At 51.9% G+C, this 57,671-nt stretch carries 51 protein-coding genes and 1 tRNA gene (1 of these 52 running past the window's edge); 7 read left to right on the top strand and 45 right to left on the bottom strand.

Annotated features, from left to right (window positions below; translation table 11 throughout):
• The 27 genes from lptC to T320_RS03745 all read right to left on the bottom strand — a co-directional run.
• Nucleotides 1-307 carry the 5' portion of an LPS export ABC transporter periplasmic protein LptC gene (gene lptC / locus T320_RS03875; RefSeq protein WP_037353197.1) on the bottom strand. It extends 251 nt beyond the left edge of the window, so only the first 307 of its 558 coding nucleotides appear in the window; it begins with the start codon at nt 305-307; the stop codon falls past the left edge of the window.
• Nucleotides 307-1,218 carry a lysophospholipid acyltransferase family protein gene (locus T320_RS03870; protein WP_026759477.1) on the bottom strand — a complete coding sequence of 304 codons (912 nt, stop codon included), beginning with the start codon at nt 1,216-1,218 and terminating at the stop codon, nt 307-309. The genes lptC and T320_RS03870 overlap by 1 nt, the downstream gene beginning before the upstream one ends.
• A 33-nt stretch (nt 1,219-1,251) precedes the next feature.
• The gene (locus tag T320_RS03865; RefSeq protein ID WP_037353195.1) at nt 1,252-1,821 is read right to left on the bottom strand and encodes a KdsC family phosphatase; all 570 of its coding nucleotides are present in this window, start codon (nt 1,819-1,821) and stop codon (nt 1,252-1,254) included.
• A complete protein-coding gene (locus T320_RS03860) occupies nt 1,821-2,798 on the bottom strand; it encodes a KpsF/GutQ family sugar-phosphate isomerase (protein ID WP_156032728.1) in 978 nt (325 codons plus the stop codon). Before T320_RS03860 ends, T320_RS03865 begins: the two co-directional genes overlap by 1 nt.
• A 30-nt stretch (nt 2,799-2,828) precedes the next feature.
• Complete coding sequence (gene kdsA / locus T320_RS03855) at nt 2,829-3,656, bottom strand: 3-deoxy-8-phosphooctulonate synthase (RefSeq protein ID WP_026759480.1); 828 nt, start codon at nt 3,654-3,656, stop codon at nt 2,829-2,831.
• A 2-nt stretch (nt 3,657-3,658) separates the two neighbouring features.
• Nucleotides 3,659-4,390, bottom strand: a complete 732-nt coding sequence (gene kdsB, locus T320_RS03850) for a 3-deoxy-manno-octulosonate cytidylyltransferase (RefSeq protein ID WP_037353189.1) — start codon at nt 4,388-4,390, stop codon at nt 3,659-3,661.
• An 18-nt stretch (nt 4,391-4,408) separates the two neighbouring features.
• Nucleotides 4,409-6,907: a tetraacyldisaccharide 4'-kinase gene (gene lpxK, locus T320_RS03845; protein WP_037353187.1), complete on the bottom strand. Its 2,499-nt coding sequence runs from the start codon at nt 6,905-6,907 to the stop codon at nt 4,409-4,411.
• A 5-nt stretch (nt 6,908-6,912) separates the two neighbouring features.
• Nucleotides 6,913-8,658 (bottom strand): lipid A export permease/ATP-binding protein MsbA, encoded by a 1,746-nt coding sequence (gene msbA, locus T320_RS03840; RefSeq protein WP_037353184.1) that lies wholly within the window; start codon nt 8,656-8,658, stop codon nt 6,913-6,915.
• A 17-nt stretch (nt 8,659-8,675) separates the two neighbouring features.
• Nucleotides 8,676-9,818 carry a lipid-A-disaccharide synthase gene (lpxB, locus tag T320_RS03835; protein WP_037353181.1) on the bottom strand — a complete coding sequence of 381 codons (1,143 nt, stop codon included), beginning with the start codon at nt 9,816-9,818 and terminating at the stop codon, nt 8,676-8,678.
• Nucleotides 9,819-9,966: 148 nt separating this feature from the next.
• The gene (locus T320_RS03830) at nt 9,967-10,770 is read right to left on the bottom strand and encodes an LpxI family protein (RefSeq protein ID WP_037353179.1); all 804 of its coding nucleotides are present in this window, start codon (nt 10,768-10,770) and stop codon (nt 9,967-9,969) included.
• A 28-nt stretch (nt 10,771-10,798) separates the two neighbouring features.
• Nucleotides 10,799-11,614, bottom strand: a complete 816-nt coding sequence (gene lpxA, locus T320_RS03825; protein WP_026759486.1) for an acyl-ACP--UDP-N-acetylglucosamine O-acyltransferase — start codon at nt 11,612-11,614, stop codon at nt 10,799-10,801.
• A 171-nt stretch (nt 11,615-11,785) separates the two neighbouring features.
• Nucleotides 11,786-12,226 (bottom strand): 3-hydroxyacyl-ACP dehydratase FabZ, encoded by a 441-nt coding sequence (gene fabZ / locus T320_RS03820; protein WP_026759487.1) that lies wholly within the window; start codon nt 12,224-12,226, stop codon nt 11,786-11,788.
• A gap of 39 nt (nt 12,227-12,265) precedes the next feature.
• Nucleotides 12,266-13,117 carry a UDP-3-O-acyl-N-acetylglucosamine deacetylase gene (lpxC, locus tag T320_RS03815; protein WP_037353176.1) on the bottom strand — a complete coding sequence of 284 codons (852 nt, stop codon included), beginning with the start codon at nt 13,115-13,117 and terminating at the stop codon, nt 12,266-12,268.
• Nucleotides 13,114-14,007, bottom strand: coding sequence for a lysophospholipid acyltransferase family protein (locus T320_RS03810; protein WP_037353174.1), 894 nt, complete (start codon nt 14,005-14,007; stop codon nt 13,114-13,116). The genes lpxC and T320_RS03810 overlap by 4 nt, the downstream gene beginning before the upstream one ends.
• Nucleotides 14,008-14,011: 4 nt before the next feature.
• Complete coding sequence (gene lpxD, locus T320_RS03805) at nt 14,012-15,028, bottom strand: UDP-3-O-(3-hydroxymyristoyl)glucosamine N-acyltransferase (RefSeq protein WP_037353172.1); 1,017 nt, start codon at nt 15,026-15,028, stop codon at nt 14,012-14,014.
• Nucleotides 15,029-15,043: 15 nt separating this feature from the next.
• Nucleotides 15,044-15,493, bottom strand: a complete 450-nt coding sequence (locus T320_RS03800) for an OmpH/Skp family outer membrane protein (RefSeq protein ID WP_037353170.1) — start codon at nt 15,491-15,493, stop codon at nt 15,044-15,046.
• Nucleotides 15,494-15,523: 30 nt separating this feature from the next.
• Nucleotides 15,524-16,612, bottom strand: coding sequence for a hypothetical protein (locus tag T320_RS03795; protein ID WP_037353167.1), 1,089 nt, complete (start codon nt 16,610-16,612; stop codon nt 15,524-15,526).
• Nucleotides 16,613-16,707: 95 nt separating this feature from the next.
• Nucleotides 16,708-17,172, bottom strand: coding sequence for an OmpH/Skp family outer membrane protein (locus T320_RS03790; RefSeq protein WP_026759493.1), 465 nt, complete (start codon nt 17,170-17,172; stop codon nt 16,708-16,710).
• A gap of 101 nt (nt 17,173-17,273) precedes the next feature.
• Complete coding sequence (locus T320_RS03785; RefSeq protein WP_037353165.1) at nt 17,274-18,560, bottom strand: hypothetical protein; 1,287 nt, start codon at nt 18,558-18,560, stop codon at nt 17,274-17,276.
• The gene (locus T320_RS03780) at nt 18,560-20,500 is read right to left on the bottom strand and encodes a BamA/OMP85 family outer membrane protein (RefSeq protein WP_037353163.1); all 1,941 of its coding nucleotides are present in this window, start codon (nt 20,498-20,500) and stop codon (nt 18,560-18,562) included. The genes T320_RS03785 and T320_RS03780 overlap by 1 nt, the downstream gene beginning before the upstream one ends.
• Before the next feature lie 23 nt (nt 20,501-20,523).
• Complete coding sequence (locus T320_RS03775) at nt 20,524-21,060, bottom strand: hypothetical protein (protein WP_037353161.1); 537 nt, start codon at nt 21,058-21,060, stop codon at nt 20,524-20,526.
• Between the two features lie 162 nt (nt 21,061-21,222).
• On the bottom strand, nt 21,223-21,861 hold the full coding sequence (locus T320_RS03770; protein WP_037353158.1) for a sigma-70 family RNA polymerase sigma factor: 639 nt from the start codon (nt 21,859-21,861) through the stop codon (nt 21,223-21,225).
• A gap of 25 nt (nt 21,862-21,886) precedes the next feature.
• On the bottom strand, nt 21,887-26,236 hold the full coding sequence (locus T320_RS03765; RefSeq protein ID WP_037353156.1) for a translocation/assembly module TamB domain-containing protein: 4,350 nt from the start codon (nt 26,234-26,236) through the stop codon (nt 21,887-21,889).
• A gap of 51 nt (nt 26,237-26,287) precedes the next feature.
• On the bottom strand, nt 26,288-27,892 hold the full coding sequence (locus T320_RS03760) for a TolC family protein (RefSeq protein WP_037353153.1): 1,605 nt from the start codon (nt 27,890-27,892) through the stop codon (nt 26,288-26,290).
• A gap of 12 nt (nt 27,893-27,904) precedes the next feature.
• Entirely contained in the window at nt 27,905-29,188 is a 1,284-nt protein-coding gene (locus T320_RS03755) for an MlaD family protein (RefSeq protein WP_026759500.1), read from the bottom strand.
• A gap of 5 nt (nt 29,189-29,193) precedes the next feature.
• Nucleotides 29,194-29,943, bottom strand: a complete 750-nt coding sequence (locus T320_RS03750; protein WP_037353151.1) for an ABC transporter ATP-binding protein — start codon at nt 29,941-29,943, stop codon at nt 29,194-29,196.
• Nucleotides 29,944-29,961: 18 nt separating this feature from the next.
• Nucleotides 29,962-30,726 carry an MlaE family ABC transporter permease gene (locus tag T320_RS03745; RefSeq protein ID WP_037353148.1) on the bottom strand — a complete coding sequence of 255 codons (765 nt, stop codon included), beginning with the start codon at nt 30,724-30,726 and terminating at the stop codon, nt 29,962-29,964.
• A gap of 246 nt (nt 30,727-30,972) precedes the next feature.
• On the opposite strand from T320_RS03745, the gene T320_RS14925 reads away from it, so the two are divergent.
• Both T320_RS14925 and T320_RS03730 read left to right on the top strand, forming a co-directional pair.
• A complete protein-coding gene (locus T320_RS14925; RefSeq protein ID WP_231465842.1) occupies nt 30,973-32,346 on the top strand; it encodes a M15 family metallopeptidase in 1,374 nt (457 codons plus the stop codon).
• A 157-nt stretch (nt 32,347-32,503) separates the two neighbouring features.
• Entirely contained in the window at nt 32,504-33,775 is a 1,272-nt protein-coding gene (locus T320_RS03730; RefSeq protein ID WP_037353146.1) for a dicarboxylate/amino acid:cation symporter, read from the top strand.
• Between the two features lie 390 nt (nt 33,776-34,165).
• On the opposite strand, the gene rnhA is transcribed toward T320_RS03730, so the two are convergent.
• Both rnhA and T320_RS03715 read right to left on the bottom strand, forming a co-directional pair.
• Entirely contained in the window at nt 34,166-34,846 is a 681-nt protein-coding gene (gene rnhA, locus T320_RS03720; RefSeq protein WP_037353142.1) for a ribonuclease HI, read from the bottom strand.
• A 1-nt stretch (nt 34,847) separates the two neighbouring features.
• A complete protein-coding gene (locus tag T320_RS03715; protein WP_037353140.1) occupies nt 34,848-35,405 on the bottom strand; it encodes a UbiX family flavin prenyltransferase in 558 nt (185 codons plus the stop codon).
• Nucleotides 35,406-35,572: 167 nt separating this feature from the next.
• On the opposite strand from T320_RS03715, the gene T320_RS03710 reads away from it, so the two are divergent.
• The 3 genes from T320_RS03710 to T320_RS03700 all read left to right on the top strand — a co-directional run bounded on the left by T320_RS03710 (nt 35,573) and on the right by T320_RS03700 (nt 40,805).
• On the top strand, nt 35,573-36,619 hold the full coding sequence (locus tag T320_RS03710; protein ID WP_037353138.1) for a Fic family protein: 1,047 nt from the start codon (nt 35,573-35,575) through the stop codon (nt 36,617-36,619).
• 83 nt (nt 36,620-36,702) lie between these two features.
• Complete coding sequence (locus T320_RS03705) at nt 36,703-38,889, top strand: Tex family protein (RefSeq protein WP_037353135.1); 2,187 nt, start codon at nt 36,703-36,705, stop codon at nt 38,887-38,889.
• Nucleotides 38,886-40,805, top strand: coding sequence for a nicotinate-nucleotide--dimethylbenzimidazole phosphoribosyltransferase (locus T320_RS03700; protein ID WP_037353132.1), 1,920 nt, complete (start codon nt 38,886-38,888; stop codon nt 40,803-40,805). Before T320_RS03705 ends, T320_RS03700 begins: the two co-directional genes overlap by 4 nt.
• A gap of 13 nt (nt 40,806-40,818) precedes the next feature.
• On the opposite strand, the gene T320_RS03695 is transcribed toward T320_RS03700, so the two are convergent.
• The 16 genes from T320_RS03695 to T320_RS03620 all read right to left on the bottom strand — a co-directional run bounded on the left by T320_RS03695 (nt 40,819) and on the right by T320_RS03620 (nt 55,301).
• Nucleotides 40,819-42,156: a DHHW family protein gene (locus tag T320_RS03695; RefSeq protein ID WP_037353130.1), complete on the bottom strand. Its 1,338-nt coding sequence runs from the start codon at nt 42,154-42,156 to the stop codon at nt 40,819-40,821.
• A 9-nt stretch (nt 42,157-42,165) separates the two neighbouring features.
• Nucleotides 42,166-43,560 carry an MBOAT family O-acyltransferase gene (locus tag T320_RS03690; protein WP_037353127.1) on the bottom strand — a complete coding sequence of 465 codons (1,395 nt, stop codon included), beginning with the start codon at nt 43,558-43,560 and terminating at the stop codon, nt 42,166-42,168.
• A gap of 180 nt (nt 43,561-43,740) precedes the next feature.
• Nucleotides 43,741-44,190: a transcriptional regulator PerR gene (locus tag T320_RS03685; protein WP_037353126.1), complete on the bottom strand. Its 450-nt coding sequence runs from the start codon at nt 44,188-44,190 to the stop codon at nt 43,741-43,743.
• 92 nt (nt 44,191-44,282) lie between these two features.
• On the bottom strand, nt 44,283-45,206 hold the full coding sequence (locus tag T320_RS03680) for a hypothetical protein (RefSeq protein WP_037353124.1): 924 nt from the start codon (nt 45,204-45,206) through the stop codon (nt 44,283-44,285).
• Nucleotides 45,207-45,278: 72 nt separating this feature from the next.
• A complete protein-coding gene (locus T320_RS03675; protein WP_037353347.1) occupies nt 45,279-46,217 on the bottom strand; it encodes a cation diffusion facilitator family transporter in 939 nt (312 codons plus the stop codon).
• Nucleotides 46,218-46,289: 72 nt separating this feature from the next.
• Nucleotides 46,290-46,712: a hypothetical protein gene (locus T320_RS03670; protein WP_026759515.1), complete on the bottom strand. Its 423-nt coding sequence runs from the start codon at nt 46,710-46,712 to the stop codon at nt 46,290-46,292.
• A 446-nt stretch (nt 46,713-47,158) separates the two neighbouring features.
• On the bottom strand, nt 47,159-48,166 hold the full coding sequence (hypE, locus tag T320_RS03665; RefSeq protein WP_037353122.1) for a hydrogenase expression/formation protein HypE: 1,008 nt from the start codon (nt 48,164-48,166) through the stop codon (nt 47,159-47,161).
• Nucleotides 48,156-49,280 carry a hydrogenase formation protein HypD gene (hypD, locus tag T320_RS03660; RefSeq protein WP_231465841.1) on the bottom strand — a complete coding sequence of 375 codons (1,125 nt, stop codon included), beginning with the start codon at nt 49,278-49,280 and terminating at the stop codon, nt 48,156-48,158. The genes hypE and hypD overlap by 11 nt, the downstream gene beginning before the upstream one ends.
• Nucleotides 49,277-49,513, bottom strand: a complete 237-nt coding sequence (locus T320_RS03655; protein ID WP_026759518.1) for a HypC/HybG/HupF family hydrogenase formation chaperone — start codon at nt 49,511-49,513, stop codon at nt 49,277-49,279. Before T320_RS03655 ends, hypD begins: the two co-directional genes overlap by 4 nt.
• A gap of 19 nt (nt 49,514-49,532) precedes the next feature.
• The gene (locus tag T320_RS03650) at nt 49,533-50,123 is read right to left on the bottom strand and encodes a HyaD/HybD family hydrogenase maturation endopeptidase (RefSeq protein ID WP_037353120.1); all 591 of its coding nucleotides are present in this window, start codon (nt 50,121-50,123) and stop codon (nt 49,533-49,535) included.
• A gap of 2 nt (nt 50,124-50,125) precedes the next feature.
• Entirely contained in the window at nt 50,126-50,785 is a 660-nt protein-coding gene (hypB, locus tag T320_RS03645) for a hydrogenase nickel incorporation protein HypB (protein ID WP_037353118.1), read from the bottom strand.
• Between the two features lie 2 nt (nt 50,786-50,787).
• Complete coding sequence (gene hypA, locus T320_RS03640; RefSeq protein ID WP_037353116.1) at nt 50,788-51,129, bottom strand: hydrogenase maturation nickel metallochaperone HypA; 342 nt, start codon at nt 51,127-51,129, stop codon at nt 50,788-50,790.
• A gap of 113 nt (nt 51,130-51,242) precedes the next feature.
• Complete coding sequence (locus T320_RS03635) at nt 51,243-51,488, bottom strand: heavy-metal-associated domain-containing protein (RefSeq protein ID WP_026759522.1); 246 nt, start codon at nt 51,486-51,488, stop codon at nt 51,243-51,245.
• A 96-nt stretch (nt 51,489-51,584) separates the two neighbouring features.
• On the bottom strand, nt 51,585-52,280 hold the full coding sequence (gene cybH / locus T320_RS03630) for a Ni/Fe-hydrogenase, b-type cytochrome subunit (RefSeq protein ID WP_037353113.1): 696 nt from the start codon (nt 52,278-52,280) through the stop codon (nt 51,585-51,587).
• Between the two features lie 20 nt (nt 52,281-52,300).
• Nucleotides 52,301-54,208, bottom strand: coding sequence for a nickel-dependent hydrogenase large subunit (locus tag T320_RS03625; RefSeq protein ID WP_037353112.1), 1,908 nt, complete (start codon nt 54,206-54,208; stop codon nt 52,301-52,303).
• 16 nt (nt 54,209-54,224) lie between these two features.
• Nucleotides 54,225-55,301 carry a hydrogenase small subunit gene (locus T320_RS03620; RefSeq protein WP_037353110.1) on the bottom strand — a complete coding sequence of 359 codons (1,077 nt, stop codon included), beginning with the start codon at nt 55,299-55,301 and terminating at the stop codon, nt 54,225-54,227.
• 398 nt (nt 55,302-55,699) lie between these two features.
• Between T320_RS03620 and T320_RS03615 the strand changes: the two genes are divergently transcribed.
• Nucleotides 55,700-55,775, top strand: a tRNA-Ala gene (locus T320_RS03615).
• A gap of 64 nt (nt 55,776-55,839) precedes the next feature.
• A complete protein-coding gene (locus T320_RS03610; protein ID WP_037353108.1) occupies nt 55,840-57,177 on the top strand; it encodes an MFS transporter in 1,338 nt (445 codons plus the stop codon).
• Nucleotides 57,178-57,671 lie beyond the last annotated feature (494 nt).

The raw sequence follows: 57,671 nt of genomic DNA, 5'->3' as shown, positions 1-57,671 counted from the left end.
CATAAGTACCCTTATCAGCGGTTACTTCCACCACCCGGCCATCCTCGGCATAAAAATGACCTTTCAGTTTTTCCAGTTTGGCGTCGCGGGTCTTCACATCCACATCGATATGTTCAGCCGTCAAATCCCAGATTTTCCGGCCGTTCTTTTCCTCGCTGAGTACATTGCCATCATAACTCATAAACCGCCCACTATTGGGGTCAGCATCCGGCGAAGGTGTATCCGGAACGGTAACCACCGCCCAAACAATCGCAGCGATAAAAACTGCCAGTCCTGCGCCAAGCCATAACTTGCGCTTCTTGTCCATCAGGCTTCCTCCTGTGCTTTAACCGTGTGGTGCTTGCCCACATTCTGCTGTTCCGGGGGCGTATTCCACCGCTTCTGGAACCACAGCCACTGGGTGGGGTTTTCCCGGATAATATCTTCGATTATTTTCGTCATCTTCACGGTGAAGTCGAACAAATCCTTGTCCGTATCGCCGGTGTCCTCGTACCGCATGACCTCGCCAATCACCACTTTATGCTTACCATTCTTCTGGCGCAGGATGAAGGCGGGCAGCACCGGCGCCTTGAACTTGCAGGAAAAGACTGCCGGGCCCATGGGCGTAGCTGCCAGCTTGCCAAAGAAGGGCAGGAATGCACCATTGGGGCCGCCGTCCTGATCCGCCAGGAAGCCAAGGATTTTTCCTTTTTTGAGTGCCTTGGCTGCCGCTAACAGCTCACTGGTGCCCCGGGAAAAAATCTCCACATTGATAGTCTTGCGCAAATCATTCAGGGCATTGGTATACTGCATATTGGGTTGTGGCTTGGCAATGGCCGTTACCGGCAGGCCGTTCATGGTAAAAGCCGCCGACAACCATTCCCAGGTGCCGATATGACCGGTGAGCACCACGACCCCATGGCCTTCCGCCAGGGCGTCCGTCATGCGCTCCAGATGGTCAATTTCAATATACTCGTGAAAGTTCTTGGGGGTCAGCTTGGGCATATAGAGAATTTCGAGCACATTGCGTGCCAGATTCACAAAGGAATCCCGCACGGTTCTGCGCGCCTCAGCCTCATTAAGCCCCAAGGCAGGCATAATCTGTGCCACTGCCAGCTCCCGCTGCTTCTTAATCAGAAGATAGTATAGCTGTCCCAGTACCCAGCCGGCAGCCATTACGAGTTTATAGGGGGTATGACGCACCACCCAGCTCATAAACATCACAAATTTATACTGCATTAATCTTCTTCCCCCAAAATTACATTACTTGCTTTACTGAATCAAGCCAGCATTTTCCTCGGATTTCACCGGAATCAAAAAGCTGGCCATCAAATCTTCCCATTTGCCCTGAGCCTTGAAGATGAATTCCAGCAGTTCCCGGACAGCACCTCTGCCGCCGGGGCAGCAGGAAACCACCAGAGAATGCATGCGCACATCAGGAATGGCATCAGCCACAGCCATGGGCAGGCCAACCTGCAGCATGATGGGCAAGTCGATGAGGTCATCACCAATGTAGGCGATTTCTTCATCGCGGAGACCGGTGCGCTTCTTGAGCTCATCATAAGCCTCCCGCTTGTCGGAGTTGCCCTGAAATACCTCGCTGATATGCAGTTCCTTAGCTCGGAACGCTACCTGTTTGGACTTACGGCCTGTGATGATGGCGGTCTTGAGCCCCAGCTTATGCGCCAGGGTTATACCCAGCCCATCCCGGCAATAGAAGGGCTTGTACAGTTCTCCCTGCTCGCCGATATAAATGCCGCCGTCAGTCAAAACGCCATCCACATCGAAAATAATCAGTTTTATCTTCCTGGCAGCTTCGATTGCTTTGCTGTGAATCTCCATTATACCACTCCTTGACGCAAAAGGTCAGTCAAATGAATAATACCCACAGGAATTTTATTGTCATCAATAACCGGCAGCACCGTAACCGGGCGCGGTTTGTGTTTTTCCATAACCGAGAGGGCCGCCGAAGCCATGGCTTCCTGCTTGATGGTCAGCGGCGTTTCGAACATGATATTGCCCACGGCTTCATCCAGGAATTTATAATCCTTGGCCAGCGCCCGGCGGATGATACCATCGGTGATGATGCCCACCAGCTTGCCGCTGTCATCGATAACAGAAGCGGCGCCCAAGCCCTTATCCGTCATGATAAAGAGGGCATCCTTAGCCGTCTTATCCTTATGCACCAAGGGATTTTCCTCGCCCGTGTGCATGACATTTTTGACGGTGAGCAGGAGTTTCCGGCCCAAAGCTCCTCCCGGATGGAACAGGGCAAAATCCTGACTCGTGAAGTCCCGAACACTCATGAGGGCGATAGCCAGCGCATCGCCCATGGCCAACGTGGCCGTGGTGCTGGCGGTAGGTGCCAGGCCCAACGGGCAGGCCTCTTTTTCCACTCCGATATCGACAAAGTGGTCAGCAGCCTTGCCGAGCTGCGAATCACGGCGTCCGCACATGGCAATGATGCGGGCGCCGATGCGGCGAATAATCGGCAGGATGTTGACCACTTCTGCCGACTCACCGCTGTTGGAAATGGCAATCACTACATCATTTTCCGTCACCATGCCCAAATCGCCATGGAACGCTTCACCGGGATGCATGAAGAAGGCCGGCGTGCCGGTGCTGGCAAAGGTAGCGGCCATCTTGCGGCCCACATGACCGGATTTGCCCATGCCGGTTACAACCACACGGGCCTTGCAGTCCAGAATGCACTGCACCGCAGCCACAAATTCCTCGTCAATGCGTTCCTTGAGTTTTTCTACGGCAGACGCCTCAATGGTGAGGGTTTCCAGTGCCGCTTCTTTTATCTTGTTGATCAATCTTATCCCCTCGATTTACTAAAGCTAAAATCATTTCTGCTTATGACGGACGATTTCGTGAATGGCAACAGCATCCTTCAAGAGGTCTTCCAGCTTGTCCAGGTAAACCATGTTGGCACCATCAGACAGGGCCTCTTCCGGATTGTCGTGAACTTCCAGGAACAACGCATCCACACCGGCAGCCACAGCAGCCCGCACTAGATATTCCACATACTCACGGTTGCCGGCAGAAGTAGTGCCATTGCCGCCCGGAAGCTGCACACTGTGCGTGCCATCCATTACCACGGGATAACCGAAGGAGCGCATGATGGGCAGGGAACGCATATCCACCACCAGATTGTGATAGCCAAAGGAAGCGCCACGCTCGGTGAGCATCATCTGGTCACAGCCACTTTCATGGAGCTTGTCCACCACATTGCGCATATCCTCAGGCGCCAGGAACTGGCCCTTCTTCACGTTGACCACACGCCCCGTCTGAGCAGCGGCATGCAGAAGATCCGTCTGACGGCAGAGGAACGCAGGAATCTGCAGGATATCGGCCACTTCAGCCACAGGCTTTGCCTGCGCGGACTCATGAATATCCGTAACCACAGGAACCTGCAGTTCTTCCTTGATTTTCTTGAGCATCTCAATGCCCTTTTTCATGCCAGGGCCACGGAAGCTATGATAGGAAGAACGGTTCGCCTTATCGAAGGAAGCCTTAAATACATAGTTGATGTCCAAACGCTGGCAGATTTCCTTGATGGTACGGCCAATCAGCAGGCAACGATCCAGACCTTCCAACACACAGGGACCAGCCAGCAAAGTCAGCTTTTCTCCGCCACCAATCACATAATTACCAACTTTAACCTGATTCATATTCAAGCTCCTTTCGATTTGTATATCTCGTTGACCTTCGCCAAATCCTCGGCAGTATCAACACCAACAAACTTCGCTTTTGTCTCGACGACCTTAATGCGGTACCCATTTTCCAATGCACGCAGCTGCTCTAAAGACTCCGACTGCTCCAGCGGCGTAGATTCCATCTTCGCATAACTAAGCAGGAAGTCCCGCTTGTAGGCATAAATACCGATATGCTTATACACCGGGCAGCCTTCATTACGCGGATACGGCATTACCGAACGGGAGAAGTAAAGGGCATAACCATTTTTGTCGGTTACAACTTTTACATTATTGGGGTTCTCGATTTCCGCCCGCTCCGTCATCTCTGTCTTGACGGTAGCCATCTTGAGTTCACTGTCCATCTCAAAAACAGCGGCCAGTTCATCAATGAGTCCCGGTTCAATCAGCGGCTCATCCCCCTGCACGTTGATGATCAAATCCACATCGGGGAATGCTGCAGCTACCTCGGCCAGCCGGTCAGTGCCGGTGGGATGGTCGGCCCTGGTCATTATGGCCTTGCCCCCATTGGCTTCCACGGCCGTTACGATGCGTTCATCATCGGTCGCCACAATGGTATCCGAAACTTTTTTGGCCTGTATCGCCCGGTCGTAAACCCGGCAAATCATGGGCTTGCCCGCAATGTCCTTCAATGGTTTGCCCGGCAGGCGGGTGGATGCATAACGGGCGGGAATAACACAAAGTACCTTCATAATGGTCCCTCTTACTTTTTATTTTGCAGTCCGCGGCCCCAGTTTGTCTGCCAAACGCTGGGCCAGCAGTGATTTGAATTCTTCTTTGCCCTGCTGGAAGGTAACTTCCACGCAGATGACGTAAACGGGAATCTTGATGCCGGCATGGATGACTTCCATGGGAATCTTCACCGCATCTTTTTCCGTAATGACAATGGCTTCTGCCCCCATGCGTTCAGCCTGATGGAGAATGTCAGCCATTTCCTGCATACTGTAGTCGTGATGGTCAGGATAGCGCAGGCTTTCCAAAATCACCGTGCCCAAATCCGACAGGGTCTGTTCAAAGGAGGCAGGATTGCCGATGGCGGATACTGCCATAATCTGCTTGCCCCGCATCTGATTCACATCGATGCCATCACCGGCAATGTCCACATACCAGTCAGCCAGGGGGATGAAGCGCCGCGGCTGGTGGATGCTTTCCACAATCTGCGCCTCTTCGTTGTAGCGATGTACCGTATCGCGAATAAAGTCCCGCGAACCCTCGGCTGCCTGGTCCACCTTGGTCAGCAGGCATACATCCGCACGGCTGATATGGGCGATGGGTTCGCGCAGGGTACCGCGTGGCAGCATGTAGCCGTTGCCAAAGACATTGACGGCATCCACCAGCAGAATATCCATATCGCGTTCGAGCTGCCAATGCTGGAAACCATCATCCAAGATGGCTACCTCAGCACCGAAGTTTTCAATAGCGTACTGCCCCGTAACGGAACGGTCCGCACCGATAAGCACCGGCACTTCCGGCAGGTGCTTGGCCAGCATGAAGGCCTCGTCACCGGCATCAGCAGCCGTCATATGAAGGCGCTCACCATCGGAAACAATACCGACCTTGCCATGCCACTTGGCCCGGTAACCACGATTCAAAATGACCACCTTGTAACCCATATCGCGAATATCGCTGGCCAGTCGCTGAGCAGTCGGCGTCTTGCCTGTACCGCCTACGGTAACATTGCCCAAGCTGATGACAAAGCAATCCAGTTTCTTGCGACTGAACACGCCATGACGATAACCCCAAAGCTTGAAATCCACCAGAAGCGCATAAATTTTCGACAGGACGTAGAGCAGCGCCGTCAGGATATGCTCTCCAAAGCCGTTTACTTCCTTCAGATGTACCAGCTCGATAAAGTAGGTCTGGAAGTTGTCAATCTTCTGGGTAAAGCGGGCCCGCTGACGGTTCTCAGGAATACTCTCATAGGATTCCAGCATTTCCCGCAGGATAATCGCCGACTTGCGGGATGCGCCCTTATTTTCGCCCACAATGGCCAGAGTTTCCGCTTCGAGCTGATGGCGGTGTGCTGCATCATCAAAGAGCTGCACGGTCTCTGCCGCCAGTTCCTGTTCGTTATTCACCGTGATGCAGGCATTGCGCTTCTTGAACAGAGCATGGGTATCCTTGAAGTTGAACATATAATGGCCCACGATAATGGCCTTGCCATGGGCTGCAGGCTCCAGAATATTGTGGCCGCCATGGGGAATCAGACTGCCCCCGACGTAGACCACATCACCAACACTGTAAACCTTGCCCAGTTCGCCAATGGTATCGAGAATCACGATATCCGCATCCTGCGGCCCCTGCTCCTGCTGTTTGGTGCGGGTGGTTACCGTAAAACCGGCCCGCTTGCAGATATGAATGACCTCCTGCGTACGGAGCAGTTCTCTAGGCGCAATGACCAACTTGGCCTTGCCATGCTTCTCCCGCACAGCCTTAAAGGCTTTGAGGACGAAATCTTCTTCGCCGCGATGGGTGGAACCGGCCAGCAAAATACCTTCGGCCTTTTCCAGCCCCATCTCTCGGATGATGGCAGCCTTTTCTTCCGGGCTGACATCGGTGTAGGTCTGGTCAAACTTGGTATTGCCCGTCACCGTCACGAGTTCCGGAGACGCACCCAACCGCATGATGTAATCCGCATCAATGTCGGACTGCATGGCAAACTTGGTCACCGTGCCAATCATGTCACTGAGCAGGCTCCGCAGATAGCGATACTGCTTCACACTGCGGTCGCTGATACGGCCATTGACCATCATGACCGGAATATGCAGCTTGCGGGCCGTCTTCAAGAAGTTCGGCCAGAGCTCCGTTTCCACGGGCAGGAATACCCGGGGATGGATGCGTCGCAGGACACTGCCTGCCAAAAACGGCAGGTCAAGCGGGAAGTAGATAATGGCATCCGCATCTTTGATGATGCGGTTAGCCATTTCATAACCGCTCGTAGTAACCACAGACACCAGAATTGGCGTCTTGGGAAATTCCTTATGAAATTCCTTAATCAGAGGACTCGTGGCTACGATTTCACCTACGGAAGCCGCATGCACCCAGATACAGTGTTTTTTGGCCACCTTTTCCAAAGTCTCTACCGGGTAGAACCCCAGACTCTGGCGGATACGCTCCACAAAACCTTTTTCCCTGACCGAGCGTATCATAAACACCGGTATAATCAATATGACGACCAGAATCGCCGCTAAGTTGTAGAGGATTTGCATTACTATTATGCCCCTTCTGCTGCCACGTTACCGCCGCCGAACTGAATGTTGTAGAGGTGGCTGTACAAGCCGCCCTGCTGCAAGAGTTCCTCGTGGGTACCGTGTTCTTTTATCCTGCCGCCATCAATAACATAAATCTGGTCGGCGTTGAATATCGTAGACAGGCGATGAGCGATGACAAAGGAAGTTCTGCCCACCATCAGGCTGTCCAAAGCCGCCTGTACGATTTTTTCGCTTTCCGTATCCAAAGCCGAAGTGGCTTCGTCCAAAATCAGAATCTGCGGGTTCTTGAGGATTGCCCGGGCGATGGCCATGCGCTGGCGCTGGCCGCCGGAAAGATTCAGCCCCCGCTCCCCAATAGGTGTATCATACCCCTGCGGCAGATCCCGAATGAAGCTGTCGGCATTCGCCGCCTTGGCCGCCTCAATGACTTCTTCGTCCGTGGCGTCCAGCCGCCCGTAACGGATATTTTCCATGACCGTCGTGGAGAACAACATGGTCTCCTGCGGTACAATGCCAATCTGCTCCCGCAGGGAATCAAGCTTCACATCCCGGATATCGTAACCGTCAATGGAGATGGAACCGCCGTTAATCTCATAGAAGCGGGGAATCAGATTGGCGATGGTAGACTTACCTGCACCGCTGGGCCCCACGAAAGCAATCATCTGCCCCGGCTTCACATCCAGAGATACATCTTCCAGCGCATTAACCCCTTCCTTATAGCCAAAGGTCACATTCTTGACCTCCACATGGCCCTGAATCTTCGGCAGGGATTTCGCATCTTCCTTATCGCTGATGGGTTCCGGCAGGTCGATTACCGCAAATACACGGTCCACAGCAGCCATTGCCCGCTGCAGATTGCCATAAACACGGGCCAGACGCTTTACGGGGTTCGCCAGATTGACCGCATAGGTCAGGAAGGCCACCAAAGCACCGGCCGTCATCTGGCCGTTGACCACCTCATAGCCACCAAAGCCTACAATGAAAGTAACGGAAACCGCCGCCAAAAATTCCACAGTCGGCGTCAAGAGGCTGGTGAGCTGCACATTCTTCATGGCTGCCTGGAAGTTTAGGATGTTCTGATTGATGAATCGCTTGATTTCGTAATCTTCACGAACAAAGGACTTCACCACCCGAATGGAGGAAATACTTTCCTGTAAGAGAGACGTGATATCCGCGGCCCGCTCCTGAATCACTGTACCGTTGCGCTTGAGCTTCCGGCCAAAAATCTTCATAGCCTGACCCACCAAAGGAATGACCACCAGCGTCAGCAGGGACAGTTTCCAGTCCAGATAAAGCATCATGGCAATGGACCCTATCAGAATGGATCCTTCCGTAACCATCTCGATTAACTGATCCACAAGGGCCGACTGAATAGCCCCTACATCATTAGTGATATAGCTCATGGTCTCACCTGTCTGATGCTTGTCAAAATAAGCCATAGGCATGCGCTGGAACTTGCGGAACATCACTTCCCGCACATCGATAACCACTTTTTGTCCAATATAGGACACCAGATAGGACTGGCCGTAGTAGAATATCCCGCGAATCAGGAAAACCACCACAATGCTGACGCAGATGACGTACAGCATTACCATATCCTTTTCAGCCAGCACCTTATCCACCATATCCTTGATAATCCAGGGCAAATAGAGGTTACAGGCTGCTGCCACCACAATGCAGACAATGGCCAGCCCTAGACGTTTCAGATACGGCCTGATATATTGCAGAAGCCGCGTATAATTCTTCATGTATTTCCCTCACTTATTTATTCAGCGGCAAATTCCCGCGCTGCATTCAAAATCCGTTCCGCTACCCGCTGAGAAGCTCCGGGAGCTCCTAGCTTCCGACAAGCCAGTTTCAGCTTCTCAACCACTTCCTGCCGATGGGCCTCACCGGGATAGAGCTTCATGAGCTCACCGGCAATATTCTCCGGCGTGACTTCATCCTGCAGCAGTTCCCGCTGGAAGCTTTCATTTAAGAGAATATTGGGCAAGCTGAAATTATCCACATGCACCAATAACTTCCCAATAGCATAGGACACGGGTGACAGGCGATAGAGCACCACGCAGGGAAGCCCTAAAAGTGCCGCCTCCATCACTACCGTACCGGAAGTAGCCATAGCCGCATCCGCTGCCGCCATAAGGCTGTAGCGCTTTTCGTCGGTCAAAGTAACCGCTACGCCAGACGCGGCAATCATCTCTTCAATCCGCTCACGACTCACAGTATCGGCCACCGGCAGATAGAATACCGTATCCGGCTTCTCGGTCAAAAGTTTTTTGGCCCCCGCCAGCATGGACGGCAGCAGGAGTTCAATCTCCTGCTTGCGGCTGCCGGGCAGCAGCAAAATCACCGTCTTATCCTCCGGCATCTGAAAGAATCGACGGGCCTTCTCCCGAGGCATTTCTGCCCGTACGGCATCCACCAGCGGATTGCCCACGAAGGAAATCTTTGCCCCGGCCGCCTCATACACCGGCAGTTCATGGGGAAAGATGGCGATAAATTCATCGGCAATCTTCGCACAATCCCTGGCCCTGCCCTTCCGCCAGGCCCAGGCCGAAGGCGGAATATAGGAGAACACGGATATCCCCAAAGACTTGGCCCGTTTGGCCAGCCGCCAGTTGAAATCGGGATAATCGATAAGCACCAGCATGTCAGGCTTTTCTTCCCGCATAAACTCCGTCAAATCATTCAAGAGTTTCCAGATGCGGCGGATATTCACCAGGACTTCCCATACGCCCATTACGCTGTAATCGGCAAAATTCCGGCACAGGCGCACGCCGGCATCTTCCATGCGGCTGCCACCGAAGCCAATAAGCTCCGTGGCTGGTGACATCGCCAGAATTGCCCGGGCAATATTTTCGCCGTGCACATCCCCGGATGCCTCACCAGCGGAAAGCATAATCTTCATGGGTCGTCCTCCTCAACTCAATACTAAGCCAAATTATATTATAACGCAAAGAGACAAGTTTTACCAGCGGCAAAACCATCACTTATCTATCATAACAAGCAAAAAGACGTTGGGCATACATATTGCATCCCCAACGTCTCTGTATCGCTTACATAGCCATAATGGTGATATCGTTGGCTTCGGCCAGAGCGATAACTTCTGCCCGCTCCACCAACAAAGTGGCATCGGCTTCGATAGCCAGTGCCTTAGCGCCGGTTTCCACCATCATCTGCAGGGTCTTGAGCCCCACCGTGGGCACATCAAAGCGGCTGTCCTGCTGAGGCTTGGCCACCTTAGCCACCACAGCATTGCCACCGGCCAGTTTGCCGCCCCGCAGGATGCAGGCATCTGTTCCCTCGATCGCTTCCAAAGCCATCACAGCCATATCCTTGACCACCACAGTCTGTCCCACATCCATCCGGCCGATTTCCTTGGCCATCTGAAAGCCGAACTCCATATCCTTTAGCTCGGCTTCCGTAGGCTGGCGTTTGGTGAGAACACCTTTGCCCGGCATCAACTTGCGGATGAGTTCCGTCTGGTCAAAGGTTTCCACATCAATCTTCCTGAGCTCATCAATGATGGCCAGCATGATGGTATCGTCCTTCCTATCCGGCACCCGCATAAGAATCTGCATGGCCTTTAAGTCCGGCAAAGTTTTCTTGGCGAACAGTACTTCCTTGGTAACCTTGCCAATCATCGTCACCTTATGGATGTCATTCTTCTTGAGATACTTGAGTATCTTGCCCACCTTCAGGACATTGATTTCCTGATAGTCATCGGCATAGTCGCGCAGGCGCTGGTCGGTATCGGGCAAGAGTGCCACAGCATAGACCTCATAGCCCAGCTCCTTGGCCGCCCTGGCAATCTCCACCGGCAGGGCGCCAATGCCTGCCAAAAGTCCAATCCGCTCCATTACAAACCTCCGCAACTACAAACAATCCTCATTTATCGTCCCGGCGTTCCCGGCAAATGCCCCGATCGGCATTGCGCAGGAAGCGCAGGAGATGGTCCACTTCTTCACAGGGAGCAACTTCCTGTTCGATAATCTCCACCGCTTTCTGAAGGCTCAGACCGGAACGGTACAGAATCCGGTATGCCTGTTTCAAGCTGCGGCGGGCAGACAGCTCAATGCCGGCCCGGGAAATGCCCACACTGTTAAGACCAGCCACCTTGGCAGGCTGACCGGCCACAATGGTATAAGGCACAACATCCTGCGTCAAACGGCTCATGCCGCCAATCATGGCATTGCGGCCAATCTTGACGAACTGATGTACACCGGTCATACCGCCCACAACAGCCCGGTCTTCCACAATGGCATGACCAGCCAGGCTGGCCAGATTGGACATGATTACCCGGTTGCCAATCACGCAGTTATGGGCAACATGGGTCAGAGCCATCAGCAGGCAGTCGTTGCCAATGCGGGTTTCCTCGCCTTCACCGGTAGCCCGATGTACCGTAGCGCCCTCACGGATAACGGTGCGGTCGCCGATATAAGTAAAGCTTTTTTCGCCCTTGAATTTCAAATCCTGCGGCACTTCACCGATGGAAGCGCCCTGAAAGATATGACATTCCTTACCGATTTTCGTCCAGCCTGTGACTACTACATGAGGTCCGATAATGGTGCCCTCACCAATTTCCACATCGCTGCCGATTACGCTATAGGGGCCAATCTGGGCCCCAGCGGCGACTTTGGCTCCTTCTTCCACAATCGCCGTGGGATGTATCTGTGCTTCTGCACTAATATTTTCCGTGCTCATCTCTACAACTCCTTATAACCAATCTGCCGACTCCCCACAATATCAGCAGCCTCTTTGCTCTGTCTTTTCTATATACTCCCAAACTGACCTCTAATTCTCTCATTCTATCTGACAGCAAATTCAGGCGTTATCCGAGCTGAACAAAGATTATCATCAGTTTATCAGTAAAAATCACATGTTTTCTTCTTTTCTCATAGCAAACTTAAAGTCAGCAGAGGCAACCAATTTGTCATCTACATAACCATCGCAATGGAGCACACCGAATTCGCCGCGAACCTTTACGATATGTGCCTTGGTTACCAGCTGGTCACCGGGCACTACCGGACGCTTGAACTTGATGTTTTCCATGCCGCCGAACATGGCAATCTTACCCCGGTTTTCTTCCGGATAGAGCATGGCTACGCCGCCTACCTGCGCCATAGCTTCCAAAATCAGCACACCGGGCATAATGGGATGTCCCGGAAAATGGCCTACAAAAAACGGCTCGTTCATGGTCACATTCTTAATCCCCGTAGCCGATTTGAACGGATCGATCTCCACAATGCGATCCACCAGCAGCATAGGCGGGCGATGCGGCAAAATCTTCATAATATCCGTAATTTCTAAAACCATTGTAATTCCCTCTTTCTAATAGATTTCTCTATCCAAATATCAACCCAAATTTTCCACAAGTTTTTTCGCCAAATTCGTATTCAGCGCATGCCCCGAGGCCACCGCAATGACATGGCCGCGAATAGGGCCTGCCAGACGCAGGTCGCCGATAACATCCAGGATTTTATGACGAACCAGCTCGTCCTCAAAGTGAAGCGGATTGAGCCAGCCTTCATCATTGTAAACGATAACGCTCTCCAGCGTACCGCCAAGCCCCAGTCCCATATTGCGCAGGGCTTCAATCTCCTGCTCATACGCAATCGTGCGGGCCGGTGCAATTTCCCGTTCGTAAAGCTCCGGACTGATTTCGAAGTTTTCATACTGCACGCCAATAAGCTTATGGGGATTTACAGAAGTAAAGCTCACCCGGAAGCCATCATAGGGCAGCACCATGACAAAACGGTTAGACTCCTCATCATCAATGCGGTATACCTTATCGATGACGATTTCCTTGCGTTCTGCCGCCAGTTCCTTAACACCTGCATCCTTCATCTTCTGGAAAAACGCCAGCGAAGAACCATCCGCCACCGGCGGTTCTTCGGCATCTATTTCAATATAGCAGTTGTCAATACGCAGGGCATGAAAGGCACTCATCAAATGCTCGATGGTGAACACCTTGCAGCCATTTTCCTCCACAGTAGTTGCCCGCATGGTGGAAGTGACATTAGATGCCGTTGCATGAATTTGGGGCTGCCCCTCTAAATCCGTGCGCACAAAAACCAACCCGGTATCCGCCGGAGCCGGCTTGAGCACCATGTGTACCTCACGGCCAGAATGCAGGCCGATGCCAGTATAGCTGGCTTCTGCCGCTAATGTAGTCTGTTGCAAATCTATTCCTCCTGATAGCTTCATACGCTCTTCGAAAAATCCGTATCGCGATATTCCTCCCGAATGGATTTCCAACGATCATGAAGCCAGAACCATTCCTCCGGATATTTCCTTATATGTGCCTCAATGGCATTGTTGATAAGCTGCGTGGTCCGATTGATATCTTCACGCTTATCCGCCGTCTTCTCCACATAAAAAGGCCCTTCCACAATCAACGTATGGAAGCCTGCCTTATCCCGATGCATAAAGGATGTAAATATCGGCACTCCCTGAAAGCGCGCCATGGAGGCCGCTCCCGGAGTCGTATTGGTCGGCTTGCCGAAAAAATCCAGGACAATGCCGTCATGACGGTTGGTGTCCTGATCCATAATCAGGCCAATAGCCCAGCCCTTCTTCAGCATGGCAAACATTTCCCGCACGCCGGTCTTGTAAGTGATATGCATGCCAATCAGCGTACGATATTCATTGATAAATTTATCCGCAGCCGAATCCTTCTGCTTCATGGCCACTCCCACCAAAGGAATGCCCGCCATCGCAAAAGCGCCGCCCATGAGCTCCCAGTTGCCGCTATGGGACGCCGCAATCACAGCCCCTTTGCCTGCCGCCATTCCCTGCTGAAGTTTTTCCAAGCCTTCAATGCGCACATAATTTTCCGGCTGCTTCTTGATGAGAGGAAAGCGCAGAACTTCAAAGAGCATGGGGCCAAAACGCACGGTACTTTCCTTGGCAATACGGCAGGCCTCATCATCGTCGACCTCCAGACACATTTTTATCTGTCCTATGGCCAGACTCTTACGCTTGCTTGGAATCACCAGCCATGCCAAATTTCCCAGACCGCGGCCCATTTTCTCACAGAGCCCGCGGGGCAGGGCACAGGCCAAAGCACTTATGCCCTTTAATATATAGTACAACAACTTCTTAGCCCTCGTACTTTGCTAATTTCTTTTCCAGCTGCTTGATTTTCTTCAGCATTTCCGGCAGCTTCTTCATAGCTGCCTGCATGCGCAGCCATTCCGTATGGCTCTGCACCGGGAAGCCGGCGCAGAAGACACCCTCTGGCATATCACCAATAATACCGGAGCGGGCCGCATAGACAGAGTTAGCACCGATATTGATATGACCTACAGTGCCCACCTGGCCGCCAAACGTAACATTATGACCTACGGTAGTCGAGCCGGAAATGCCGGTCTGAGCTACAATCAGGCAGTTTTCACCGATTTTGCAGTTATGGCCAATATGCACCAAATTGTCAATCTTCGTGCCCTTGCCGATAACCGTAGCCCCCATGGCTGCTCTGTCGATGCCGTCATGAGCACCGATTTCCACATCGTCCTCCAGAACCACGATGCCCACCTGAGGCACTTTCGTGTGAACGCCGTCTTTAGTGGTAAAGCCAAAGCCATCGGACCCGATAACTGCCGAGCTGTGAACCACACAACGATTGCCCACCCGGCAGTGTTCGCGAACAGTGGCATTGGAATAGATGACGCTGTCATCACCAATCTCCGCATACTGACCAATATAGGTATGGGGATAAAGCACCACATTATCACCGATAACCGCATGGTCATCCACCATGGCAAAGGGCATAATTGTGACATTCTGGCCCAGCTTTACATCCTTGCCCACATGGGCTTTATCGCTTATTTCTGCAGGGCGCTCCAGCTTCGGCGTAAAAATCTCCAGCAGTTTGGCAAAAGCCGCTCTGGGGTCTTCCACATAAAGGGCCGTCTTGGGAAAGTCCGTCACGCCTTCCGGCAGCATCACTGCCGCCGCCTTGCAGATCTTAGCCTCCTCAATATGAGGCTCCACCGCAAAGGTCAGGTCACTGGCTCCAGCTCCGGCAATATTATCCAGTCCTTCTATTTCAATAGCTCCATCGCCGGCCACACGGCCGCCCACAATGGCTGCAATTTCCTGCAAAGTCTTCTTCATGCTGGTACTCCCATCTTACTGCAACTGGGCAATGACATCATCCGTAACATCTACAGCTCCGGTAATGGCCACAGGCTGATCCGTGCTGTTGTTCACCACGGCATCCAGTTTCTTATCCTTGCTGACAGCCGCCAAAGCTACATCCATCTTCTGGCGAAGCTGCAGGGAATAGGACTGGTTCAAGCCCTGAATCTTGCGCTGACCATCCATCTGAGCCTTCTGCAAATCCTCCTGGCTCATGTTAGGATTCTCCTGCATTTTCTTCTGCAAATCCTGACTGGCCTGCGTCTGCGCTTCTTCAATCTTCTGATTGCCTTCTTCGATAAGGCTGTTTATCTGCGGAGCTTCCTTGGAAACCCGCTCACCATCTATATAGCCGATTTTCGTCTGGCCACAGCCGCTGGCCAAAGTGGCACAAAGCAGAGCCATAATCATAGCAGCTGCTGTTTTCTTGCGTAATTTCATCCTATCTTCGCTTCTTTCTTTATAAGTCAATTACAGATTTTTCATCTCTTGCACAATTTCCCCGGTCACATCCTGGGTACGTATGCCAATGGCTACACCAGCTTTGCGCAGCAAGGGATTAAACTCAGCTGCACCAGGCATAAAACTTGCCAATGTCTGGGGATGGTGCACCAAAATCAAGGTGAAGTGGTGCATAATGGCAATCTTGGCGGCTTTGCCAGCCACATCATTGAGAACATGGGCCTGCAGAGCAGCAAACTCCGTCTTTTTCTCCGCCAGAAGCTGCCGTTTTTCCAGCCGGGCCTGCACCTTTTGTGCCAGCTCCTGCTGCTTGGACAGGGCTTCGGCATTGCGTTTATCGGCCTCACTTTTGGTCTTCAGGGCAGCGGCCATTTCCTGCTCACGCAGATTGGGCAGATTTGCCTGCCACTGGGCCAGCTCAGGCCCCAGTTCCTTTTGGACATAGGCTTCAATCTCGGCCTTATAGGACTGCCAAAGCTCATACTGACGCCTTCCACGCTCTGCCTGCAGCTGACTGCGCTGCGCCAGCCAATCAGCACGCTCCTGCGCAATGCTCTCCTTGGAATCCAGCGGATTGTGCATGGACTCCTGATTGTCCAGCCGAATATTGAGATTCAGGATGGCGTTCAGGAATTCCTCATCGATGGCCTGACGTCTGGCATTAAGCTCAGCCTCGGTGCGCTGTTTATACGCCTCCCGCAGCTTTTTCGCCTTGCGCTCAAGCTCTGCCCGGCCGCCAATTACGTCCGCAGCATTTTTTTGCCAGACGGACTCCTTGAAGGTTTCTGCCAACAGCTGGGGTGGCTGCATGGTCAGCAGTTCTCCCACATCATTGGTTTCCATCTCCAGCAATTCGCACTGAGTCTGCAGGTCTGTCAGCTTCGCGTAATCGGGATGAGCCTCCAGCACCTGCTGCCAGTCAATCAGCCCCGCATCAGGAATCTCAGCGGGGCTTTCCGCCACCTGACGGGGAATGATGAATTCCCTTGCCAGCCAGGCTCCCAGCAGAACAAAGAGCAGGGCTGCTAACGCACCTGCAAGAATATGGCGGCTTCGCTGCCTCTTTTTTTCCTGCCCGTCCTTGCTTGCTTCTGCCATGGCCGACACCTCATCTTTTAAGCTTAAAAGTAGTACCGAGCATATCTTTGCTCGGTACTGCCTTTTATTATTCTAATCAGTGTAGCACCTGACTATTATTTGCTGACCTGCTTCAGTACATCCTGCGTGATGTCTACGCCACCGTAAACCACAGCGCCCTTGTCCAGAACTACGGACAGGCCCTTCTGCTCAGCAACCTTCTTCACGGATTCTTCCACGCTCTTGGTGATGGGTTCCATGAGTTCCTGGTTCTTCTGCTGCAGACGCTGCTGGGTCTGGGCATAATAGTCACGTTTTTCATTGTCGTTCATGTTGGCAGACTTTGCTTCAAAGTCCTTCTGCGCTTCCTGAACTGCCGTCTGCATTTCCGTGGAAGCAGCCTGAACCTTCGGATGCTGGCTCATAATCTGGCTGTAATCAACCACGCCCACATTGGAGCTGGCTGCACTGGCCATGTTCGGACCAAACTGCGTCAAAGCCATGGCTACAACGGAGCCTACAAAAGCCAACGCAATGAGAATGCTAACGATTTTAACCTGTTTTTTCTGCAATTTAACCATTTCAAAATCTCCTTTTCCTAATTGAGGAATTTTTCGAGTTAATAAATGCCATATACGATTGACATTATAACAAAATAACTTTTTTTATTCAAGATATTCCCTTAAAAATTACCGATAAGCCGCAGCCAATTCTGCTCATTATCCAGTACATATTCAAGGCTCACAAAATCATGCAGACGGTAGCGAAGCGCTGCTTCCCCCATGTTATCCGCTGTGCGGTACTCATACCGCAGAAGCCAGCGGGGAGCCAGCTGCTGACGAATATCATAGATGAGCTTATGCTTCCGCATATCATAGCGCAGGCCCACCAGTCTGCCGCCGCGCAAATCATGCTGCCAGCCCAGCTGCCAGTTCCATTTCATCTTTTCCGGCAGCAAATCAGCCAGCACAAAGATTTCATCCTTCGACCCCAGCATCTGTCCGGCATGCAACCGCAAAAGCAAGTTTTCGTCATTCTTATGACTCTCCTTCTCTTTGCGACCGATATCCAGCCAGCCTGACAAACGCAAACGATAGCGGCTGGTATCGGAACGGCTCATAACCTGAGTGCGTTCCGCCGGCTCAATCGCCACCTTTGTCTGCATGCTCAGAGCGCGAAAATCCTGGCGGTTATCCAGCCCTTGCGCAAAAGCCTGTTCCATCTCCTGCCGATGACGACGGATGAATCCCACAGGAACACCTACGATTTCATCGACCTGTGCCTGCATCACATCCCGCCGTGCCAACAGTGCACTGTTGGGTACTGTATCCGAACGCATGGATAAATCCACCGTCCGCACCACAGGCAACCGCGGATAAACCATCAGTTTCACCTGTGTATGCGGTTCCGGATTTACATCAAAATCCGCCCGAAACTCCGGCAAATGCTGCTCCAGATAAGCATTCAGATGTTGTTTCAGAACGCCATTTGTCCAATCTGCTGCCGCAGTGGGAAGCCCCATCATCGCATCTTCAAAGACACGTTCCACTCCTGTCAGGTCCTGCCGCACCATACTCTCTATACGAGGTGGCATTCCCTCGACAGAAGTTTCCACCTGCACGGACTGGATGACCTCCGACCAAGGAAGCAGTTCCACCTCCACCTTTGTTTCAGCAGCAGGCTGGATACGCACTTGTTTCACCGTGTACCCTACCAGCACCTTGTCAAAGACTTCGTGAATGAGTCCCGCATAACCGGCATTACCAGCCTGCACCGTAGCAATTTCCTTGCCTTCCAAAAGCTGGCTGGCAATGGCCGCCACACTATGGTTCATTCGCTCTGCCACCAAAGGCGGCAGACTGTCATGAGCCGTGGTTACCGCCACGACCCGATCCACCTTCGCCGCTTCGGCGGGAATGGCTGACAGTATGACAAGGAGTGCAATAACCGCCGTTATAGCCGGCTTCATCAGAATACGCCACCGACACTGAAGTGGACGCGGCCACCTTTGCTGCCCCGGCCATAGTCAAGACGCAGCGGCCCCAGCGGAGTGTTCAAAGCCAACCCTACACCGACACTGCCATGAATGGCACCACTCTTGGGCATAAAGTCATCAAACCAGGCACCGCCCCAGTCCGTGAAGATCGCGCCCTGCACCTTGCTGACAATGGGGAAACGATATTCCACTGTCGCCAAAACCATATGGTCACCACGGTACTGGTCATCACGATAACCGCGCAGACTGTTCTGGCCACCCACTTTGAATTGATTGAATTCCGAGATTTCACCATTACCCAGGCCATACTTGCCACGCACTGCGATTACCTGCGCATGACCCACCTTGAAGTATCGCTGGTCTTCAATCGTTGCCTTCTGGAAATTGAAATCGCCGCCCAAACCGGCCACTTCAGCCGACAGGCTGACTCGGCCACCTTCCGTGGGGTTGTAGATATTGTCACGGGTATCGGTAACATGCTCAAAGGTCACACTGCGGGTGGTGCCAAAGTTACTATTACGCCATGCCCAATTATTGCTGCGGTCTCCCATATTACCGTTTTTCGTATGACGCACATAACTGTCCGTACGATTTCTAAAAGTAATATAGTTAGTAGAATACTCACTTACAGGACGGCCCAGAGTTATTTCCCCACCAGCATACTTGCGCATGTAGCTTTCCTTCAGGTTACCATTTGTGTCATAGTCGGAGTATTCATAGGTACGGTTGTAAATGCGTAGCGTTCCCACAGTCTCTTTTTTGTCCAAATAGGGATGACGCCACGCAAAAGTGAAACCATGCGCATCCTTTGCATTACCGCTGCGTTCATAAGTAATACTCACAGCATCACCCGTGCCCCGGAAGTTGGTATCACCCACACTCACCATACCGATAACACCATCTGCGGTGCTGTAACCGGCACCGATACCAAAGGTACCCGTACGCTTTTCCTTGACATCCAGTTCCATAATCACAGCGTTGGGTTCCACGCCCGGATTCATCTTGATATTTACATCTTCAAAAAAGCCCAAATTGTAAACACGCTGCATGGAACGGCGAGCCTGCTTGGAGTTAAACGGCTGCCCTGGCTTTTGGCGCATTTCCCGCAGGATAACATAATCCTTTGTCTTGGTATTCCCCTTGACTTTATAGCCTTCCAATACGCCTTCATTGATTTTAAGCGTAAGGTTGCCGTTGTTATCAATGTTCATATCCGTAACCTTAGCCAGGATATATCCATCATTACGATACCGTTCCTTGATGGCCTGCACATTCTGCTGCAGGTTACGGCTATTCAGAATTTCTCCATTTTTGACGGAAATATACGAACGCAACTCCTCCGTCTTATATATGGTGTTACCTGTAATTTCCACGCTCTTGATAATCGGATTTTCCAGCACATGGTAGGTCACTACCACACCTTCCGGCACTTTCTGGAAAGTAGGGAATAAATCATAGAAATAGCCTGTATTATAAATGGCTTCCCGGTCTTTGTTCATGCCATTAACCGTGAACATATCCCCAGTTTTCATACTCAAGGCAGCTTTCGCCGTAGCCTCCGAAACTGCAGTAGCCCCCTCAAAAACCGTATCTACGATGGTCTGGCCTTCGTATTCCTTACTGTACTTTTCAATGGCATCTTCCTGCGGACGGTTCTTGGACCAGTCAGCCGTACGCTTATCTTCCTGCACATTTCCCTGCTGAGCCGCCGTCTCCGCATTTTTTTCCGCCGGTGCAGATGTATTCGCAGCAGCAGGCGCACTGGCCGTGCCCGCGGATTCTGCTGCCACAGCCGTGGCGGCCTGGTCGGCCGGTTTAGCAGTCACTTCTGCATGCGACACTCCCGGTACAGCAGCAAAACTGGTAGCCAGCGCTACTGCACAGGCAAGGAATCGTCTGTTTTGTTTGTTCAAAGGTCAAACCTCCCAAAATCTTCTTATTGCCGCAGGATTTTCCCTGCAGACTGCATAAGTTGTTGTTTTTCCTGATTGGGTATCTGAGGCGAAGGGGCTACAGGTGCGTCCGCCTCCACACTTGGCGCCGGAGCATTGTTCTTTTCGGGCAGCGGCGTAACAGATACCGGAGCCGGTACTTCTGCTTTTGGCTCCGCAGCTATCTGCTCAGTCTGCACTGGTATCTCCCTTAGCGGCAAACTGGGCTCCTGACTGGCAGCCGGTACATTTTCAGCCACTGGTGTTGCCGGGGCCGGCATTTCCGGCGCAGGTGGTGCTGCCGCCGGTTGCCACCAAAAGATTACGGCCAACAGCACTGCCGTTAACAAGGCCAGGCCTCTCCGCCCCCATATTTTCAGCCGGCAGCTGCGGGCACTTGGCCCCACATGAGCAAGTTCTGCCCGGGCCAGCATCAGCTTCAAATCCCCCTGCACATCATTATCCTGTGCTAAGGAATCGTCCGCCCTGCCCAGCCATTCCCGGGCCGCCCGTATGTGATTACGTTGTGTCCGTTTGTCCATACCTGCCCCTCCGACCGTAAAATTCACTAAACTCTCTTTATTTACAATCGGCTGACTGTATTTCCCTTTGACACATCATATCACGTCGATACTGACTTTCACAAGCTATTAGCATGTTATTTCGTCATTTTTCAGCTTAACTTTGCTCATTTGAAAATTATTTCACCAATACTGCATGAATCTGGACAGCATTCCCCGAATGCGCCGGATGCCTGTTTTCTGCAAGCGGTAGACATGGCTGGGACTGATATCCATAGCCTCTGCCACTGCCTGTACATCCTGACTGGCAAGATAAACATTTTCCAGCACCTCTTTTTCCCGGGCTGGCAGGCGCGCCATGGCTGTCCGGAGTTTTCCCACCAGTTCATGGTTTTCTGCCTGCTCGGCTACGGTAGGCGAGGTGTCCATCAGATTTTCCTTATAGGTGGAACCGCCCTCATCCTGCGCAGCATCCATACAGGGACTGTCCGAAGCCCCTTCCTTTTGCAGAAAGTCCAGCATCCGCCCGCGAATGCGGTGAATAGCAAAGAGACTGAAGGCGATTCCCCGCTCCGGGTCGTATCGCTCCACCGCTTCAATGAGGCCCACCGTACCTTCCTGCACCACATCCATGATATTCTGCAGGCTGCGGTAAGGCAGTGCCTGTTTGAATACCAGGGGCTGATAGGCCTCGATGAGCTGGCGGCGGGCATCTTCCTCGCCACCGGCCTTATAGGCCTGCCAGAGCTGCGCTTCTTCCTCTCTTGCCAATGGTTTTATCCGTTGTAATTCTTTTACATATTGTGCAAAACGCAGCCCCATCACCCCCTTTCTGCGCTAAGCATTGTTAAAATGTCATGCGGGCTTCCACACCAACAATGGATTTGTTGGACTCCCGCTCAAAGGTCAAGCCCCAATGGTCATTGATATCATACTGCACACCATAACGGTTGATGTCTTTACTGCCAAAACCATGCGTATAACGGAGCATAACCTTGTCTGATATATATTTTCCCATAGTTACATTAAAATCATATTTGTTTTCGGGATTTTCTTTGTCTTTTTCTGCATTATAGTTGCTAAACAGGGAACCGTTGCCCCGGGAAATGGTTAATTTATCCATATACAGGTAGTTCCGCATAAGGCCCTCTACCTCCGAGAGGAAGGTCATCTGCAGGCCCACCGCCAACAAATCGCCAGCATTCATACTGCTATTGCCATCCCGATAAGCATCCCGCAGCGTCAGCAGCTGCACAATCTGCGTCTGGCTCATGGCTGGGCTGGAAGAAAGTTTCATCTTCGCCGCCCCTAACGGCCCTCTTACCGACAGAAACACCCTGGCCCGAGCCAGTTTTGTATCGGCAAAGAAATCGATACTAGGCATAAACGAGGCTACCTGATTGAAGTTCGCGACACCTTGACGGATATTGAACTCCGTCTTCAGATAGTTGATGGTGCCCCCGCGTTTCACCTGCAGACTGCCACTCATCTTGGGATGGCTCATAATGCCCCCGGCATGGAAAGCACCGGTCAGATAAAGATCATAGAGATAGGGGCTGTAAAAATGCACCTTATCCCCCACATTAACCTGCACATCCAAAACCATTTCCGGCATTTCGCCATCACTGTCTGGAATCGTCGGCACTGACACCTGGCAATGCTTAAAATCCAGCTGGCCATAGAGCTTAGGCAGGCGATGTCCATAGAAGTCCGTATCCTTCAGGCTGAACTGTCCATTCAGCGGGCCGGTAAAGAACTTGCTGTTGATCCCAAGCTGGTCGATATTCAGCGAAAGGTCATAATGTTCCGGTTCCAAACCGTTAAAACTTACACTACCTTGTAAACGATAGGAACCACCGCCCATTTTACCAGAAAAATCTTCAACTGTCACTTTACTGCCGGCAAAATTCACCTTGACGACCATATCCGTAACCGGGTCATTCAGTTCTTTGAGCTTCACCGCCCCATTGGGAACAACAATACTGCCGTCTATCAGCGGATGGGCCAGGGAACCGTAAATTTTTACTGCGCCTTCCGTGGCCCCCAACGCCCAGTCCACTTGTTTGGATATAGTGGGCAGCAGGGACAAATCCGCATTTTCCAGACCAATCTGCAGTTGTATCTGCTCATAATCTTCCAGCCATTCATCCTTGCCTGCCGTCAGTGCCCGCAAGGGAACAATCCCTTTAGCCGCAGCCGAGCAGCTGCGCTCGCCTACCTGCTTGGCCACCTTCAGTTCAGTCAAATCAATCAGGCCATTTTTCAAATGTGCAGTTCCGGTAAGGGTATCAAAGGACGATCCCTGAACGCCTCCATTTACCACCTGCAGATTCAGATCCGCCGCTGGATTATAGGTATAACCGCCAATATTTGCCTCAATATCTGCAGCCCCAGTAACATTCTGCAGCCGCAAACCTGCCAGTCCCGTAAACATGCCAAAGTCCAGATGGCTGGCCGAAAAATGCACATCCATGGGCCCGCCAATGGTCACGGTTCCTGCTGCGGAAAAGAGGCCATTTGGGCCCTGACTGCCGCTCAGCTTGTTGATGTAAACGATATGATTCAGCAGCTGCAAATCCAAGGCCACATTGTGAACATCATAACCACCCGCAGTCCCCTGCTGAATGTCGCCATCCACCTTGACCGTAAGATTATCCGCGGTCCCACTGATATGAGCCAGCAAATCAGCCCTGCCGCTGATAACATCGGTTTTGGCATTAGCCAGTGCCGCCACAGCCGCAATATCGGCATTCTGCACCACCATATCGCCATCGAGCCTGCCGGTGTTGGTATCATACTCCAGCTCCAAATCATAAGTACCGCCATCCTGTTCAAAGCCAAAATGGTCAATCTCAAAGCTGTTGTTCATGAATTTTACCAAGCCCCGCAGGTTGGTCAGTGTCACCCCATTGAGCTCCACCGCAGGCGCATTCAGAATTCCATGAAATATGGGATTATTAATCGTGCCATCAATCTTGCCCATGAAAGTTCCATGGCCGCTGACCTCGTAAGGAAGTTTATGCTCCACCCGCTTCAAATCGATATCACTGGCCTTCACTTCCATGTCCAGCGACTGATCAGCGGTGGTAAGGTTGCCGTTCAGCACCATATCAATCATCGGGGAATACGCATGAAAATCCTGCAGGCGCAACTTGCCATTTTCCAGGAAATAGTCGCCATCCATACCGGACAACAGTACCCCCCGATAGCTGCCTCGATAAAAATGAATATAGCCGACCGCCTTAGGGTTATCTAACGTCCCCGTAAGCTGAACGACATTATCCACATTGCCGGTAATGGGCTGATCTGGCGCAATCAAAGCCGCAATATCTTCCATGCGTGCCCCCATGGTATCCAGCCGGAGATTTATGCGCTTCTCCCCAGTAAAACCCACAGAACCCTTGGCCTGCCAGACTTCCTTGCCATCCTTTTCCATGAGGAAATCATCAATACCAATGCCATCCAGGCTGCCGCTGGCGGCTATTTTCAAACTGTCATAAGGCTGCTTGAAAATCTTCCCCTGTAGGCCGGAGAACTTGATATCCACCTGCGGATTGCGCTTATCACCATGAACAGTGCCTTTGAAATCGGCTAGCCCTGACATGTCAACGCGGCTGTCAATATTTTGCAGCATGGCCAGATCAAAGTGGCCACCATAAAAGGCCAAATCCAGCTGAGCGGATTCCCGCATATCCCGAATAGAGCCTTCCAGCCCTAGACTGCTGTGGTTAGGCATCTTCACGCTTAAATAATCAATCAGCAAATCATCATCAGCCAGATAGAAAGATGTCGTTGCTTTATCGATCCGCAGTCCCTGCCAGCCAGCATTTTTCACACTGGCACTGCCATAAAGCTGCAAGGTGCTAAGGTCAGTACCGATACCATTACCGCCCACATCTGCTGACACCCGGCCGGTAATTCCCGCCAGCTGGGGCAAATACGCCGCTCCCTGGGCAGCATCAATATCATCCACTTTAAGATGGGCCGTGTAGCCCAAATTTTCCGTGGAGATTACCGCTTCACCACGAGCCTTTCCGCCCCAAACCTGAACGGAAAAATCCCGCACAAAGAGGTTCTTGTCCTGATAGCGCACATCTGCAGTCGCGCCACTAAAGGGTACATCCATGATTTTCCCCTGAGGTACTTCCACCTTGCCATCCACGCTAGGATTATTGAGCGCCCCCGTAACTTTCACTGCAAACTTTGCCGCGCCTGCATAGGGAAGATTGGTTAAAATCTTCCCGGGGTCAAAGGACTCCGAAGTCGCTTCCAGTTCCATATAGGGTGTTGTCTGCAGATGTTTGATTTTGCCATGAACATTAACCTGCTGACCTGCCGCTGAAGCATTGATGTTTAAGAGTCCCTCTTCGTTCGTGAAGGATGCATGACCGGCAATATTTTCGATTTCCGTGTCCTCTACCCGAACAGCACCAGCGGCCAGTTCCGCTTCACCGCTGAAGGAAAGATCTCCCTCCCGGCGGTAGATATGCAGCTCGGCCTCAGGAATATTGCCCCCCTTAATCTCCACATTCTCAGGGAGCAGCCCCGCGGGAATAAATGACAGATAGTTCTTTATCTCCATTCCGGACAGGCTGGCGTTGATTATCTGACGGCTATCGGAGATGGTCGCCGTTCCTTTAATGGCAGTGCCTTGATTTTCAGCAGAAAACTCAGCCTTATACACGGGATTATCTGCCAAATCCACCAGGGCATTTACCTTTTCCAGCGACAGTTCCTGTCCCCCCCGGCGCAAACTTACCCGTGCATCCGTTGCCTTGACCCGGCCCCGGAATTTTTGCGAGCTCTTTTCCTCGGTGATTAAATCCTGCACGTTCCAGCTGCCATCAGCGCGCTCGGCCAATACAGCCTGCAGCCCTTTGACCTCAACTTCAGCCACTGCTTCTGCAGGGTCCATAACCGCCGCAAGCAGGCGGCAGCTGACCTGCGCCTCGTCGGCACTGGCAATCAGCTCCGCCTGCTTGTCATAAACAGCCAGATTATGGAGTTTGATATCCCGCAGGGAATTTACTTCGATTTCCCCCACTGTCACATCTGCGCCCAGAGCCTGGGTGGCCAAGGAAGATACTTCCTCCCCGGCCCGTTCCATGAAGTTTTGCGTATGTACATAGTACCACAAGCCGCCGGCTGCTACGCAGCCTGCCGCCAATGTTCCTATTATCCATGTCTTTACCTTCATTACGTTCTCCCCAAAGGCCCATCATAGGCATTAGATTACAGTCCTTTAGTGTTATTTGGCCATTTCGCTGGCCACTGCTGCCGTACTGGCAGGCTGTTCCGTTTTCTTAGTCGGTTCGCTGACCACAGCTGTCTTTTTTTCCGTGACAGTTTTCTTTTCCGCTGCTGCCTGCTTATTGGCATCAGCAGCGTTGCGGACTTCCCGTTCAGCCTGACGCATAGCCTTGGTTTCTTCCTTGGAAGCCTTCTTGGCTTCCGGCGTCAGCTCCAATACAGGATTTGCCGTCACTTTGGCATCGTCCCGGACTTTCTTCAAGCGGTTGCCTTCCATCTGCGATGCTTTGTATTTTGCCACATCAATATCCACAGGAATACCCATAGCTTTATCCAGTGCAGCTTTGGATACATTGTATTTATACAGCGCCGTGTTGTAGTTCGTACGCGCTAAGGTCATTTTCTCCGTAGCATCCATTACATCAAGGTTGGTACCCACACCGGCGGAATAACGAACATGCGCGATTTTTAAATCTTCTTCCGCCTGGGTCACAGCCGTCTCCGTGGTGCTGATGTTCTTTTCAGCAGCCTGCAGATTCAGCAGCGCCGTGCGCACATCGAGCTGGATGGTTTCGTCCTGCGTTTTCAGTGCTTCCTGCGCTTTTACCAAGGATGCTTCGGCATTGTTCACATTGGCAGTCGTTACGCCATTATCAAAGATATTCCAGGTGGCAGTAGCGCCAAACACCCAGGTATTGCTATGGTCAGCATGGAAGGCATTCTTACCTTCAATGGCCTTGTTGGCAGAAGCCGTAACAGTCGGATACCAGCCGGCTTTGGCCGTATTGATGCCTGCCTCAGCCTGCTTCACGGCATAATAAGCAGCAGCTCCGTCCGCACGGTTGTTCAACGCATAATTCGTGCAATCATTCAGATTGAGGTTATAGGCCGGATGCTTCAGTTCTTCATCAATTTCGAGCGCCGTATCCGTCGGCAGACCAATGACATTGTTCAAAGTAGCAATGGCAATATCATAATTATTCTGCGCCGTGGTCAGCGCCTGCTGCGCATTGGCCAGGTTTACCTGGGAAGACAGCACATCCGACTTGGCCACTGTACCTACACGATACTGGGCATTTACATTGTCCAGATGTTCCTGATACGCCCTTACTGCATCTTCCTGCACCTTGATTAAGTTCTTGTAATTCAGGATATTGTAATAATCAGCCGTGGCCTGATAGCGAATGGACTGCTTGGTATTCTCCAGTGTAACATCCGCAGCATTCAGAGCATATCCAGCGGATTCAATCCCGCTGCGCAAGGAGAAGTTGTACAAGGGAATGGATGCAGAGGCACTGTTGGTAAAATAGGAATTGTCTCCGCCATGCGAAGCCTTAGCCAGCATATCATTTGCACGATTTGCCCCCGTAGACAGCGACAGCGTCACGCCGGTCTGACGGCGATACTTGGAAAGATTCCACTTGGCCACATCCACGTTAGCCAATGCAGTTTTTATACTGCGGTTGTTCTCCAACGCCATCTGCACCGCATCATTAAGATTCAACTGTACAGTATTAGCGGCCGATACAGAGCCAGCCGATACCGTCAGCAAGCCCCCCAAAATCATGACCGTCAATCTTTTATAAAAACGCTTTTTATTCATTACAACTCCTCCTTAGAAGTACTGCTTGAGGCCCACATAGGCCGCCCGCTTGTCATGTTTATTGACATTCTGCCACTGGCCCATGAGCCAGGTATTATCCATAACCCTGACCTGCGCACCTAAACGCACAGACAGGTCATTAAAATCATAAGCATCTGCTGAGAACTTGAAGTTCTTGCCTGCATAGGCATCTACCCCCACACCGGCGGCACCGCGAATGGCACCGACCCGGCCCGCAAGATTGCCCTGCCGTTTGCCCAACTGGAAGTTAATCCGATTGGTTTCTCCGATATCTTCGACCCCCATGTTGAGGAAAGGCCCCTGTTCCATGCCGATGTTAAATCCCATACTGGTATCCCAGTCACGTTTTTGACCACTGTACAGGGTTGTCACTTCCGCATGCGTCTCGATGGAGTCCAGCTGTTTCTTAACCTTCTTGGCTTTCTCCGTCAGTTCCCGGGCATTGTGGATGGTGGCCTTTACATCTTCCACCGTCTTCTCATCCCCGGCTACCTTGGCAATGCCTTCCGAGATTATCCGGATTTTTTCACTGGTCTGCGTGATATTATCCAAGGTTATGCGCAGGTTTTCCGCCGTCTGCGGGTCCGCCCCCACCGTGGCCAGATTGGCCATTATGGCTTCCACGGAATGCATCGTACGGTTCAGGCTGGCGGTCGTGAGATTAATATTGGTCAGAGTCTGATTGACATTCCCCTGATTGGTTTTGACCATGCTTTCCATAGCCCCCAGCATGCCGTTGATATGCGCAGTGGTATCCCGCAGGTTCACCACCATCTGCACAATGGAGGTCTGGAAGGCTTCATTGCCCACAATATTATTCATGCTGGTCAGAAGGTCCTGGGCCTGTATCACCACTTTGTTGATGTTCCGAAACATCTCGTCCATGCCTTCTTCTTCGCTTCCCAGCAGAAAATCCCCTTCATCCAGATAACCATCTTCGCTGTCTCCAGGGGTGATGTTGATGAATTTATCCCCCATGACACCACTGGCTCCAATTCCCACCTTGGAACCTTTGGGTATCTGTACGCCGTCATTTATCTTCATGCCCACAGTAACACCGCGGCCATCGTTCTCTATGGAGGTTACATGTCCCACAGGTACCCCGGACAATCTCACCAGGGATTGGGGTTCCACCCCCACTACCTGCTTAAAACCGGCATAGAGAGTATAGCCCTTGTTCCCGCCGAGCTGAAAACCGCTCAGCATGATAATGACCGCGGCCAAAAGTGCCAGTCCTGCCAGGGTAAAAGCTCCCACCTTTGCTTCTACGCTCATGCCCGCTATTCATCCCTTTCCGTTTTCTCTGTGTGCAGGATTTTGAAAAAGGCCTGCACCCGTTCATCCTCTATCTGTTGAAACCGGTCCACCGTATCCACGGCAATTAAGTCACCTTCGTAAACCATGGCAATCCTGTCAGCAATCCGGCAGGCACTGGCCATATCATGCGTGACCACCACGGAGGTAACCCCGAGTTTTTTCTGCATATCTACGATTAATTCATCGATTTTGGCTGTGGTAATGGGGTCCAGGCCGGAACTCGGCTCATCGTAAAAGATGATATCCGGCTCAAAGGCAATGGCCCGGGCAAGTCCCACCCTCTTTTTCATACCGCCGGAAAGTTCACTAGGAAGTTTTTTCTCCACCCCATGCAATCCTACTAAATCCAGTTTTTCCTTGATGATACGCTGGATTTTTGCTTCCGGCAGTTTCCGGTGCTCCCGCAGGCCAAAAGCTACGTTTTCCCCTACGGTCATGGAGTCAAAAAGCGCAGAATACTGAAACACCATGCCCATGTTTAAGCGCACCTTATCCATTTCTTTCTCCGAAAGATGGGTGATTTCCTGCCCGCCAATATAGATTTCCCCACTGTCAGGACGAATAAGCCCCACCAACAACTGTAAAAGCGTACTCTTGCCGGAGCCGGAACCACCGATTACCGCCAGAGTCTCTCCTTTTTTGATGGTGAGATTGATGTCCCGCAAGGCATATTTGCCATCATAGACCTTGTTTACATTCGCCAGTCGAATCATATTATCCTCCTGCCGTCCTTAGTATAGAACAAAAGTCAGCGCGGCATTTAAGATAAAAATCACGATAATTGAAGTCACCACGGTACGAGTGGTGGCTTTACCCACGCCTTCAGCACCGGCCGGACAATGCAGGCCGTAGTAACAACCCAGCACCGCAATGACATTGCCAAAAAAAATGGCTTTTATCATACCGCCAGTCAGGTCAAATACTACGGCAAAGGTGTGAATGGAATTGATATAGCTAAAGGAACTGATGCCGGAATAATACACCGCCACCAGATAACCACCGAGCACGCCGATAACATCGCCAAAAACGGTTAAAAGCGGCACGACCATCATACAGGCCAGCATGCGGGGCACAATCAGGTAATTGACGGGATTAACCGCCATAACCCGCAAGGCATCTATCTGCTCCGTGACCTTCATAGTGGAAATCTCTGCCGTAATGGCAGCTCCCACCCGCCCGGCGCAGACCACCCCCACCAGCACCGGCCCCAGTTCGCGGCCAATGGCAATGGAAATAATTCCGCCAACGGTGCTCTGGGCTCCAAAACGAATCAATATATCTGCCGTCTGCAAGGCAAACACCGCTCCGGTAAAGAGCAGAGTCAGGCTCACAATCAGCAGGGAGTCCACCCCCAAATGCGACATCTGCGCCAAAATATGACGGATGCGCGGCCGGGTAAAGAGCTCCAACATGGTATCACGATAAAGAAGCACGATGGTGCCAAAATCGGCCAATCGCGCAATAACCCAAGCGCCCAAGACCTCCAAAAATCGCATCCAGCGTGCCTCCCTTCACTCATATCTTAACCACCCTTTGATTGTAACAGGCAAAAGGCAATTAGTAAATATAAGTGTACTATTTTTTTGTCGAAATTTCAAGAGTGGGAAGTCCCAACGAGCACTGCAGGTTATATTCACATCCGATTTATGCAAAAAAGCAGGAGTACTGCTCAATATGCCGAAATAAAATAAGGTGGTTTTTTGCTAAGCCTTAAACCCGCATGAAAATAAGGAGGTTTTTTTATGTTTTTTGGAAAAGGTAGTTTTTTTAGGGGATTAATGCTGCCCCTGCTGATATTCAGCTTGCTATTTGGCAGCCTGCCCACGGTTTCGGCAGCCCCTCAGAGCAAGGTCAATCCCCACGATTCTTCCGGCTTTGTGGTGCTCTCGGATGTAGTGCCGGATATCATTCAGGAAATCCGCTACTATTCCACCTACAATTTCGTTGGTGACCGCATTGACGGCTACAATGAGCCTATCGCTCTGATGACGAAGGAAGCAGCCCAAGCACTGAAGGCTGTGTCCGACGATGTGAAAGCGCAGGGCTACCGGCTGAAAATCTATGATGCCTACCGCCCCCAACGGGCAGTCACCAATTTCGTCAAATGGGCAGAAGACCTGAATGACAAGCGCATGAAAGATTACTTCTACCCAGAAGTGGAGAAAAACCGACTCTTTGCTGAAGGTTATATCGCTGCCAAATCCGGCCACAGCCGGGGCAGCACGGTGGATTTGACTCTTTTTGACATGTCAACAGGCAAAGAGTTAGACATGGGCGGCACCTTCGACTACTTCGGCCTGCTGTCCCATCCCGATTACCGTGGCAAGCTCACGGAAAAGCAGATAAAAAACCGCATGATTCTGCGGGAGGCCATGCTGCGCCACGGTTTTAAGCCGCTGGAAGAAGAATGGTGGCACTTCACCCTGAAGGATGAGCCCTATCCCGATACCTACTTTGAATTTCCTGTGCAGCGTCTGCCGGAATCCAATCTGGCCACGAAGGCTTCGCCTGCCTGGGTAACGAATCTGCCCGCAGCCAAAACGGCTAAGCAAATGTTTGTAGTAGGCGCAGTCAGTGGCACCACCGCCTGGGTGTCCCTGCATGAAAAAGATGCCAACGGAAAGTGGCAGCAGATTATGACCACGCCGGGCTTTATTGGCAAGAATGGTTTAGGCAAGGAAAAAGAAGGCGACAACAAGACACCAGTAGGCACCTTCCGTTTCACCGCTGCCTTCGGCATTGCGCCGAATCCTGGTTCCATCATGCCCTACAAGCAGGTGGATGAAAATTTCTACTGGTCCGGAGATGCCCGTCCCGGCATGAAGTACAACGAAATGGTAGATATCCGCCAGCTGCCCGGTCTGGATAAAGACGGCAGCGAACATCTCGTGGACTACAATCCCCATTACATCTACTGCCTGAATATTGGCTACAATGAAGCCGGCACGCCGGGCAAAGGCTCTGCCATCTTCCTGCATTGCTTAGGCTCTAACAAGCCCTACACGGGTGGCTGCGTTGCCATCCCCGAGGACAAAATGCGCTTTGTGCTGCAGCATGTACGCCCCGAATGCAAAGTAATCATTGACTCCCTGACAAATTTAGGCGGCAGTCTCTGACATTTTTTCTCCACCAGTAGTAGACATGTCCACATAAAAGTGTTACAATGTAAACATCATAAATCGCGCAACGAAGCCGCATGTCATATCCGTCAGGGATATTAGCATGCGGCTTTCTATGTAAGGGCGATTGCAGAAAATTTTGGGAGGGTTCTTTATGTCAGAAAAGAAACACAGCAGCCTCGACAAACTAGGGATTTGGATTATCGGGGCTACCATCCTGGGTGCCATCACCGGCCTGCTTCTGGGGAAAGATGCACAGATGCTGGCGCCCATGGGCAATCTCTTCATGCAGCTGATTAAGATGGTCGTCGTACCCTTGGTACTCTTCTCCTTGATTGGCGGTGCCGCCTCATTGGGAAAATCCAGCAGCGCCGGGAAAATCGGTATCCTGACCTTTGCTTACTATGGAATTACTACGGCTGTAGCGGTAGCGCTCGGCCTTGCCGCCAGCGAAATCTTCCAGCCGGGCCGGGGCATTGAAATGACGACTCTTTCGGAGGCGGCCATTCATGTGGACCACATGGAGGAAAGCACCCATATCCCCGGCTTTTGGGAGACGGTGACGGGCTTTGTGCCCACCAATCCGTTCCAGGCTCTGGTAGACGGCAACATTTTGCAGATTATCGTCTTTGCCCTGTTCATGGGTTTTGCCGCTACCTATATGGAGGAGTCCAAACGCAATTATGTCCTGAACTTCTTTAATTACCTGACGGAATTATTCATCAAGGTCATGACGGGCATTATGTATGTTGCCCCCATCGGCGTCTTCTGTCTGATGGCCGATGCTACCGGAACTTTTGGCTACGCAGTGCTCACCAAGATTCTCTATCTGATTCTCCTCTATGTCGTCGTGCTGGCTATCGTCACCTACGGCATGCTTGGCGGCTCCGTAGCCATGTTCTCCCGCTGCACTACTTATAAACAGTTCTTCAAGAGCATGTGGAAGGTACAGATTTTCGCTTTCTCCACCGCTTCTTCTATTGCCACGCTGCCGCTGAATATGAACACTGCTACCACCGAGCTGGGCGTATCCAAAGAAACCACGTCCTTTGCCCTGCCTTTGGGTGCCACCATCAATATGAACGGCAATGCCGCTTATTACGCTATGGCGGCCACCTTTATCGCGCAGATGTACGGTATGGAACTCTCCTTGTCCCAGTACATTGCCATCATCATCACCAGCACCCTGGGTGCGGTAGGCCAAGCCGGTGTCCCCGGTCCCACGCTGCTGGTAGTGGCCGTACTGGTTTCCGCCGGCATCCCCATCGACGCCCTTCCTATCCTCTTTGGCGTGGACAGAATCTTTGACATGCTGCGTACCGCCGTCAACATCACCGGCGACGCTGCCTGCGCCACCATCGTAGACAGATTCCGGGAGCCCACTGCTACGAAAGAAAAAGAACACGAACCGGTTATTTCTGCATAAAAAGCTTGGTACAGATATTTATAAAGGAAAAACTCCGTGGCCGTTTATTTTACGGCTGCGGAGTTTTTTCTCAGTAAATTGCAGTTTATCGAGGTTATTACGAGCTTTATTTTTTTTGTTACAACTCAGTGGGGGCGGGCGGGGAGTGATTTTTCTGTCGGGAGCGACTGCCTGAACGCAGTGAAGGCCGGCCCCAGCAGGAAGCAGCTAAGCAAATACGCTGAAAGCAGCGCCGTTGGCCTGCCCGGCGCGAGTAAATGGACAGCTATTTTTTCCGAGGGGGTCGTTTAGCGGAAAACAGAAAAATTACTCCCCCGTCTGGCCCCAAACTACGTATGAACAAGATACCTTTACCACGAATGCCCCAACAAACTGCAATTTAAGATGCTTTTATTGAAACTTCATTGCTTCCGCCTTAGCCAATTCATCACAGCGCTCATTCTGTGCCACCCCCACATGGCCTTTTACCCAATGGAACCGCACCTTATGGGCCGCAAAGGCTGCATCCAGCTGTTGCCATAAGTCCTGATTCTTCACGGGAGTCCCTGCCGCCGTGACCCAGCCTTTCCGTTTCCAGCTGACCAGCCAGTTTTTCGTAAAGGCATTCTTAAGATACTGGCTGTCGGTGTAGAGGTCAATAACTGCACCTTGACGGGCAAAGGACAATGCCTGCAAGGCCGCCGTAAGTTCCATGCGATTGTTGGTGGTAGAAGCCTCACCACCGTGCAGTTCCGTAAGTTTTCCCTCCACCTGGTCAGCAATCACCGCCGCCCAGCCGCCGGGGCCATCGGGGTTGCGCAGGCAGGAACCATCCGTGTAGATGATATAATCCGCCGCATCATCAAAATCCGCTTTAGCCTCTGCCACAGGCTGGCTGGCAGCTGCTTTTGGTGCGCCTCCATAAGGCGGCACATAGTCAAGATTTAACCAGGCCGTCGCCTCGTTGGGGTCCGTAAAGCCCTTATACCGCGCTCCTGGGAATCCATCCACCTGTGCCTTGCATTCTGCCCATGTGGTAAAAATCCCCGTCTTACGGCCATTTCTTACTGCATATACTTTTTTAGCTGCCATCTTATCCTTCCCATCTTGCAAACAAATCCGTATCAAGCCCCAGCTGGTCACAGATTTTCCCCACCAGCATATCCACCAAATCCTCAATGGTTTTGGGCCGATGATAGAAGCCCGGTGCCGCCGGCATAATCCGCACACCCAGCTGAGCCAGTTTCAGCAGATTTTCCAGATGAATAGCATGCATAGGAGTTTCCCGGGGCACTAATATCAGCTTACGCCCTTCCTTGAGCATCACATCTGCCGCCCGCGTCAAAAGGTTGTCCGACATACTATGGGCAATGCTGGCCGCCGTCTTCATGGAGCAGGGCAAAACCACCATGGCATCAGCCCGGAAAGAGCCACTGGCAATCGCCGCCCCCACGTTATCATTATCGTAAAGCACCGCCACCCGCTTGGCCAAAGCCTCACGTGATACACCGCACTCATAATCCAGAACCTGCCAGCCGCTGTCGGTCACAACAGCATGCACCTCATGACCAGCCTGCCGCAAAACCTCAATCAAGCGCAAAGCATAAATACTGCCGCTGGCTCCGGTTATTCCTACCACTAGCTTCATGATATCTTTTCCACCTCCTCGCCTTATCGATTGCCTAAAAATTACTTTGCTTTAATTATAGCGAAGCCTGCAAAATCCTGTCAATGAAACGCCGTTGTTCTTCCCCTTTATCCTTTACCTTTCCCTTAAATATCACTATAATATAAGGGAAAGAAGGAGGTGTTAAGGGAATGCGTTCTTTTAATTATGCAAAAATCAAGGACATGACCTGGGATTCCGAAATACTCGGCTACATTGCCGCAATATATAAAGCAGCGGGCAAACAGGAACTTTACTTGAAACAACGACCTGCAGAACTGGCCAAACTGGTAGAAATCGCCAAGATTCAAAGTACAGAGGCATCCAATGCTATTGAAGGAATTGTAACCACCAGTACACGCATCCGACAGTTGGTCGAAGAAAAGACCACGCCCAAAAACCGGGACGAGCAGGAAATTGCTGGTTATCGCGATGTGCTGAATATCATTCACGAAAATTTCGATGCCATTCCCATCACACAGAATTTTATCCTGCAACTCCATAGAAATCTGTACAGTCATATGAATAATCCTATGGGCGGGCGCACGAAGAATGTGCAAAACTACATCAGTGCCACTTACCCTGACGGACATACAGAAATTCTGTTCACGCCGCTTGCCCCCTTCGAAACACCAGAAGCGCTCGATAAAATCTGTGCCGAGTACAATTATGTAATTGGCAATGCCGAAGCAGAGCCACTGCTTGCTATCCCCATTTTCATTCACGACTTTCTCTGTATACATCCATTTAATGATGGAAACGGACGCATGAGCAGACTCTTAACTACGCTCCTGCTCTATCGCTGTGGCTTCTATGTGGGGAAGTACATATCCTTGGAAGCAAAAATAGCCAACCACAAGGATGCTTATTATGATGCACTCAGACAGTCCCAACACGGCTGGCATGAAGGCAACGAGGATGTTGTCCCCTTCATTAAATACATTCTAAGCACGATTATTGCCGCCTATCGGGATTTTGAAGACCGATTCTCCATTGTGGAAATGAAAACATCTGCGCTGGAAATGGTTCGTAAGGCTTCCCTGCAAAAACTGGGGCGTTTTTCCAAACAGGATATCCGCGAACTCTGCCCATCGCTTAGCGTAAGTTCCATAGAAGGAGCTTTACGGAAGTTAGTGGCTACAGGCTATCTAAAACGTGAAGGAAGTGGGCGTTCAACCTGCTATATTCATTTAAAATAATCCGCTATACAAGAATGCAAAGTGCCGCTAATGGCGTTATAATGATAAGATAAGTTTCAATAAAAAGAAAGTTGGTGCCCACCATGCAAATAAATGATATTCCCGTACTTATCGCCAAGGAACTTGGCGTGACCCCAAAGCAGACCTCTGCCGCCATCGAGCTGTTAGACGGCGGCAATACTGTGCCGTTTATTGCCCGCTACCGCAAAGAGGCTACTGGCGCCTTGGAAGATGAACAGCTGCGCACATTAGAAGAACGTCTGGCCTATCTGCGCAACCTCGTCAAACGGCAGGAAGAAATCCTCGCCAAAATCGAGGAGCAGGGCAAGCTGACCGACGAACTCAAAGCCGCCATCGAAAAGGCGCAAAAATTACAGGAACTCGAGGACCTCTATCTGCCCTACAAGCAGAAAAAACGCACCCGCGCCCAGATTGCCCGTGAGCGGGGTTTGGAACCCTTGGGCAAATTGATGTTGGAACAGGCCAAAATCAAGGGCACGCCTTTGGAAGAAGCCGTTAACTACATCGACGAGGAGAAAGAAGTCGCCACTGCCGAAGATGCCCTGCAGGGCGCTATGGATATTGCCGCTGAAACCATTATGGAAGATGCCAAACTGCGTGCCAATATGCGTACCCGCCTTTGGAACAACGGCCATATCGAAACGGAACTCTTAGAGGATGCTGAAGAAGCCGACACCTTTGCCATGTACAAGGATTACAGCGAGCTTATTCATACTTTGCCTTCTCACCGCATTCTCGCCATCAACCGCGGCGAAGCCAAGGGGTGTCTCAAAGTCCATGTCACGATTGACGCCGAGGACTGTCAAAGCCGCATTTTCCGCCGTATCAGTAAGGCGCCCTCAAAGTGGGATGAAACCTTGAAAGCCGTTATCGAGGACGGCTGGAAACGTCTGCTGTTCCCGGCGCTGGAACGCGAAGTCCGCAGCCAGCTCACCGAAGATGCCGAAGCACAGGCCATCAAGATTTTTGGCGTAAACTTAAAACAGTTGCTCCTGCAGGCGCCCCTTGCCGGTCATACTGTACTGGGTCTTGACCCCGGCTATCGCACGGGCTGCAAGATGGCGGTTGTCGATGCCACCGGCCATGTGGTCGACCACGGCGTAATTCAGGTAACGCAGAGCGACGGAGCGAAAGCCGCCGCTGCCAAAACGGTACTGGGCCTCATAAAAAAACATCATATCACGCTGATTTCCATCGGCAACGGTACGGCGTCCTACGAAACGGAACAGTTCACGGCCCAGCTGATTGCCGACAATCACTTGACGGATGTACACTACCTGATTACCAACGAAGCAGGGGCCTCCGTCTATTCCGCTTCGGCGCTGGCCAAGGAAGAACTGCCCGAATACGATGTCACCATCCGTGGCGCAGTATCCATTGCCCGCCGCATTCAGGACCCGCTGGCGGAATTGGTCAAAATCGACCCCAAAGCCATCGGCGTAGGGCAGTACCAGCATGACGTCAACCAAAAGGAACTGGGCGCGACCCTCGATGCCACCATCGAAAGCACAGTCAACCATGTAGGCGTTGACCTCAACACGGCCAGCGGCGCACTCCTCAAGCATATCGCGGGCATCAACGCCACCATTGCCAAAAATATCGTGGCTTACCGCAATGAAAACGGCATCTTCACGAGTCGCAAACAGCTGCTGAAAGTGCCCCGTCTGGGCCCGGCCGCCTTTACCCAGTGTGCCGGTTTCCTGCGTATTGCCGGGGGCAAATCGCCCTTGGACAACACCCCTGTCCATCCCGAATCCTACGATTTGGCAGAAAAACTGTTGGCACGTCTGGGCTTTAGCTTAAACGACCTCAACGATAAAGATGCGCTCGCCATGCTGGCGGCCAAGGCCAAACTTGCCGACTGCGCTAAGTTAGCCAAGGAATTGGACGCCGGCGAACTTACGGTCAAGGATATTCTCGATGCCCTCGTAAAACCGGGCCGCGACCCGCGCGAGGACCTGCCGGCACCACTTACCCGTCAGGCCGTGGTGAAGCTTTCCGACATCAAGGAAGGCAGCATTATGCGGGGTACAGTGCGCAATATCACCGACTTTGGTGCCTTTGTCGATATCGGCCTCAAAACTGCCGGCCTTATCCATATTTCCGAAATGAGCCAAAAACGCATCAAGCATCCGCTCGACGTACTGGCCGTCGGAGATATCATCAAAGTCATGGTCATCAGTGTTGACGAGAGCCGCAACCGTATCGGCCTGTCCCTGAAACAAGTACCGAAGGAGAACATCGGATGAGTTTATTAAATAGAACACTTACCGCCATAGAGCCGGCCAATCACGAATTAGCCCAGCAGGCAGCTGCCCAGCTGACCAAGGTTATGGAAGGCGACGAAGATTCTCTGGGACTGCTCAAAGACCTGCTGCTCAAATATCTATCCATAACCGGGGAAATTCATCCTGCCGCTCCCGATAAATGCACGGTCATCTGCTGTGCCAGCCACGGGGTTGCCGCCGAAGCCGTCAGCGCCTATCCGGAGGAAACCACCCTGCAGATGACCAAGAGCTACCTGATTGGCCAGGGTGCTGCCGCCAATGCCTTCTCCGGCTTTGCGGACAGCGAAATCTTTATCGCCGACTTCGGCATCAAGGCAGATAACATCGATATTCCGGGGCTATTGGACTGCCGGATTGGCAACGGCACAGATAATATCGCCCAAGGCCCGGCCATGAGCAGAGAACAGGCCATCGCCGCCCTTGAAAAGGGCATTGAACTGGCCGAAAAACTCATTGGCGAAGGTTTTGACTGCCTGCTGCCCGGCGAAATGGGCATTGCCAACACCACCGTCAGCGCCGCCATTTGCGCTGCCATCTGCAACAAAACAGCCGCGGAAGTCACTGGACGCGGCACGAATATATCCGATGAACGACTGGTAAAAAAGACTACCATTGTCGAAAAAGCATTAAACCTCAATCAGCCGGATAACACGGATGCTATTGATGTACTGGCTAAAGTCGGCGGCTTTGAATTCGGCGCCATTGCGGGGCTCATGCTGGGCTTTGCCGCACACCATAAAGCGGTAATCCTGGACGGCTCCAACTGTGCCGCCGCCGCCCTGATTGCACAGAACCTTGCACCGGACTGTGTCGATTACTTCCTGCCCTCACATCGCGGGGGCGAACCTGCGCAGGGCTTTGCCCTTGAAAAACTCGGTCTTACGCCGCTGCTGCACCTTGACCTGCGTCTCGGCGAAGCCTGTGGCAGTTCCATTCTCGCCCGCGAGCTTGAAACCATGCTAAACCTTTGGGATGTGGTGAGCCACCTGCCCCATGACCCGGTGGAAACGCCTTTCCAGCAGGCCTATATGCCCAATCTTGCCCCCAAAGTCACCAACAAGACCTTTGATTTCTACCTCTCAACCATGCAGGATTTGGATACACAGGCGATGGAAGCCTGCAAGGAGCGCCTGGATAATCTGGTCAAACCCTTGGAAAGCCTCGGCGCATTGGAGCAGATTGCCACGGAAATCGCGGGCATCATGGGCGATGAACTGCCCCACTGCGATTTGGACCGGGCTCTGCTCTGCTTCACCAGCAAGGTGAGCAATCCTCTGCAAATGCAGCTTACCGCCGCCAGTTCCCAAAGTGCCAAGGCCGACGTCACCATCGCCCATGTACGCGAGGGGCTGCCGCTAACGGCCGCCTTTGACTTTGGCCGGGAGCAGGGCGAGTTTTTATCCCTGTCCTATCCGCTTTTAGGCCTCTCCATGACCGAAATGGACGAGCATGCCCCCTTCGGCACGACGGCAGAACTTCTGCGGCAGGAACTCTTAAACGCCGACGGCAGTTTGAAATATCCTGCCGATGAATTCCTGGCCCATGCCCCGGAAGCCGTGCAACCCTTTATCGGGGCCATGATTGGCGCCATCATCGCCGCTGCCCATAACAGCGCCTTTATCATCTTAGATGACGAAGCCAGCGAAATCATCGCCCGCTATACAGAGTTGCTCTGTCCTGCAGTGCGCCCCTATATCCTCCATGTACAGCCCCTGCTCGTAAAGGCAAATTGCACGCTGCCCGGCGGTCTGATTGCGGGACTCGGCATGGATATTGCCGAAGCCGCCCTCTACATGCTCAACTATATGCGCACCTTCGCCGAAAGCAAGGTCGCTATCGCCAGCGACGGCCCGGGCGCGCAGCGTCAGCAGAACTAAACACAAAAGCATGTCAGCGGAAATCATAGTCATCCTGATGCGAATCACGCTCCAACGGATAATCCAGCTCCATCGTGTGGATAACCAGCACGATATCGGGCTGGTTTTTCTTTATATAACTGCGGATACTGCCCTTGAACCAGCGCGGGTCAAGAATATCCATCTGTTTCACGCAGAGCGCCAGAAACGGCGCTACACTGTTGGCAAAGGAATCCTTCACCACGAGGATTTTCACATCCGCAGCATCTTGGGCAAAGTTCTCGATATGAATCAGGGAACAGTCGGCAAAATTATAGGCCGCATAGGGATTGGAGCCGTAAAAATCCTTCCGTTCCACCTCATGCCTGTCATAGGTGACGGAAAAATCGCCATAGGTGTCGATGCCCAGCCCCGGAATTTCATAATGCAGGTTCGTGGGAAATTGAGGATAAAGAAGCATAAAATCATCAGGCTCTGCCAAGACGCGGGTCCGCCGCTTGCCCTGACTGCCCAAGAAATAGGCCGCGAACTGCTCCTGTCGGTAGTTTTCCGGCTGCAAAAGTTCCTCCCGCAAGGGTACACCCGCTGCCTCTTTTAACCAGCCCGCAATCTGCCCCGCAGCCCACAAGCCTGTGGTCGGCAGCCAATGATGGTCCGTGCGGAAGAACAGCTGATGATAAGGCCTATCCGAAAAAGCCGCCCGCATGCGCGGATAAAGGTCAAGGGTGTCTATGCCACGGTTCTGCAAGCCCTGCAGCATCGCATCTTTTTTCTGCAGGCTAAAATCCACCCGCCCGATGAATTTACCATCGCTCTTTTCATCCAAGGCCGGCGGATTGGGCACGAACAGGAACTTTGCCCCCTGCGTATGACAAAAATCCGCCAAACCTGCTGTTTCCTCAATGTATTCCTGAATGTCAAAGGGAAGCGTAGGGAAAAACAGCCAGCCATCAGGGAGCACCTGTACGCTGCCGGTCGTTATGGGCCGAATGTCCCAGCCAATGAGCTGGTCATAGCACCTGCCCGTTTCGACAATGCCCGTATAGCCGGGAAAATACGTTTCGCTCCAATCGGCAAACCTTGCCTGCTTCTCCCGCAATTTATTTTCCCGATAGCGCATTTCCGCCAGCAGATTTCGCTCCGGTTCCGGCTCTAAAAAGGGATAAAGACCAGCCCAGTCAATATCCTTTTCCCTTGGATGGATGCGTTCCGGCAGACGCCAATTATCCCAAAGGACCAGCTGTGTCAGCGCGTTATCCCACTTGCAGCCTTCTATCAGCACCACCACGGTAACCCAGCGCAGGAATATCATCACTAAAGCAACCACCAAAATGCCTGCGCAAAAACGCATCATATAGTCACGCATGCTCATAGCTGCACCTCAAAAGTTAAAATAGATAAACGGATTGTAATTTCCGGCTACGGTAGCGATAATGGAAAGCAGAAACAGCACCGCCGCCAGACAAGGCTCAACCACAGGCTGCCAAAGCGCCCAACGTTTTGCCACCCAAGGATAGATGGGGAGCGAAAAGATAAGCCCCAGCAGCCAGACTATCCCGCCGTCAAAGAGAAAATGCCCCGCCAGCTCATCATAAAGAGGATTTCCGGCCAGCCCCCACATCATGCCCATATAGGCAAGACTCTGCGTTAAATCAGAGAATTGAAATACCACCCAGGCCATAATGACCGCCAGCAAGGTATAGATATGGCCGAAAACGCCCAGGCGATCAGCAAAGCCGGTGAACTTCTCCAGAATCAGCAGGCAAAAATAAATCAAGCCCCAAAGCAAGAACGTCCAATTCGCGCCATGCCAAAAGCCGGTCAAGGACCAGACGATAAAGAGATTCAGCGCCAGGCGGCTCCGGCTGCAGCGGCTCCCCCCCAGTGGAATATAGACATAATCCCGGAACCAGGAGGACAGAGAAATATGCCAGCGGCGCCAGAATTCCGTCACGCTGCGGGAAATATACGGGTAGTTGAAATTCTCCCGGAAGTGGAAGCCAAACATCTGCCCCAGGCCAATGGCCATATCCGAGTAACCCGAAAAGTCAAAATAAATCTGAAAGGTATAAGCAATAGCCCCCAGCCAGGCTGCCGCCACAGAAAGCGGCTCCTGCGCAGACATAAATCTTGCGTCCAGGGCAATGACGGCAAAATAATTGGCCAGCAGTACTTTCTTGGCAAGACCATAGATAAAACGTATCATGCCGTTCGTGAAATCCTGACGCGTTTCCTGCCGCTGAAGGATTTCCCGCTCAATATCGGCATAGCGCACAATCGGCCCCGCAATGAGCTGCGGGAACAACGCAATATAGAGGCCTACATGCAAAACATTTGCCTGTGCCTGCGCCTTGCCATAATAGATATCAAACAGATAAGACAGGAGCTGGAACGTAAAGAAGGAAATCCCGATGGGCAATGCCAGCTGAATGGCAGAAAAATCCATCTGCAATAAAAGCCCCAGCTGCGCTGCCGCAAAGGTCAGGTACTTAAAGACAAACAACATGCCCAAGTGAAAGGCCGCGCCCAAGATAAGCCAGCGCTTGCGCGCCCCCGGCGATTTGGCCCCGTTCATCCTTAGCCCCACCTGCCAGCCAACGACGATGGACACCACCATCAGCCAGACAAAGAACGGCTTGCCCCAGGCATAGAACACGAGGCTTGCCAGCAGCAATAAGATATTACGAAACCTCCTGCTCCGCCAAAGAGGATTATAATAGAGCAGGAGTATCAGCGGCAGAAACATAAACAAAAAGATATTCGATGAAAAAACCACGGCCGCCCCTCCTTTGTAATTTTTTCGCTGGATTCGACCTTCCCCACCTATTCGACATTTCGCCTTCGACTTCCTGCCGCAGTGCACCGCTGCGAGCAGACAGCAAAAAGCCCCTAAAAGCATCTTCTTGCTTTCAGGGGCTATTACCGTAAACTTTCCTGCTGATTTTGTTGTTCTCGTTCAGGCTTCCTGCGCCAGCATTGCCTGCTGGCAATGTGGACACACGCCATAGAAATAGTATTGCTGTCCTGTCAGCTGATAGCCCGTCTCGAACATAACCTGCTCCGAAAAATCCGTGGTCGGCAGGGTCTTTACATCGTCCACCCGGCCACAGTGCATGCAACGGATATGCGGGTGCGGACTGACTCTGGCATCATAGCGAAAAGAGTCCTCGCCCACATTCAATTCCTGTACAATTCCTACGGCGCACAAAATATTCAACGACTTATAGACAGTCGCCAAACTCATGGTGGGATAATCAGGCAGCAATTCCTGATACAAAGTTTCCGCACTGGGATGTTCCGTGGTATGCGCCAGCGCATTATACACCGCCAGCCTCTGTGGTGTGACCTTGAAACCGCGCTCCCGCAGCAGCGCAGTCACTTCCTTCGGTTTCAATCCAACCCGCATGATAAATCCTTTCTATAAGTAACAAATAATTATTATCCTTTGCGATTTATTCTAAATAAAAAAGCACCTCCTGTCAAGAAGGTGCTTCAAAATTATTCTGCCGTAGTAGCTACGCCATACAGCGTCGTGTCATTCTTCGTCTGAATGTAGAATTCCGTACCGGCCGGCAGTTCAATGTTCTTGCCGTTGACAAAGGCTCCACCAATGATGCCAATGGGCCCGAGGAGGACCATGCCTGCTACACTGGCACCAGCAGCCAGCGCCAGACTCTTCATTTCCTGCTTGGCTTCCTCACCTACAAAAGTAGCGACATAGGTACCATCTATGGATTTCGTCTGCTTATAATCAACATCCAGCTCGGCATTGCGGCCAAAGTTACGCGCCTGCGTTACCTTCTTGACGACACCGTCGCCCGGTTCCCCTTTGGCAAAGACCAATTTGCTGTCTACGATGACATCAGCGGCCACCTTATAGCGAATAATATCGCCTTTTTTCAGATTCTTGGTATTTACCGGGTCAACCAGCGCTACCTTAATCAGCGTATTTTTCGGCACCAGGACCTGTTCCATCGGCAGATCCACCGTGCCAAAGGAAGACGAAGCCAAATCCTGAATCCGTTTCTTGTACGTACCCTCGTTGGTATGACCGTTGATGGTCATTTCCATATCGGCCACGCGCTTTTCCACGGAGTTCATGCTGACCTCATGGTCAATATTCCACTCAACAGCATTGAGCTGTGCCAATACCGACGGCTTGCTGCCATTGGTATACACCTCATCATAAAGGGCATCCACACGCGCCATCATGCTGCCCTTCTTATGGCTGCCATTATAATCTTTTTCCAGTTTGTTTATACGTTCTAAAAGAGCACCAGTCTGTTCTGTGCCGTAGGTATCTTTTTCTACAGCAGAAAGTTTTGCCTGCACCGTTTCCGGCGTTGCGGCACTGGCCATTCCCATGGATGATACCAACATCATCGCCGACATGACCATCGCACATACTTTGCGAAATTTCATAAACTCGTTCCCCCATTCATTTCTTCACTGACCTTACTATTGTACCATATTCTAACTTGTTTTTCTTAAAAATCAGTTAGAAACATCAATTTTTTCCTGTTTTTTGGCAATCTCGTATTGGGCCGCCTTTGTCTCAGGCTCATGGTTGCCTGCCGGTTCCGGGTGAATCAAAATGTCAAAAGCGCCGAACTCCTCCCGAATTTTTTCCTCAAGCTCATCACAGATAGCATGAACATGGGAAAGATGCATATTGCCGTCAAAGAGCACATGAACATCCAAGAGCTTATAGGAGCCGGATTTGCGGGTGCGCAGGCAATGGCAGCCTTTGACCTCGGGAATGGCATCAATAATGGCCATGATTTTGTTCTCCTGCTCTTCCGGCAGGCTCACATCCGTAAGCTCCATGGTGGAATCCACCACCATCTTCCAACCCTCCCGGAAGATAATCAAAGCTACGGCAATGGCAATGGCACCATCGAGCCAGGCCCAGCCGGTAATTTGCATGAGGATTAAGCCGGCCATGACACCTACAGAAGTCCAGACATCTGCCCGCAGATGCAGGCCATCGGCCTCCAGTGCCTGAGAGCCTGTGAGCTTGCCAACGGAAATCAATTTGTGGGACACGAGCAGGTTGATGATGATGGACACCAGCATAATGGCCACACCGAAGTGCAGCATCTCCGGCACTTTATCCTGTCCGAGGTGTTCAAAGGCTTCATAGACAATGCCCCCGGCCGCCGCTACAATGAGCAGAGCTTCCACCGCCGCCGAGAGATTTTCAAACTTGCCGTGGCCGTAGTCATGTTCTGTATCCGGAGGAGTCACCGACTTCTTCACGGCCCAAAAGGCAATCAACGAGGCCACCAAATCGACACTGGAATGCAGGGCTTCGGAAATCAGACTTACCGCCCCCACCCAAACGCCCACAAAGAGCTTCAGGAGCACCAGCACGGTGTTGGATATGATGGACAAATAAGCGGTATCTTTTTTCAGCACATCTATCTCAGTCATAAGAACCTCCATTCCGATTCGCAAAGATTTCATAGTAAAAGCCTCCCCCATATTGGAGGAGACTTCAAACATTTAATTTGTGCGGGGCTGCTCGTAAATAAAATCCACCACAGTCTGCATGGGGGAGGTTTCCACAAAAGGCAAATCCAAATGCTGATCCCCGGATTCTTCCAATGTCTGCTTGGTATCATAAGCCTGCACTTTGGAAGCCAGGATATGGTAGACCCGCTTGTCCCTGTTGAACTGCATCAGATAGATATAGCGGCGATTTGTACGGGCTTTGATGACAGCCACCCGTGCCTGCACCAGTTCATAAGTCCGGCTCGTATTATCAGGCTGCACTTCCACCGTCTGGAAATAAGACAGGGAATCCACGTCCACATAATACCCTGTCGGCCCTACGGCATCCACAAACTGCATATTTTCGGCAAAGACACTGGTACTGCCCCAAAACAGCAGTCCCAGCAACAACGGCAAAATCCGCCCCAGTTTCATCTATTTCGCTTCCTTCTATGAGTAAAGTGTAACATCTTCTAAACATGATTCATTATAGCCAAAAAGATTCGTTCGTGCAAGGTTTGCATCGGTGCTTGCGAAGTTAATGCCGTCAGGGAGGCCGTGGGGATTGTGCACTTCCGCTTAGACTTGGGGCTAAAATAATTTTTTCTCTTTTAATTCAGTATTTATAAAAGCTCAAAACTCGCTCCGCTCAAACAAACCTCTTTTATAAATATTGCAGGAGTAGAGAAAAAATTATTTCTTTACGCCCCCAGCCTAACGCTGCAGTTCACAATCCCCACGGCCTCCCTCGTTGCACTTGGTGAACTTTTTGGACTCGGACTCACATCGTGCCGCGAATAAAAAGATGTACCACGGAGTGGGGCGGGGGCAGTTGGTCTGCGCAGCGAAGCAGACCAACTGCCCCCGCCCCACGGTATCCCTTAGCAAATTCGCGGCACGATATTCCCCAACGGCATATCAACGACACGAATCCCGCCGATTCCCGTACGCAATCCCACGGTTCCCGGGGCCTCGGCCGTAACTTCACCGATAATCCTTGCCTCCTGCCCATAAGGACTTGTCCGCATTGCCTTGAGCACTTTATCTGCACTTTCTGCAGGCACAAATGCCACGCATTTACCCTCGTTAGCCAGATACAGCGGGTCAAAACCGAGCATATCACAAACGCCTTGCACTTCGGCATGGATGGGTATTTCATCTTCGTCAATAAGAATGCCACACTTAGATGCCTCAGCGATTTCATTGAGCACTGCCGCCACACCGCCGCGGGTCGGGTCACGCATAACCGCAATATCCGGCGCTGCTTCGAGCATAGCCTTAGTCATTTTGTTGAGCGGCGCACAGTCCGTCTGCACGCTGGCCGGCAGATTGATATTGTGGCGCCCCGCCATAATGGCCGCCGCATGATCGCCGATATAACCGGAGAGAATCACCTTCATGCCCGGCTTGACGTTTTCCGGACTGATATGCGTTCCGGGAATTTTGTCGCCAATCCCTGCCGTGTTGATAAAAATACCATCGGCCTTGCCCTTTTCCACCACTTTTGTATCTCCGGTGGCAATGACGACCCCGGCTTCATCCGCCATCTTCTTCATCGTACTCACGATGGTCTGCAAATCCTTGATGGGGAAACCTTCCTCGATAATCATGCCCACCGATAAATAGCGAGGAATCGCCCCCGTCATCGACAGGTCATTGACCGTGCCGCAGACAGCCAACTTGCCAATATTGCCGCCCGCAAAAAACAAGGGCTGTACCACATAGGAATCCGTGGTGAAGGCCACTTCGCCCTTCATCTCCACCAAAGCCCCGTCATGCAGGGTATTAAGTACCGGATTGCCATAAGCCGGCAGAATAACCTGCTCCATCAATTCCTGACTCACCTTGCCCCCGGCACCATGGGCCAGGGTCACTTTATCATTTGCCATATTCAAACCTCCCCTGACCATATTTATACCAGGCCGCACATACACCTTCCACCGATACCATGCAGGGGCCGATAGCGTGTGTCGGCACACAGGCCTTGGCAAACAGCGGGCATTCCTTGGGCGTTACAATGCCCCGCAGAACCTCGCCACAACGGCAGGCCGTCTTTTTCGTCACCGTCTCCACTTCTAGCGGCAAAACCTGCTCAATATCAAAGCGGGCATATTCAGCCTTCATCTTGAGTCCGGACAGTGGCACAATCCCCATGCCGCGCCAGCCTGTATCGCATGGCTCATAAACCCTATTGGTAATCGCCATGGATACGGGATTGCCCTCAGTCTTTACCACATCGGTGTACTCATTTTCCACCTTGGCTTCGCCGTTTACTACCTGCTGCACCAGACGGTAAAGGCCGCGCAAAATCTGCAGCGGCTCAAAGCCTGTGACCACACCCGGAACATGGTACTTGCCGATTACCGGCTCATATACGCCGGTTCCCGTGACCACCGATACATGGCCCGGCAGGATAAAGCCGTCCACATGGACTTCTTCATCATTTAAGAGTGCTTCCATGACCGGCGGCACCAGTTTTTGCGCTGATAGCATGTATAGGTTCGTTATTCCCTGCTGTTCAGCCGCCAGCACCGTAGCCGCCGCCGTCGGTGCAGTGGTCTCAAAGCCCACTGCCAGAAAGATAACCTTCTTATCCGGATTGTCCTTGGCAATCTGAATGCTATCCATCGGCGAATACACAATGCGGATATCTGCACCATTGGTTTTGGCTTCATTCAGGCTGGACTTAGAACCGGGAACTTTAAGCATATCGCCAAAGGTCGCGATAATCACATCATCACGCTGGGCATAAGCAATCGCCTTGTCCATATAATCGTCCGGAGTCACACAGACAGGACAGCCGGGCCCCGATACGAGTTCCACCGAATCCGGCAAAATCTGCCGCAGACCTGCGCGGAAAATCGCCACCGTATGCGTGCCGCAGACTTCCATAAACCGTAACTTGCGGCCGGTTGTGGCGGCCAGTTCACCGATTTTTTGCACGAGCTCTTTGGCAAATGCCCGTTCTTCCGCTTTCGTCAGCTTCTCCTTAACTTCCGTCACAGCTTATCCACCGTCCTCGGCGCACCGCGCATTTCTGCCATCAGGGCATAGGTTTCCTCTGCGTCCTTCTCCTCCACCTTCTGCATGGCAAAGCCGGCATGCACCAACACATAATCCCCGAGCTTCGTTTCCGGCAGCAGCATCAGGCTCACATCACGCGTAACCCCCGCAATATCCACCGTGCCCATGGCATCCTTTATCGCAACCACTTTGGCAGGAACAGCCAAACACATAGTATAACCTCCTAACGCATCATCTGACAGACGAAAAATCCTCTGCCACTTTATGGTAGTCCATATCGTTAACATTCTCACGCTTGCGCGGCTCAATCCCCCAGTTTTTGAGTTCCTTGAGCGCCTGCTCCACCATCTGCGGCAGAAGTTTCATCATGCCATCCGACAGCTCAACGCCAGCCTCTACATCATAGGGCTGGGCGCCAATGACCACAACGTCGGGAATCTTATGCCCCGTAACGGTTAAGAGTCCCAGCACATCCTGTATGCCGACTTCATGGGCCGAGAGCTTGTCCTGAAAATGCTCCATTACATCATCGTTATGAAAACGGAACGTCGTGCCCGGCTCTGCCCCGCCATTGATGGAATCAATGACCAAGAGTTTCTCTGTACCCGTAACATACTGCGTGAGCTCAATGCCCAGTGTACCGCCGTCCACAATCTGCACGGACTCCGGGAATTCGTAATGCTTGTCGAGATATTCGGCCACCCGCACGCCGAAACCTTCGTCCCGCAGGATGACATTGCCAATGCCCAAAATCGTGACTTCGTTTTTGTAGAGCACATTATCCAGACTGGACTTACCGCCAGCCACAAATACATCAGCCATGCTTACTGTCCTTTCTTGGCGGCAATCTTTTTCAGCAGCCAGTCACACCATTCATCAATGCCCTGCCCCTTGGTGCAGGAAACCTCCAGCACTTCAATGCCCGGATGCAGGCTCGTGATATCCTTCTTGGCTGACTCCATATTGAAATTGCAGTATGGTGCCAAATCCACCTTGTTCAGCAGGGCGATTTCGCTTTCCTTGAACATCAGCGGGTACTTTAAGGGCTTATCGTCGCCCTCGGTCACAGAGAGCACCACTGCTCTGGCATCTTCACCCACAGGGAACTCTGCTGGGCAGACGAGATTGCCGACGTTTTCCACCACCAGCAAATCCAGCTCGTTCAAATTCATTTCCTTGACGGTTTTCTGCACCATATTAGCATCGAGATGGCAGCCGCCCGCCGTGTTAATCTGAATCACCGGCACGCCATATTTATCAATACGCTCCGCGTCCTTGCTCGTAAAGAGGTCACCCTCGATAACCGCCATCTTGATTTTATCCTTCAAACGCTCCATGGTCTTTTCGAGCACCGAAGTCTTACCTGCCCCCGGCGAGCCCATGAAGTTCAGCACAAAGACCTTTTTATCCGCAAACATAGCCTGATTTTCGGCGGCCAATCTGTCGTTTTCCCCTAAGATATTCTTGATAACCTTTATCTCCATAATCAGTCAACCTCCAAATATTCCACCTGCATCTCCCGGCCGCTCAGGGTGGTCAGCACCCCATTTTCGCATTCAGGACACCAGAAATCATAATGCTCGATATGAAACTCCTTGCCGCATTTGCTGCATTTGCCCATAAGCGGCACATTCTTTATCTTCAGCTCTGCCCCTTCGGCAATAGTTCCCTGGGTCAGCATATTAAAGGAGAAATTCAGCGAGTCAACTTCCACGCCGGACATTTCCCCAATCAGCAGGCCGATTTCATTGATTTTATGGGCATTGTTCACCTTTGCATAATCCAGAGCAATATCCAAAATCCCTTCGGCAATGGCCATCTCATGCATATTTCTTCACCTCGTTTGCATCTTTTGGGAGCGTTCCCCCAGCCGATACATAATGAAAACGCCTTCCCCGCCAACACTATGGGCAGGGAAGGCGTCACCTAATCAGCGATTAATCACAGAACCGCGTCCAAACCACGAGCGTTCAAAACCTTCAGGATTTCCCCCAGTTTTGTCTTTTCCGGGTTGTAATCCACCGTGGTTTCACCATCATGGGCATGGATGTGAACATAGAGCACACCGGGCAGGCCCAAAAGCTCTTTTTCCACTTCCTGAGCAATCTCCTCAGTATAACCATGCACCGTAAACTGCAGGCGGGTGTTAGAACCACCCTCATGCCCGCAACCACACTCTTTACACATGGGCAAAGCCTCCTCTATTATAAAAATCATGCGTATGCTGCTACGCACTAACAACAACCGCTAGCCAATCTTGCCCAGTGGTCAGTAACCTAAAACTTACTTCAGCGTGCCGTCAAGATGACCTGCATCACGCGGCTTATGCGCCAAAATCTTGCTGCCGGAGAACATGGAAGAAACTTCGCTTTCACCTTCCATAAACTCTGCACGGATAACCATGTAAAGATGACCGATAGCAAAGAGGATAATCGCCCAGGCTACATAATGATGTACCAGATGGGCCATCATTTCACCGCCCAGCACCGTGATTACCCAACCAAAGAGGGTGCCACCGATGCCCGAAGGATCCGTCATGTAGTAAATACCGAAGCCCGTGAGGATTTCGATAAATACCAGCACATACAGGAACGCATAGGAGCAACGGGCAATGGGGTTACGCAGATAGGACGCATGTTCCGAACGCAGGAACATATAATGGAGCGCCACATCTACGGTATTGCTGTAGAAGTACCCCTTCCATACATGAGGGAACAGGCGGTCACCGGGATTGGTGCAAAAGCCGTAAATCCTCAGGATAAAGGAGGCACAGAACAGATAGGCTGCGACAAAATGGATATTGCGGATATTATCCAGCGTCATACCGGAAAATGTCGGCTCTGAAGCATGGATACTCCAGGGGCTGGTAATCATCAGGCCCGTAACAAACAGGACGCAGATGGCTACCACCATAATCCAATGAAAGATCCGCAGCCAAGGACTAAACAGGTAATATTCCCTGCGAACTACTTCTTTCATAGCTTTTTCCTTTCTGCAGATTACTTGTCCACCCGCGTACCAGAGTACGGGTCCGTGGTGATGACGTTAATCTTTTCACCCTTGGCATTGAACATATGCGTTGCGCAAGCCATGCAGGGGTCAAAGGAACGAATAACCTTCACGATTTCCAGCGGCTTATCCGGAATCTTCACCTGCGTATCCTTCATGGCCATCTCGTATGCACCATTGCCGGCTTTATCATCACGCGGGCAGGCATTCCAAGTGGTCGGAACGATACACTGATAGTTGTCCGTCTTGCCATCCTTGATTGTAATGTAATGGGACAAAGCGCCGCGCGGTGCTTCGTAGAGGCCAACACCTTTGCATGCTTTCGGCCAGGTGCTGATTTCCCATTTATCGGAGTTGGCAACCTTGGTATCACCAGTTTTGAGGTTGGCAATGAGCTTATCAAAGAAGAACTTGTTGATTTCGGCAGCCAGCTGGCAGTCGAGCGCACGGGCAGCCGTACGGCCAACCATCGTCGGCAGCCATACTTCCGGAGCCAGGCCCAGAACCTTGGATACTGCATCGAGCTGGTCAAGCATCATCTTTTCTGCCCAGGTCATATCCGGCAGCAGGCCTTTCTTAGCCTTGGTGTAGATGATGATGTAGCGGGCCAGCGGGCCAACTTCACAGAGTTTGCCTTTCCATTTCGGCGTTTTCAGCCAGGAATATTTGCCGTTTTCATTGAGCGCTTTCCAATCCGTTTCCGTGCCCTCTTTAGGACCGGTGAACTTAGCTGCAGTAACACCTTCCCAAGGATGACGGTCTTTCTTCCCGGCAGGATACTCATACCAAGCGTGGTCAACGCTTTCCGTAATATTTTCCGTCGTAACATCTTCTGCCGTTACCTCCGTGAACTTCGCAGCTGCGAGGCCCTTGCCGAAGTCTTCAACTACACCGTTGCAACGGATGAGCAGGTTCTTGAAGAAACCGCCATCGCTCGTGCCCGTGTAGCTTTCAATCGGATATGCACCATAACCCAATACGCAGGTCTTGGCCATACCGCCGCCATCAACGCGGCCAGCTTTCACATAAGCCGAGCCGATTGCCAAAAGGTCAGGCAGATAGTAGTTGTTCACGAGGCTTCTGCCCATATTGATGGCTCTGTCCACGATTTCCAGACGAGCCGTGTTGACCGGTGCATTGCCGTCTTCCAGAGAAATGGAGCAGGGCATGCCGCCAACCACATAATGCGGATGCGGGTTCTTGCCGCCGAAGATAACGTGCGGCGTAACCAGTTCACGCTGCTTGTCCAGCATTTCAAGATAATGTGCTACAGCCAACAGATGAACTTCCGGCGGCAGCAGCTTGTAATCGGGATGATCCCACCAGTTGGCGGAGAAGATACCGAGCTGACCGCTTTCGACGATAGCTTTTACCTTGTTCTTAATCTGCTCAAAATACTGCGGCGTAGCTGCCGGGAAATCATGCTCATAGGCTTCCGTTACGGAAGTGTCCGGAGCACGGAACGGCAGCTTGTAGGTATTGAGCAGCGTATTCTGCAGATTAGCAGTAGCAATGGCATCAGCAGCCAGTGCTTCTACCGGGCTAATCCAGTCCAGTGCATGGAGATGATAGAAATGTACGATATGGTCCTGCACCGTCAGCGTTGCGGCCATGATGTTACGGATATAGTTTGCATTCTTCGGAATGGCAATGCCCAGAGCATCTTCTACGGCTCGGACAGCCCCCAAGGCATGAGCCGTGGTGCAAACACCGCAAATACGCTGGATATAAGCCCAGGCATCACGGGGGTCACGGTCTTTCATGACCAGTTCCAGGCCACGCCAGGCAGTACCGGAGGAAACAGCGTCTGTGACTTTCCCCGTTGCTTCATCAACCTGTACCTCAACACGAAGGTGACCTTCAATGCGGGTTACCGGATCTACTACTACATGTTTCATTTATTCACCTGCTCCCTTATTCCTCATTATGTTCTTCCGCTTCGCGTTTCTGCTTCTGAACGACGCTCATTGCGCCATGAACAGCTACGCCGGCAGCCGTACCAACAGCCATTGCGGCACCAATCTTATCCACATTTCCGAGAGGACCATACTCCGGCATACGGGTGGTCATGGGGTCCTCGTCCCAGAAATGCGCATTGGAGCAGCCAATGCAGGGAGCACCGGACTGAATCGGATAGCTCATGCCCTGGAACCAGCGCAGGTTGCCGCAGGAGTTGTAAGTCTCGGGGCCGCGGCAGCCCAGTTTGTAGAGGCACCAGCCAGCCTTTGCACCTTCATCATCAAAGTGCTCGGCAAACATCCCGGCATCAAAGAAGGGACGACGATAGCAGGTATCGTGGATGCGGTTGCCATAGAACTGCTTGGGACGGCCCTCATTGTCAAGAGGCGGCACCGTGCCGAACAGAGCAACGTGCATAACCACGCCCGTCATAACTTCCGGAATCGGGGGGCAGCCCGGTACATTGATTACCGGAGTCTTGCCTGCGAAATGGGCAATACCCGCAGAACCCGTGGGGTTCGGTTTAGCAGCCTGAATACCGCCGGATACGGCGCAGGTGCCGTACGCAATGACGGCTGCCGCATTGTGAGCAGCATGCTGCAGGGTCTCGATGAAGGGCTTGCCGCCGGACATGCAGTAAACACCGCTGTCCTTGGTGCAGACAGCACCTTCCACGCACAAGATGTACTGACCCTTGTACTTGTTAATGGTTTCTTCCAAGTGTGCCTCGAAGGGCTCGCCACTGGCGGCACTCAAAAGATGGTCATACTCCAGCGCAATCTGGCTCAGCACCAAATCGGATGCGAGCGGCGAACCGGAACGGATGAAAGCTTCATCACACCCCGTGCACTCATGCCCGTGAATCCAGACTACAACCGGTAAAGGCTTCTTTTCGGCAGCTTCAACCACCTTGGACACCTGGTCCGTGCTGAGTCCCATCAGGGAAGTCAGCGCTACACAGCTCTTCACAAAGCTGCGGCGGCTCATGCCTTTTCTGAGATATACATCCCACATACTCTCCCGTTTGTCCACTTTTTTACCTCCTCTTGATTATCCTTGCAATAATTGCCACAGAAAATTCCACCGCTGGCTCATTTGCGGTTTCATAAAGAAAATCTATTAGCGAACAGTCTTATTATACGCTGAAAAAATACAAAATGCTATATCTATAAATGCATTTATTCACCATAAATTAACTTTATTTTTGCCATGCAATAAAGCAAGAATATCCTTTGATAAACAGGACTAATAACGCCCATTTTCCATAGATATCCATGTTCACCATTTTCGCCAAAACCCTGCTTTTTTCCTGCTACGAAAAAACATTTTAAGCCTGAATAAAAACGAAATTATCCTGTTCATCTTGCAAAACAATAGAAAACGCGGTATACTTCTAATTGTTTGCTGATGAAGCATAATCCACATTAATTGGGGACATAGCTCAGCTGGGAGAGCACCAGGTTCGCAATCTGGGGGTCGAGGGTTCAATCCCCTTTGTCTCCACCAATTTTGAAATAACAAAGCCTTCCTCTGGGGAGGTTTTTTCTTGTATATACGAGGAGAATAAAACATGGAGCGCCGCGTACTTTCCACCATCATGCTCACATCTTTCCTTACCCCATTTACAGGCAGTGCCTTGAATCTGGCTCTGCCTTCTTTGGGTGCAGAATTTGGCGCTTCGCCAGCGTCCTTAGGCTGGGTGCTGGGCAGTTTTCTGTTGGCGGCCATTGTCGTGCTGTTGCCTTTTGGGAAACTTGCCGACCGCTATGGAAAACGGCGATTTTTCATCATGGGTAACGGGATTTTTGCCCTGACTTCTTTGGCCGCTTGTTTTGCCCCAAACCTGCCTCTGCTGATTGCCGCCCGCGCAGCCCAGGGAATCGGTTCTGCCATGACCTTTGCCACCTCCATGTCCATCCTGACGCTGGTAATCCCCAAGGAGCGCCGCGGCTGGGCCATGGGCTGGAATGTAGCAGTTGTTTACACCGGCCTCACCTTAGGGCCTGCCGCCGGCGGTTTTCTCAACTACTATTACGGCTGGCAAAGCATCTTCGTGGTGCTCGCCTTCCTTGGCGGTATCGCCTTTCTGGCCGCCCGCCACTTCCTGCAGGAAGAATGGTACGAGGACAGCAGCCCCCAATGGGACAAAAAAGGCGCCGTCCTTTACGGCGGCGCAATTCTCCTCGTCATCTACAGTCTTTCCCAACTGCTTGCTGAACCACTGGCCCCCGCGCTTTTATGCGCAGGCCTGCTACTGTTTGCTGTGTTCATTCGCTATGAACGGCACACGAAAAATCCACTTCTGCCGGTAAGTCTGCTGTTTACCAACCGGCCCTTTTCCCTTTCCTGTCTGGCAGCACTGCTCAACTACTGTGCCACCTTTGCCACCAGTTTATTGCTATCTCTTTACCTGCAATCGATTCTGGGACTGACCTCGCGCAGCGCGGGACTTATCCTGCTGGCCCAGCCCATCATCATGGCCAGCCTTTCCCCCTTGATGGGCAAGCTATCGGATAAATACTCTCCCACGAAACTTGCCGCCTTGGGTATGGCAGTCATCACCATCGGCTTAGGCGGTTTTGCCCTGACGGTTCACAATCTCTCCCTGTATCTGCTCATCCCCATGCTCATCATCACCGGCACCGGCTTCGCCCTATTTGCCGCCCCCAATAACAATGCCATCATGAGTTCCGTTGAGAAAAAACATTACAGCCTCGCCGCCAGTCTGTTAAGCACAACCCGCCTGTTTGGTCAGGTACTCAGCGTTGCCATCATGAATTTAATCCTGTCCCTCCAATGGGCAGATTGCGCCCCACGCGAAATTCTCTTACAAAACCTGCAAATCGCCCTGCTCTGCTTCGCCCTCTTCTCCGCAGCAGGTGTAATACCCGCAAAAGCACGAAATTAGAGAGCGAAATTACAGTTTGTTGGGGAGTTCGTGATAAAAGTATCCAGTTCATACATCGTCAGGGGCGAACGGGGAGTAATTTTTCTGTTTTCCGCTAAACGCCCCCCTCGTAAAATAGAATTATCCAGTTACTCGCGCCGGGCAGGCCAACGGCGCTGCTTTCAGCGTATTTACTTAGCTGTTTTCTACAGGGGCCGGCCTTCACTTCGTTCAGGCAGTCGCTCCTTACAGAAAAATCACTCCCCGTTCGCCCCAAGATACGGTCTATGCTATTGCCACGAACTCGTTGCTCCCGTAACAAGAACATCGATGTACTTGTTGCTTATCGCTGCGAAAATGCCATCTTATACGGACATCGCTTAGGGCGGAGGTGGTGATGCTTTTCGCCATGGAACGGCTGTCCGAACGCAGTGAGGACTGGCCCACAAACGGCACAGCCTAAACACTGAGCTGAACATACGCGCCGCCGGTCTTGCCCGGCGCAGGTAACTAAA

It is taken from the genome of Selenomonas sp. FC4001 (assembly GCF_000701565.1).
In the GTDB taxonomy this organism is placed as follows: domain Bacteria; phylum Bacillota; class Negativicutes; order Selenomonadales; family Selenomonadaceae; genus Selenomonas_A; species Selenomonas_A ruminantium_B.
The sequence above is the reverse complement of the archived record's forward strand: the minus strand, read 5'-3'. Positions and strand labels throughout refer to the sequence as shown.

What these genes read in the sequence shown, in the direction of transcription:
- lpxB (WP_037353181.1), bottom strand. Translation starts at nt 9,818, where the DNA reads ATGAAGATTATGCTTTCCGCTGGTGAGGCATCCGGGGATGTGCACGGC.
- T320_RS03635 (WP_026759522.1), bottom strand. Translation starts at nt 51,488, where the DNA reads ATGTGTAAAGAGTGTGGTTGCGGGCATGAGGGTGGTTCTAACACCCGC.
- lpxA (WP_026759486.1), bottom strand. Translation starts at nt 11,614, where the DNA reads ATGAGCACGGAAAATATTAGTGCAGAAGCACAGATACATCCCACGGCG.
- T320_RS14925 (WP_231465842.1), top strand. Translation starts at nt 30,973, where the DNA reads ATGTTTTTTGGAAAAGGTAGTTTTTTTAGGGGATTAATGCTGCCCCTG.
- T320_RS03765 (WP_037353156.1), bottom strand. Translation starts at nt 26,236, where the DNA reads ATGAAGGTAAAGACATGGATAATAGGAACATTGGCGGCAGGCTGCGTA.
- T320_RS03710 (WP_037353138.1), top strand. Translation starts at nt 35,573, where the DNA reads ATGCGTTCTTTTAATTATGCAAAAATCAAGGACATGACCTGGGATTCC.
- T320_RS03830 (WP_037353179.1), bottom strand. Translation starts at nt 10,770, where the DNA reads ATGGAGCGGATTGGACTTTTGGCAGGCATTGGCGCCCTGCCGGTGGAG.
- msbA (WP_037353184.1), bottom strand. Translation starts at nt 8,658, where the DNA reads ATGAAGAATTATACGCGGCTTCTGCAATATATCAGGCCGTATCTGAAA.
- T320_RS03750 (WP_037353151.1), bottom strand. Translation starts at nt 29,943, where the DNA reads ATGATTCGACTGGCGAATGTAAACAAGGTCTATGATGGCAAATATGCC.
- lpxC (WP_037353176.1), bottom strand. Translation starts at nt 13,117, where the DNA reads ATGAAGCTATCAGGAGGAATAGATTTGCAACAGACTACATTAGCGGCA.
- T320_RS03610 (WP_037353108.1), top strand. Translation starts at nt 55,840, where the DNA reads ATGGAGCGCCGCGTACTTTCCACCATCATGCTCACATCTTTCCTTACC.
- kdsA (WP_026759480.1), bottom strand. Translation starts at nt 3,656, where the DNA reads ATGAATCAGGTTAAAGTTGGTAATTATGTGATTGGTGGCGGAGAAAAG.
- rnhA (WP_037353142.1), bottom strand. Translation starts at nt 34,846, where the DNA reads ATGGCAGCTAAAAAAGTATATGCAGTAAGAAATGGCCGTAAGACGGGG.
- T320_RS03695 (WP_037353130.1), bottom strand. Translation starts at nt 42,156, where the DNA reads ATGAGCATGCGTGACTATATGATGCGTTTTTGCGCAGGCATTTTGGTG.
- T320_RS03730 (WP_037353146.1), top strand. Translation starts at nt 32,504, where the DNA reads ATGTCAGAAAAGAAACACAGCAGCCTCGACAAACTAGGGATTTGGATT.
- T320_RS03670 (WP_026759515.1), bottom strand. Translation starts at nt 46,712, where the DNA reads ATGAAACTGGGGCGGATTTTGCCGTTGTTGCTGGGACTGCTGTTTTGG.
- fabZ (WP_026759487.1), bottom strand. Translation starts at nt 12,226, where the DNA reads ATGGTTTTAGAAATTACGGATATTATGAAGATTTTGCCGCATCGCCCG.
- T320_RS03675 (WP_037353347.1), bottom strand. Translation starts at nt 46,217, where the DNA reads ATGACTGAGATAGATGTGCTGAAAAAAGATACCGCTTATTTGTCCATC.
- hypE (WP_037353122.1), bottom strand. Translation starts at nt 48,166, where the DNA reads ATGGCAAATGATAAAGTGACCCTGGCCCATGGTGCCGGGGGCAAGGTG.
- T320_RS03755 (WP_026759500.1), bottom strand. Translation starts at nt 29,188, where the DNA reads ATGAGCGTAGAAGCAAAGGTGGGAGCTTTTACCCTGGCAGGACTGGCA.
- lpxD (WP_037353172.1), bottom strand. Translation starts at nt 15,028, where the DNA reads ATGAAGAAGACTTTGCAGGAAATTGCAGCCATTGTGGGCGGCCGTGTG.
- kdsB (WP_037353189.1), bottom strand. Translation starts at nt 4,390, where the DNA reads ATGAAGGTACTTTGTGTTATTCCCGCCCGTTATGCATCCACCCGCCTG.
- T320_RS03625 (WP_037353112.1), bottom strand. Translation starts at nt 54,208, where the DNA reads ATGAAACATGTAGTAGTAGATCCGGTAACCCGCATTGAAGGTCACCTT.
- T320_RS03785 (WP_037353165.1), bottom strand. Translation starts at nt 18,560, where the DNA reads ATGAAGCCGGCTATAACGGCGGTTATTGCACTCCTTGTCATACTGTCA.
- T320_RS03685 (WP_037353126.1), bottom strand. Translation starts at nt 44,190, where the DNA reads ATGCGGGTTGGATTGAAACCGAAGGAAGTGACTGCGCTGCTGCGGGAG.
- T320_RS03655 (WP_026759518.1), bottom strand. Translation starts at nt 49,513, where the DNA reads ATGTGTTTGGCTGTTCCTGCCAAAGTGGTTGCGATAAAGGATGCCATG.
- T320_RS03865 (WP_037353195.1), bottom strand. Translation starts at nt 1,821, where the DNA reads ATGGAGATTCACAGCAAAGCAATCGAAGCTGCCAGGAAGATAAAACTG.
- cybH (WP_037353113.1), bottom strand. Translation starts at nt 52,280, where the DNA reads ATGAAAGAAGTAGTTCGCAGGGAATATTACCTGTTTAGTCCTTGGCTG.
- T320_RS03790 (WP_026759493.1), bottom strand. Translation starts at nt 17,172, where the DNA reads ATGGTTAAATTGCAGAAAAAACAGGTTAAAATCGTTAGCATTCTCATT.
- lpxK (WP_037353187.1), bottom strand. Translation starts at nt 6,907, where the DNA reads ATGCAAATCCTCTACAACTTAGCGGCGATTCTGGTCGTCATATTGATT.
- T320_RS03745 (WP_037353148.1), bottom strand. Translation starts at nt 30,726, where the DNA reads ATGCGATTTTTGGAGGTCTTGGGCGCTTGGGTTATTGCGCGATTGGCC.
- T320_RS03705 (WP_037353135.1), top strand. Translation starts at nt 36,703, where the DNA reads ATGCAAATAAATGATATTCCCGTACTTATCGCCAAGGAACTTGGCGTG.
- T320_RS03760 (WP_037353153.1), bottom strand. Translation starts at nt 27,892, where the DNA reads ATGAATAAAAAGCGTTTTTATAAAAGATTGACGGTCATGATTTTGGGG.
- T320_RS03700 (WP_037353132.1), top strand. Translation starts at nt 38,886, where the DNA reads ATGAGTTTATTAAATAGAACACTTACCGCCATAGAGCCGGCCAATCAC.
- T320_RS03775 (WP_037353161.1), bottom strand. Translation starts at nt 21,060, where the DNA reads ATGGACAAACGGACACAACGTAATCACATACGGGCGGCCCGGGAATGG.
- hypA (WP_037353116.1), bottom strand. Translation starts at nt 51,129, where the DNA reads ATGCATGAGATGGCCATTGCCGAAGGGATTTTGGATATTGCTCTGGAT.
- T320_RS03795 (WP_037353167.1), bottom strand. Translation starts at nt 16,612, where the DNA reads ATGGCAGAAGCAAGCAAGGACGGGCAGGAAAAAAAGAGGCAGCGAAGC.
- T320_RS03800 (WP_037353170.1), bottom strand. Translation starts at nt 15,493, where the DNA reads ATGAAATTACGCAAGAAAACAGCAGCTGCTATGATTATGGCTCTGCTT.
- T320_RS03770 (WP_037353158.1), bottom strand. Translation starts at nt 21,861, where the DNA reads ATGGGGCTGCGTTTTGCACAATATGTAAAAGAATTACAACGGATAAAA.
- hypB (WP_037353118.1), bottom strand. Translation starts at nt 50,785, where the DNA reads ATGGAGATAAAGGTTATCAAGAATATCTTAGGGGAAAACGACAGATTG.
- T320_RS03650 (WP_037353120.1), bottom strand. Translation starts at nt 50,123, where the DNA reads ATGGCTGATGTATTTGTGGCTGGCGGTAAGTCCAGTCTGGATAATGTG.
- T320_RS03680 (WP_037353124.1), bottom strand. Translation starts at nt 45,206, where the DNA reads ATGAAATTTCGCAAAGTATGTGCGATGGTCATGTCGGCGATGATGTTG.
- T320_RS03870 (WP_026759477.1), bottom strand. Translation starts at nt 1,218, where the DNA reads ATGCAGTATAAATTTGTGATGTTTATGAGCTGGGTGGTGCGTCATACC.